Genomic DNA, 53,279 nt, shown 5'->3' on the forward strand with positions numbered 1-53,279 from the left:
GTGCGGGTGGTCATCCCCTCGTCGCCGGCCCGCGCCTACGGCCTGCTGCTGGCGGCCATCGACGACCCGGACCCGGTGGTCTTCCTCGAACCCACGCGGCTCTATCGGATGAACCCGCAGCCCCTGGTGGACGACGGCCAGCGCCTGCCCCTGGACAGCTGCTTCACCCTGCGCGAGGGCGCGGACATCACCCTGGTCAGCTGGGGCGCCAGCGTCCACGAAACCCTGCAGGCCGCCCAGCGCCTGGAAGAGCAGGGCATCAGCGCCGAGGTGATCGACGTCGCCTGCATCAAGCCCCTGGACCTCGACACCCTCGAAGCCTCGGTGCGCAAGACCGGGCGCTGCGTCATCGTCCACGAGGCGCCGCGCTCCTGCGGGGTGGGCGCGGAGATCGCCGCCAGCCTCTACGAGCGTGCGTTGCTCGACCTGCAGGCGCCCATCCAGCGCGTCACCGCGCCGGACATCCCGCCGCCCCTGTACCGCCTGGAGCAGCTCTACATCCCCAGCCCCGAGGACATCCTCGCGGCCTGCGAATTGGTGCTGGACTACGCCTGACGAGCCGAGGAGACGACCATGAAACACTTCAAACTGCCCGACCTTGGCGAAGGCCTGCAGGAGGCCGAAATCGTCGAGTGGCACATCAAGGCCGGCGACACCGTGCACGCCGACCAGATCGTGGTCTCGGTGGAAACCGCCAAGGCCCTGGTGGATATCCCCGCCCCCTACGACGGCCTGGTGGCCAAGCTGTTCGGCCGCGAGGGGGACATCCTCCATGTCGGCGAACCGCTGCTGGCCTACGACGGCGAAGACAGCGACGCCGGCACCGTGGTCGGGCGCCTGGAAGGCGGCGGTGATGCCCGTGCCGATGCCTTCTTCGTCGGCGCCGCCCCCTCCACCCGCGAGCACCTCGCCCCCCGCGCCACCCCGGCGGTGCGCCAGCTGGCCCAGAGGCTCGGCGTCGAACTGGCCGGCCTGCAGGGCAGCGGTGCCGAAGGCCTGGTGACCCGTGCCGATGTCGAGGCGGCGGCGCAGAGTGCCCGCGACCGTTTCGGCGGCGAGCGCCTGCGCGGGGTGCGCCGCAGCATGGCGATCAACATGGCCCGCTCCCACGCCGAAGTGGTGCCGGTAACGATCTACGGCGACGCCGACCTGCACCGCTGGGAACGGGCGCGTGACCCGCTGATCCGCCTCGGCAAGGCCATCGCCGCCGCCTGTGAGGTGGAGCCCATCCTCAACAGCTGGTTCGATGGCCGCGTGCTCTCCATCCGCCGGCACGACAAGCTCGACCTCGGCATCGCCGTCGACACGCCGGATGGGCTCTTCGTCCCGGTGCTGCGGGATGTCGGCGGGCGCAGCGCCGAAGACCTCAAGCAAGGCATGGCGCGGCTGCGCGCCGACGTGCAGGCGCGCTCCATTCCGCCGCAGGAAATGATGGGCGCGACCATCACCCTGTCCAACTTCGGCACCCTGTTCGGCCGCTACGCCAACCCGGTGGTGGTGCCGCCTCAGGTGGCGATCATCGGCGCCGGCGGCATCCGCGACGAAGTGGTGGCCTGGGAGGGCAAGCCCGCGGTGCACCCGATCCTGCCGTTGTCGCTCACCTTCGACCACCGCGCCGTCACCGGCGGCGAGGCCGCGCGCTTCCTCAAGGCCCTGGTGGTGGCGCTGGAGCAACCCTGAAACCCAGCGGGGCCTGACGCGTGTCAGGCCCCGCTTCCCGCTGTCACCCCAGCCGCACCAGGCTCGGCATATCCTCCAGCGGCACCCAGAGTTCACCCTGCCAGTTGAGCATCACCACCCGCGTACCCTGCCAGGCCAGCAACACCCGGCGTGGCACTTGGTCGTCGTGCTCATGGGCATCGCGCAGGGTGGGGATCACTTCGCGATTGAGCCAGCGCTCCAGCTGCGGATTCTCCGGGTGGCCGAAGCGCACCAGCGCCTTGTACAGGCCGGCCTCGCTGATCACATCCACCGGCTCCGCATGGCCGCTGGCGCACTCGAGCAGCACCTGCCGGGCATGGCCGCTGCCAAGCCGGTGATGCAACTGCTGCGGGTGCTGCATGCCCAGGAGGCGGGCGAAATCCTCCGCGACGAACCAGGGCTGGTTATCCAGCATCAAGGCGCGCAGCGGGCGGGTGTGGCGGTAGAAGGTGAGGGGCAGATAGGCGTCGTGCATGGTGAAGCTCCATCTTCAGGTAAAGGAGCCGCCACCCACATCGCTAATGAAGGGTGGCGGACCGCACGGGGTTAGCGAACCGGAAGATGGAGCCGGCAGACCTGAAGGTCTCCCCGCGCAGTCCGCCATTGATCGATGTGGAAAGGTTGCAGATACGAGCACGTCTGCAAAAAGCTTTTCGCCGCTTTCCACATGCGCCAACTGGCACGATGCGCCATCTTTTCGAGTCGCTAAACCCGGTCGCGGGATTGACCGCGACCGCCGGAGGATAGGAAGGGGGCATCTGGCGAACAATCGGACCGGCCAGGGCATTGTCTTTTCTGACTGTCGGAATGCGCCGCCTCTTGTCCTATCCGCCCCGATCCCCTGATCCTGTCCGCCCCGCAACCGGCAGGACGCCGTGATGACCGAATCCCCCTGGCAAGGCGCACTCTGGCTGGCCCGCGATTTCTGCCTGATCGACGGCGCCAGCGGTGACGCCATGCCCCACGCCCACTACGCCCACCAGGTGCTGCTGGCGCGCCAGTTGCCCCTGCAACTGCTGGTGGAAGGCGAGCCGGTGAGCGGCCAGGCGGTGCTGGTGGAGTCCATGCGCGAGCACGCGCTGACCCTGCCCGGGCAGGCGCTGGTGGCCATCTATGCCGAACCCCTGGCGTTCGCTCCGCAGGCCTTGCTGGCGTTGCTGGCGGGCGCCGGCACGGAGCTGAACACCCTGGCCGAACGCCTGCTGACCGCACCGCGCCCGGCGCTGGACGCCCGCCTGCAACGGGCACTGGACGAGGTGGACGAACTGCTGGCCGACAAGGTCAGCGCCCAGGCCCTGGCCAGCCGCGCCTGCCTCTCCCTCAGCCAGCTGGAGCGCCTGTTCGGCGAACAGGTCGGCCTCTCCGTCCGCCGCCTGGTGCTCTGGCGCCGGCTGCGCCTCGCCCTGCGCCTGGCCCTCGAAGGCCAACCCCTCACCCAGGCCGCCCACGGCGCCGGCTTCGCCGACGCCGCGCACTTCTCCCGCACCATGCGCACCACCTTCGGCATCCGCGCCGACCGCAACCTTGGCAACCTGCAACTGCGCCTGATCGGCTGAGCGGAAGCACCCTACGGCGGAGTTCATTGCGGCAGGCCGTACCTGTAGGGGCGAATTCATTCGCCCGCTTTTCGGGACGTTGGGACAGGCCTGTAGGTCGGGTGCAACCCGACATTTGCGACGCATGGTTTCGCGGGTTTCACCCGCCCTACGGACTCACCGGGAAACGCTGTGCCCGTAGGGTGGGCTTCAGCCCACGCGGTGCTTTTGTTGGTGGGCTGAAGCCCACCCTACGGCGGAGTTCGCCTCGGCAGGTCGTACCTGTAGGGGCGAATTCATTCGCCCGCTTTTCGGGACGTCGGGACAGGCCTGTAGGTCGGGTGCAACCCGACATTTGTGGCGCATGGTTTCGCGGGTTTCACCCGCCCTACAAACGCATCAACCCCTGGGGAATCTCCGGGGCGGGGTGTTCGCCCGTGCTTTTACGGAAGGGTTCGGCCAGTTGCGCGAGGTAGGCGTCGGGGTAGTCGGGGCGGCTGCCGATGCCGAGGTCGTCGCCGTGCATGCGGTAGTCGCTGTGGAAGGCGGTGCCCAGCAGGCGGTCCCAGAAACTGAAGAACAGGGCGAAGTTCACGTCGCCCGCGCGGCCGTATTTCATGTGGTGGAAGCGGTGCACCGGTGCCCAGGCGAACAGGTGGCGCAGGGCGCCGATGCGCATGTCGACGTTGCTGTGCTGGAGCAGCAGCTGCAGGGTGATGGCCAGGGCGAGGAGGGCGGCGACCTGTTCCGGCATGCCCAGCAGCAACAGCGGCAGGGTGCCGGCCAGCGCCTCGGCGCCCAGGTGCAGCGGGTGCTTCATCAGGCCGTTGAAACCGTACATGCGCTTCACGCTGTGGTGCACCGCGTGCAGGCGCCAGAGGAAGCCGACGCGGTGGCTGGCGTAGTGCATCAGGGTGATGCCCAGGTCGGCGGCGAGGATGGCGACCAGCAGTTGCAGCACCAGCGGCCAGTGGTGGGGCCAGAACCCGATGTCGGGCAGCAGCGCCGCACTCAACGGGATCGCCAGGATGCCCAGGCAGTTGAGCCCTTCGTTGACCAGCGCGTGCAGCGAGTCACGCAGGCGGTCGCCGTGGTTGCGGTTCCAGGCCCGTTCGTAGGGCAGCCAGGCTTCGGCGAGGAAGCAGACGGTGATGGCGGGGAGCAGCACCAGCAGCAACCAGGGCAAGGGCAGGTGCTCGGTCATCCACAGGGCCAGGGCGAGAAAGCCGAGGAGAAAGACCGGGGCATAGAGGCAGGCGAACAGACGGCGCATGGCGAAGCTCCTTCACAAGGGGCTTGCAGCATGCGATCGGGCGGTGGCCAGGGGCTTGAACAAACGGCGCAAGGTGCCGGCGCGGGCTTTTGCCGGGCATAAAAAAAGCCCGCTGGGGCAGCGGGCTCGGTGCAGGACGGGCATGCCTGCAATGAGGGGGGTTCGGTCACTCGTCGGCGGGAGGGGCGTCCAGCTCGGCGAGGGCATCGGGTTGGTTCTTGAAGGCGCGGGCGAAGATGTCGCGGTTGCGGGCCATGTAGATGCCCAGCTCTTCGACCTGCTGCTCGCTCAGCGAGGGCACGGCCTTGTTCAGAACGGTGGCCAGGGATTCGGCCAGTTCGAGCATCTTGTCGTAACGGTCGGCTTCGGCTTTATCCATGAACAAGCGCTCCGGGTCGCGGCTGCTGCGGTACACCACTTCGACGGCCATTCATCACCTCTCACCTTTGAAATCGGTCTGTAAGATACTGGATGTGCGTACAGTATATGGGTCGGATTTCTCCGTCAACAGCTCTCATTCATAGGTCATGCCAGCGCCGCTGTCCTGCTCCTCGTCGCCCCTGCGACAACCTGTCCCGTGGCGTTAGGCCGCACCCGCGCATCTCATGGGGCCGGGACCGCTGGCCTCCATCCTGCAAGGTCTGATCGTCATCCCGGTGATTCACCATCGCCACCAAGACGTACCGAGGAGCTGGATCGTGAAAATCAAATGGGCTGAAGACTTGCGCAACAACGTGCACGGGCTGGCCGAGTCGCTGGGCAACCTGCTGGTGGAGAGCTTCCATTACCTGGCGCTGTTCGCCATCGGGGGGATTACCGCCTGGGCGGCGGTGGTGGCATTCCTGGGGATGGTGGAGAAGGGGCACATCACGGTCGATGACATCCTGCTGCTGTTCATCTACCTGGAGCTGGGGGCGATGGTGGGAATCTACTTCAAGACCAACCACATGCCGGTGCGCTTCCTGATCTACGTGGCGATCACCGCGCTGACGCGCCTGCTGATCTCCGACGTTTCGCACCATAACCGCCCCGACGAGAGCATCGTGTATGTCTGCGGTGCGATCCTGCTGCTGGCGCTGTCGATCCTGGTGGTGCGCTTCGCCTCGTCACGCTTCCCCTCGGAAGCCAGCGACAGCGTCAACCCGCGGCGCCGCCTGCAGGTCACGCGCGGCGAAGAAGAGGCCTGAGCCCGAGTGCCCGCCCGGGCGCTCAGATGCCGACGGCGAGGGGGCCGGTGACCCGCCCGGGCTGGCGATTGGCGATGGGCGGAATGCTTTTGCCGCTGGTCATCGCGCTGAGCATTTCGCCGACGTTGTGCCCTTTTTCGATCGCGATCCCGAAACGGATGCTCTCGATCACCCGCTCCAGGCGCTTCGGGTCGTTGCGTTGCGCGGGGCTGATCATGCGCCGCGCCACCACGCCGCTTTCATCCGTGAGAGTGAGCATGATGTTGCCGTCCAGGCGCTCCAGGCTGAGGTTGACCCGGTAATCGGCCTGGAAGGCATCGGTCAGAATCTGAAAGGGGTTGTACATGGCGAGCTACCTGAGTTGTTGACGCATGGAGCGATTGACTGGGTGTGGCTCTGCAAAGTTCGATCCGTGTTGACGAACGGAAAGCCGAGCGCCTGACCGGCGTCGCCAATGGCCAACCCAGGGTCGTACTCGTACTGGCACTTGCGTGCCCGGCTGACGGCGTGACAGCATTCGCAACTGCAATTATTTCGCATTTGCGATCAGCTCCCGTCCGAGGTCAGCCGTGCCGCTGCAACCCGCATCTCCCATCGCCGATCTCTACCGGGGCCACCATGGCTGGCTGCTGGGCTGGCTGCGCCAACGCCTCGGCTGCCCGCACAACGCCGCCGACCTGGCCCAGGACACCTTCGTGCGTGTGCTGCAGCAGCGGGAAAGTCGCGAGGTGCGCGAGCCCCGTGCCTTCCTCGCCACCATCGCCCGGGGCCTGCTGGTGGACCATTACCGCCGCGCCAGCCTGGAGCGTGCCTACCTCGAAGCCTTGGCCGGGCTGCCGGAACACGAGGCGCCTTCGCCCGAGTCCCGTGAGCTGATCCTCGAAACCCTGCTGGAGATCGACCGCCTGCTCGACGGCCTCAAGCCCCGCGTGCGCGAAGCCTTCCTGCTGTCGCAGCTGGATGGCCTCACTTATCCACAGATCGCCGAGCGCATGGGCCTGTCCATCAGCTCCATCCAGCAGTACATGACCCTGGCCCTGACCCATTGCTACAAGGCGCTCTATTCATGAGCGCGCTGAACCCGCAGGTGGTGGAGCAGGCGATCGCCTGGCGCGTGCGCCTGGCCTCCGGCACCTGCCCGGCCGAGGAATTCGCCGCCTGCCAGCACTGGCGCGGCATCGACCCCGAACACGAACTCGCCTGGCAGCGCCTCGAAGCCCTGGGCGGCCGCTTCTCCACCATTCCCGCCGCCCTCGGCCATGCCGCGCTCGATGGCGCCCAGCACGACCCGCAACGCCGCCGCGCCCTCAAGGCCCTGGCCCTGCTGATCGCCGCCGGCGGTGCCGGGGTGCTCGGTGTACAGGGCCCGGCGGCCTTCCAGCCCTGGCTGGCCAGCCTGCGCACCGGCACCGGTGAACGCCGCTCGGTGACGCTGCCCGATGGCGGCCGCCTGCACCTGAACGCCGGCAGTGCGGTGGACATCGATTACGACGCCGACCGCCGCCTGCTGCGCCTGTACCAGGGCGAGATCCTAGTCGAGACAGCCGCTGACCCGGCGCGCCGCCTGTTCCTCGTCGACACCGGGCCCGGCGTGTTGCGCGCCCTGGGTACCCGCTTCCTGGTACGCCAGCGGCCGGACCGCGTCCTGCTCGCCGTCTATGCCGGTGCGGTGGAGGTTCAACCTCGCGAAGGCGCCACCCGCCTGCTGGGGGAGGGCTGGCAGAGCCAGTTCGACGCCCATGGCATGGCCGAGCCGCAACGTGCCGAAAGCGACCGCGCCAGCTGGGTGGACGGCGTGCTGGTGGCCCGCGACATGCGCCTGGACGAGTTCGTCACCGAGTTCGATCGCCAGCGCCATGGCGTGCTGCGCTGCGACCCGGCTGTCGCTGCGCTGCGCATCTCCGGGGTGTTCCCCCTGGACGACAGCGAGCGCGCCCTGGCCGCCGTGGCGCGCACCCTGCCGGTGCAGGTCATCTACCGCACCCGCTGGTGGGTCACCCTGGCCCCCGCCACGGGCTGATGCGCGACGCCCGCATGATCGACAGATTTCTACGTCATTCCGGCAGAAAGGAATTGCATTTCCTTAGCAGGTGAAAATAATTCTCAGAAAGTTCTGCAGGTTTCCGGGTTTCGTTCGGCCTCCCCCTCGCAAACCAACTTTCATGGCTTTCGAAGGACTCAACATGGCCGTTCAACGCTCCCCGGATTCCCTCGCCCGCGCCGTGCGCGCGGCGCTGCTCAGCCTCAGCCTGCCCCTGGCGGCCCTGCCGGCCATGGTGCTCGCCGCACCGGCCACCCAGGGTTACCAGATACCCGCCGGTTCGCTGGATGCCGCGCTCAACGCCTTCGCCCGCCAGGCCGGGGTGCTGCTGAGCTTCGACCCGGCGCTTACCTCCGGGCGGCGCAGTGCCGGGCTGCTGGGGCGTTACCCGGTGGAGCAGGGCTTCGCCCGCCTGCTCGCGGGCTCCGGCCTGCGTGTGGTGCAGGCGGCGGATGGCGGTTATCGGCTGGAGGCGGCCAAGGTCGAGGACGGACAGGTGGAACTGGACAGCGTGAACATCACGGGCAACCAGGTGGGCGACTCCGCAGTCGGCCCCGTGGGCGGCTATGTGGCCAAGCGCACCCGCACCGGCACCAAGACCGACGCTTCGATCCTCGAGACCCCGCAGTCCATCACCGTGATCAGCCGCGAGCAGATGCAGGCCCGCGGCGTCGCCACGGTGGAAGAGGCCCTGCGCTACAGCCCCAGCGTCAGCACCCCCTATGGCTACGACCCGCGCTACGACTGGATGAGCCTGCGCGGCTTCGACGCCAAGGGCTCCACCTACCGCGACGGGCTGATGCTCAACCGCAGCACTTACGGCCTGGCGCGTCCGGATGCCTACCTGCTGGAGCGCGTGGAAGTGCTGCGTGGCCCGGCTTCGGTCCTCTATGGCCAGAGCGAGCCCGGCGGCATCGTCAACCTGGTGAGCAAGCGCGCGCCGGAAACCCCGCTGCATGAAGTGCGCCTGCGCGCCGGCAGCGACGACCTGGGCGAGCTGGCCGGCGACTTCGGCGGCCCTCTCGACGACCAGGGCCAGCTGCTCTATCGCGTCACCCTGCTGGGCAACGACGCCAACGGCCAGGTGGACAAGGTCGGCAACCAGCGCCAGGCCCTGGCGCCGACCCTGACCTGGCGCCCCAGCGACGACACCGAGCTGACCCTGTTCGGCATGTACCAGAAGGACGAGGGCGACTTCGCCTTCAGCCGCCGCTTCTCCCCGGTGCTGGTGAAGGCCTTCCGCCTGCCCTACAACCGCGACGAGGATTTCTACGAGGGCGAGCCGAGCTTCAACCGCTTCTACCGCGCCTACACCTCCTTCGGCTATGAGCTCTCCCACCAGTTGAACGACAGCTGGACCCTGCGCCAGAACATGCGCTACGAGCGGATGAACTTCGACTACCGCTACCTCAACAACAGCGGCGTGTCCTTCGGCGGCACCACCCTGGCGCGCACCGCCAACGACAAGGACGAACAGTTCGACGGCTGGACGCTGGACAACCAGGCCCAGGTCGACTTCGGCACCGGCGCCCTGGCCCACACCCTGCTGCTGGGCGTGGACTGGCGTCGCGTCTCCTCCAACGAGATCAGCCGCTTCGGCAGCGCGCCGACGCTGAACCTGCTCAACCCCGTCTACGGGCAGGCGGTGCCTTGGCCGGCGAAGGACGCCGACAACGACATCACTCGGCGCCAGACCGGCTTCTATGCCCAGGACCAGATCAGGTTCGACGACCACTGGCACCTGCTGCTGGGTGGCCGCTACGACCTGGCCCGCAGCGACACCGAAAGCAACCTCAACGGCTCGCGCACCAACCGTGACGATGAGGCCTTCACCGGCCGGGTCGGCCTGGTCTACGTCGCCGACAACGGCCTGGCGCCCTACGTCAGCTACAGCGAGTCCTTTAACCCCAGCACCTCCAGCGACCCGGTCAGCGGCCAGCCCTTCGACCCGGAAACCGGCAAGCAGTACGAGGTGGGCATCAAGTTCCAGCCCGAGGGCGCGCGCAGCTTTGTCAGCCTGGCGCTGTTCGACATCACCAAGCAGAACGTCGTCAGCAGCAACCCCAACAACCCCAGCGAGCGCCGCCAGGTGGGCGAGGTGCGCAGCAAGGGCCTGGAGATCGAGGCACTGGCCAACCTCGCCGACGGCCTCGACCTGACCGCCAGCTACAGCCGCACCCATGCGCGTATCCAGAAGAGCGTCAACGCCTGGGAAGAGGGCGCACGCCTGCAGTTCGTGCCCCGCGAGCAGGCTGGCCTGTGGCTGGACTACACCCTGCAGGGCGGTCCACTGGCAGGCTTCGGCGTTGGCGGCGGCGCGCGTTACATCGGCGCCACCTCCTTCACCGGGCAGAACCCCTTCTTCGGCCTCTACGGGCCTCGCGTAATGGAGGTGGAGACCGGCGGCTACACCCTGTTCGACGCCAGCCTCCATTACGAACTGGACGGCGTGCGCCTGGCGCTCAACGCCAGCAACCTGGGAGACAAGTCCTACGCCAGCTCCTGCGACACCCAGGCCTGCTACTACGGCTACGGTCGCACCCTGACCGCCAGCGCCACCTACAACTGGTAAACCACTGATGAAAGGAACGACGTGAGCAAAGCCAACCCCTCCACGCCCTGGGCCGTCGCCTCGCGCGTGCTGGCGGCGATCCTCGGCGGATATGCGGTGGCCTACGCGGCCACCGCCTTCCTCGCCGTCTATCTGCCGCTGATCCGTGCCGACCGGGTCACCTTCGCCAGCCTGGGCTGTTTCGCCGTGTACGCGGTGGCCATCCTCTACGCCTTCGGTGCCCGCTCGGCCCTGCGTGCCTGGCTGGTGCTCGGCGGCCTGACCCTGGCGCTGGCGCTCGCCGCCTTCGTCCCGGAAGGCTACGGGGTGCGCCCATGAGCCTGCGTCAATCCATGGCCGGCCTGCACACCTGGGGCGGGCTGCTGCCGTCCTGGCTGCTCTTCGTCATCCTCTTCGCCGGCAGCATCGCCTGCTTCGACAAGGAGCTGGAGCGCTGGATGCGCCCGACCCTGCACGAGGGGGGCGAGCACGCGCTGTCCATCGACCAGGTGCGCGACTGGCTGCTGGCCAAGGCGCCCGATGCCCACGCCCTGTGGATGCGCCCGCCGAGCGAGCGCGAGCCCTTCTGGTGGGCCGGCTACGAGCCGGCGGACGAGAGCGAGTTCCAGCGCTTCGCCCTCGACCCGGCCACGGGCGAGGTGCTGCCGGAAACCCTCGGCGGCAGCTTCTGGTTCGTCCTGCACTACAACCTTCACGCCGGGATGGCCGGCCTCTACATCGTCGGCCTCGCCGGCATGTTCATGCTGGTGGCGCTGATCAGCGGCATCATCATCCACCGGCGCTTCTTCAAGGACTTCTTCACCCTGCGGCCCAAGGCCAACGGCCAGCGTGCCTGGCTCGACGCCCACAACCTGTTCGGCGTGCTGGGGCTGCCGTTCCACCTGCTGATCGCCTACACCGGGCTGGCCATCTTCGTCATCTACTACATGCCCGCCGGCATGCAGGTGGCCTACAAGGGCGACACCACCACCTTCTTCAACGAGGTGATCGGCCAGTACAGCCGCGAGGACGTGAAGCGCCCGGCACCGCCGCCGGTGTCCCTCGACGGTCTGGTGCTGGACGCCAAGCAGCGTTGGGGCGGTGGCGAGCCGGGCTGGATCAGCATCCACCACCCGGGCGACGAAGCGGCGGTGGTGGACATCCGCCGCTACGAGCGCAGCCGCGTGGTGGACTTCCTCTGGACCCTCTCCTACGACGCCGGCAGCGGCGAGCTGCTGCACGAGCAGAAACCCTACCTGGCCGGCTACCAGAGCTTCGTCTGGCTGAGCAACCTGCATATGGCTCAGTTCGGCGGGCAGATCGTCCGCGCCCTGTACCTGCTGCTGGGGCTGATGGGCTGCGCCATGGTGGTGGGCGGCCTGCAGGTGTGGCTGACCAAGCGCGAGGCGCGCGGCAGCCGGGGCATCGGCCTGGTGCGTGCACTGAACGGCGCGGTGATCGGCGGCCTGCCCATCGCCAGCCTGGCGCTGCTCTGCGGCAACCGCCTGCTCCCCGCCGACCTGGCCGCTCGTGCCAGCGCGGAGGCCTATGTCTTCGTCGGCTCCTGGCTGCTGGTGGCGCTCTGGGCGGTGCTGCGGCGCAACAGCGGCCAGGTGGCGCGCGACCTGCTCGCCGTCTTCGCCCTGCTGGCCCTCGGCTTGCCGCTGCTCAATGCCTTCACCGGTGGCCAGGCCATCCTGCTGGCCAGCGCCGCACGTGGCGACTGGGCGCTGGCGGGCATCGACCTGGCCCTGCTCGGCTGCGGCCTGCTCTGCGTGGCGCTGGCCTGGCGCCGCTCGCAACCCCGTGCCGTGCCCGCCTCGCGCGTGCGCCGCCAACTGGCAGAGGAGGGCGCCTGATGCTGCTGCTCGGATTCGCGTTCTGCTACCTGGCCATGACGGCGCTGAGCCTGGCCATGTCCCGCCACCACAAGGTGGTGTTCCAGGGCCCGCTGCCCGAGGCGCGGGTGCGCCTGCTGCGTGTCGTCGCAGTGTTCGCCTTCGCCATCGGCCTGGCCCTGGCGGTGAGTGACCAGGGTGGCGAGATCGGCACCATCCTCTGGCTCTGCCAGGTGATGCTTGCCGCTCTGCTGCTGGTGGCCCTGCTGGCCTGGCACAGCCGCTGGGTGCTGCCCCTGGTGGCGCTACTGCCGCTGGGCGGTGGGGTGATGGCGCTGCTTTGATGGCCTGACGCTGGCGGGCCTGCGGCCCGCTTGGCGACTGAAGTCGCCCCTACAGGGGCGGCGCGGTGGGGTGGTGGTTGGCGCCGTTGGGCCTCGCTGCGCTCGGCGCCAACCTACATACAGCCCGTAGGATGGGTAGAGCGCAGCGAAACCCATGCTGTTTTGAAAGCCGGCTAAGTGCCGGCTTTTTCGCGAATGAATTCGCTCCCACGAAGTGTGGCCAACCTACACGCGTAGCCCGGGCTTCAGCCCGGGGCCTGCAAGGGGCATCAGAACTCGACGCTATAGCTCAGGCTGTAGGTGCGTCCACGGCCGTGGTAGTCGAACAGGTCGGCGGTGGCGGCGGTGCCGTAGAACACCTGGGCGCGCTGGCCCCAGACGGTGGTGTAGTCCTTGTCCAGCAGGTTCTGGATGCCGACGTTGAGGGTGCCCACCGGCAGGACCTGGCTGCCCAGCAGGTCGAAGGTGGTGTAGCCGTCGATCTTGTGGTCGTTGCCGTCGAAGTTGCCGTTGGCCAGGACGTTGCCGTCGTCGCTGAGGTTGAAGCTGCGCACGGCCTGCAGGCGCAGGCTGGTTTCGCCGTTCTGCCAGCCGGCGAAGGCGGTGAGCTTGGACGGGCTGGCGGCGGTGACATCCTGCTTCTGCCAGCGGTTGGCGATCTTCTGCTGGGAACGGATGGCCAGGGCGCTGGCGCCGATCTGCCAGTTGTCGTTCAGCCAGTAGTTGGCCTGGCCTTCCAGGCCGTAGTTGCGCTTCTTGTTGTCCAACTGTTCCACCAGCAGGGTGGTGCGGTTGTAGGTGATGCTCTTGTCCGACCAGGCGTAGAAGGCCGCCAGCTGGGCATCCAGGCCGTCGGCGTAGTGGCGCCAGCCGAGCTCGATCTGCTTGGTCTTGATGCCGTCCAGGGCGGAGTCCTTGACGTTGACGTGGCGGCCCAGGGTCCAGTGGTTGCCCACCAGGGTGTAGCTGCCCTGGCCGTAGTACTTGGCCGGGTCGGGCAGTTCGAAGCCCTCGGAGTAGTTGGCCCACACCTGCTGCGCCTTGCTCAGCTTGTAGACGGCGCCGGCGTTGTACAGGTCCACCTGGTAATCCTTCGAGCCGCCCGGCACGGCGTCGGCGCTGGTGCCGTTGCCCTTGCTGATCTGCACCTGCTGGGCCGCGGCGACGAAAGAGCCCACGTCGTTGCCGATGCGCTGGTGGCGGATGCCGGCGGAGAGGGTCAGGTCGTCGGTGGCTTTCCAACTGGTCTGGGCGAACAGCGATTTGCTGTCGGTGTCGATGCCCGGGTAGCGGCCGATGCGCGCGTACTCATCGGCCACCAGCCCGCCGGTGGCGGCGGCGGTGGTCAGGTTGAACATGGCCTGGTCGGAGTCGAAGCTCTCCCACTCGAAGTCGGCGCCGTAGGTCAGGCTGACGCGATCCCATTCCTTCACCAGCACGGACTTGAGGCCGAAGTAATCGGTGTCCTGTTGCGAGGCGGAGTAGTAGGAGCGCGCGGTGTCGATGGCGCCGCCACTGCCGAAGGCGACGCTCGGGTACGGCTGGAAGGCCATCTCCTCGCTGCGGTAGTAGGCCTGCAGGTAGAAATCGTGGCCGAGCACTTCGGGCACGTGCCAGGTGGCGTTGAACTGCTGGCGCTCGGTGTGCGGTTCGCGGTCGAAGCTGGCGCCGCCTTCCACCTCGAAAGGCACCTGGCCGCGCAGGCCCTGGAAGTTGCGCCCCAGGTTCACGCCCTTGTCGCCGTCGTAGCCGGAGTCGTACCACTGCATGCCCAGGTTGAGGCTCTGGCCGTTGGCGAAGGCGAAGTCCAGGCTGCCCATCACGTCCACCGCCTGGTTGTACTGCAGGTCGGTCTGGGTGATGTCGAGCATCACCTGGTCGCCGTTGCCGTCGTAGGCGGCGCCGTTCTTCTGGTAGGCCACCGAGAGGCGGCCCTTGACCTGCTCGCTGCCGCCGCTCACCGACTGGGCCACGCGCCAGTCGTGGTCCTGGTGGGTTTCGAAGCCGGTGCGCACGCCGACCTCGCTGTTGAAGCGCACATCACCCGCCTCGGCGCGCTTGGTGACGATGTTGATGATGCCGCCGGTGGCGCCGCCGCCGTACACGGCGCTGGCACCGGAGAGCACTTCGATGCGTTCGATGTTGAACGGGTCGATGGAGTCGAACTGGCGGCTGATGCCCCGGGAGCTGTTCAGCGACACGCCGTCGATCATCACCAGGGCGCTGCGGCCGCGCATGTTCTGGCCGTAGTTGGTGCGCCCCTGGGGGCCGATGTCCATGCCGGGGATCAGTTGGCCGAGGGCTTCCTTGAAGGGCACGCCGGCCTTGGTCTGCTCCTGCAACTGGTGGCTGTCGATCACCCACACGGTGCCCGGCAGCTCGCTGATGCTTACCGGTGCACGGGAGCCGATCACCACCTGGCGGTCGATTTCCAGGGCCGCGCCTTCGGCGGCCATGTGCAGGCTGAAGCCGCCTTCACCGGCCTCGGCGCGCAGGCCGCTGCCGGCGAGCAGGCGGTCGAGCCCTTCGGCCACGGCGAACTCGCCCTTGAGGCCCTGGGTGCTGCGGCCCTGGGTCAGCTCCGGGCTGAAGGACAGCAGCACGCCGGCTTCGCGGCCGAAGCGGTTGAGCGCGGGCTCCAGGCCGCCGGCCGGGATGTCGAAGGCCTGGCGGCGCTCGGCGCCGATCGCCAGGCCCTGGGCGCTGGCAATGGCGGGCAGCCCGGCGGCGGCCAGGCTCAGGCCCAGCAGCAGCGGTTGCATGGCGCGGGCCAGGGGCGTGCGGGCGAAGCGGCGAAGGGTGGGGGCGGCGGTCATGGCGGCACTCGTTCGGGAGAGGGAAAGGGGTTTTGCCTTCCCTGTCACGCGAGGCCGGGAAAAAGGTTCAGGTGGATGAAAAAAGTTTTCGCGGTGCCGGTGCGCGGCTCAGGACGCGGCCCTGGGGTGCACGCTGATCCAGTAGCGGGTGACGCTGCGCACCTCCACCGGCAGGGTGCGCGGCAGCATGGCGAGGATGCTGTCGGTGTGGTCCAGCGGGTAGGTGCCGGAGAGGCGCAGGTCGGCGATGGCCGGGTCGCAGCCGATGCGCCCGTGGCGGTAGCGGCCCAGTTCGGCGAGGAAGTCGCCCAGGCGCATGGCGCTGGCCACCAGCATGCCGTTGATCCAGGCCACGCTGTTTTCGTCCGCCGCCTGGGCCGCACCGCTGCCACGGGCGTCGAGGTTGAGGCGCTGGCCGGGTTGCAGCGCCAGGCGCTGGCCATGGCTGAACACCTGGGCCTCGCCGGTGAACAGGCTGACCTGGCTGCGGCTCTCCTGCAGGCGCACGGCGAGGCGGCCGCCGTGGAGCAGGATCAGCCCCTGGGGCGTTTCCACCCGCAGTGGCCGCGCCTCTTCCACGGCCTCCACCAGCATTTCGCCCTGGCGCAGGTGGAGCAGGCGCTGGCGCGCGTCGAAGCGGATATCCAGCGCGCTGTCGGTGTTCAGTGACAGGGTCGAGCCATCGGCCAGGGTCAGCTTGCGGCGCTCGCCCACGGCGGTGCTCTGGTCGGCGCGCAGGGCCAGCAGCGGGTCGCTTTCGCGTACCGCCAGGGCACCGCCACCGGCGATCACCAGCAGGGTGAGCAGCTTCAGCGCATCACGCCGGCTGCGCGAGGAGGGCGCGTCCAGGGCGGCGAGGGCGCTGGGGGTGTTCAGCCCGCGCAGGCCCTGGTTGACCGATTCGATGCGCTGCCAGGCGCGCTCATGCTCCGGGTCGGCGGCGCGCCAGCGTTGCCAGGCGTCCTGGCGCTGGCGCGAAGGTGTGCCGCCTTGCAGCTCCACCAGCCACTGCACCGCCTGGGCGGCGATGGCGGGGGCGATGCGTTGTTCGCCGGGCTTGCGCAGGGCCATCAGAGGCACTCCGCGAAGTAGCAGCGCTCAGCGGCCTTGGCCATGTAGCGCTTGACGCTGGAAAGGGAGAGGCCGAGCTGCTCGGCGATCTCGACGTAGGTGCGGCCGTCCACCTGGGCCAGCAGGAAGACCTTCTTCGCCAGCGGGGCCAGGCCGTCGAGCAGGCGGTCCAGCTCCATCAGGGTTTCCAGGATGATGGCGCGGGTTTCCTCGCTGGGCACTTCCTCTTCCGGCAGCGCGGCGAGGGCCTGCAGGTAGGCGCGCTCGATGTCCTGGCGGCGGTAGTGGTTGGCCAGCACGCGCTTGGCGATGGTGGTGAGGAAGGCGCGCGGTTCGAGAATGCTGTGCGCTTCGCGCCCCAGCAGCACCTTGAGGAAGGTGTCCTGGGCCAGGTCGGCGGCGCTCTGCGGGCAGCCGAGCTTGCGCTGCAGCCAGTTCCGGAGCCAGCCGTTGTGGTCGCTGTAGAGCTTGTGCAACGCCTGCTCGGGGGCGGCCTGGCTGCTGGTCAAGGAAGGCTCCGGAAGGGAATTCGGGGGTGGATCAAATAGGAATGCTTCGCATTCTATTTGTGCCGTGGCCGTTGCGCAATGCGGCCGTGCACGCCGCGTGATCGGTGGGTGGAACCCGGGAAGCGAGGCGCGGGTCAATCGATCACAACAACACGATCCAGGAGAACCACCATGCTCAGTCCCGCCACCAACCGCCGACTCGCCGCCGTGCTGGTCGCCAGCCAACTCACCTTCTTCGCCCAGGTACCGCTGGCCCAGGCCGCCATGATCGGCACGCCCCAGGCGCTGCAGGAACAGCAGCAACAGGTTGACCGCGCGCAGCTGCGCGGCATGCTGGATAACCAGGACGTGCAGAAGAAGCTGCAGGAGTACGGCGTGCCCCGTGAGCAGGTGGAGGCGCGCATCAACAGCCTCACCCCCGCCGAGCTGGCGCAGTTCAACCAGCAGTTGCAGCAGGAGCCCGCCGGTGCCGGCATCGTCGGCATCATCGTGCTGTTCCTGGTGATCTTCATCATCACCGACATGCTCTGCGCCACGGACATCTTCAGCTTCATCAAATGCATCCGTTGATGCGCCTGCTGCGGCCGGGGCTCCTCGCCCTGGCCGTGCTTCTCACCGGTTGCGCCAGCGGCCCGCTGCTGCCGCCGCAGAGCGAGCGGCTGCCCGAACGCATCGAGCTGGTGGACGTGCCCTTCTACCCGCAGGAGGACTACCAGTGCGGCCCGGCGGCGCTGGCCACGGTGCTGGTGCACCGCGGCGTGGCGACTTCGCCCGAGGCGCTGGTGCCCAAGGTCTACCTGCCCGAGCGGCGCGGCAGCCTCAAGCTGGAACTGGTGGCGGCGGCGCGGCAGAGCGGCATGCTGGTCTACCCGCTGCAGCCGAGCCTGGATGCCCTGCTGGCCCAGGTGGCGGCGGGCAACCCGGTGCTGGTGATGCAGAACCTCGGCCTCGACTGGTACCCGCAATGGCACTTCGCGGTGGTGGTCGGCTACGACCGCGCCAAGGACGAGCTGGTGCTGCGCTCGGCCACCACGCGGCGCTGGGTCACCGACCTGCGCAGCTTCGACCGCACCTGGGCCCGCGCCGAGCGCTGGGCGGTGGTGACCCTACCCCCCGAACAACTGCCGGCCGAACCGCGCCTGGAAGCCTGGATACAAGGCGCCAGCGACCTGGAGCAGACCGGGCAGCACGAGCGCGCCGAGCGGGCTTACCTGACCGCTTCCGGCCACTGGTACCGCGAGCCGCTGCCGCTGTTCGCCCTGGCCAACGCACGCTACACCGAAGGCGACCGCGACGGCGCGGAGAAGGCCTTGCGCGAAAGCATCGCCCGCAAGCCGGACTACGCCCTGGGCTGGTTCAACCTCTCCGAGCTGCTGGCCGAACGTGGCTGCCCGAACCAGGCCGGGCAGGCCCGCGCCTGTGCCCGCCAGCTGGCCCCGGACGACACGCGCATGGCCGCACCCCTCGGTGGCGCAGCCAAGGCCGGCGGCCGGTGTGAAGCCGTGCCGGCATGCGGGGGGCAATGATTTCCCTGTAGGGGCGAATTCATTCGCCCAGTTCGTAGGGTGGGCTTCAGCCCACCGCTTCGGATTTATTCGAGCCCGGCTGGTTACCGAGTTCTGTGGATGCTTTCCGTTTCGCCCCCCCGGGCCCTTTTTTCAGTCGCCAAAAAAGGAACCAAAAACGCTTGCCCCATCATCCGGCCCCGGCTTCGCCGGGGTTCCTTCACTCCATCGTCGTTACTCGCTACGCTCGCCCTTCGGGCCGCACTGAAGTGCGTTCGCCGCAAGCGGCGTCTGGGGGCCGGCGCGATGGGCCATCCATGGCCTGGCGCGCCTCTCGCGGCATCCATGCCGCTCGTCCCCCGGCGCAACGACTGCGTTCAGCCTCCTGGAGGGGCGTTGGCGGCTGCTCCAACTTTCTTCGTCCAACGCATCACCACGTGGTGCGCACGGACTTTCGTAGGATGGGTCGGGCGGCGTTCCGCGAGCGGAGCGAAACCCATGCGGTGGAGGTGGCCCAAACCCTTTGGGGCCCGGAAATGGCCGTGCTTGAGCCCTTGCTTTAAAACCTCGACAGCTAACGCATACAGCGCCAATTCATTCGCCCAGCGGATGGGGCGACGTTCTCCTGATCGTCTTTTACGATAGGCGCGCCGCATTACGTGGCACCCGTAGGATGGGTAGAGCTCCGCGAAACCCATCACGTCGGCGCCCCCAGGAGGCCCGTCGCTTATCCCATCGCCGCCCGGTAGTCCCCCGGCGTGCCGCCGACCGCGCTGCGGAAGCGGTTGCTGAAGTGGCTGGCGCTGGCGAAGCCGCAGGCCAGGGCGACCTCGCCCAGGGGCAGGGCGGTGCGGGCCAGCAGGTGGCGGGCGTGGGCCAGGCGGCGGGCGAGCACGTACTGGTGCGGCGGCAAGCCGAAGCTTTCGCGGAACATCCGCGCGAAGTGGTATTCCGAAAGCGCCGAGAAGGCCGCCAGCTCGCCCAGGCTCAGCGGCTCGGCCAGGTGGGCGTCGATGTACTCCATCAACCGCTTGCGCACCGCCGGGGCCAGGCCCCCTTTGAATTGCGGGCCCTGGCGCAGGCCGACCTGGGTCAGCAGGGTGTGGCCGAGCATCTCGTGGGCCAGGCTGCTGGTGAGCATGCGTTCGCCGGGTTCGTTCCAGTCGAGCTGGATGAGGCGGTGGAAGCGCGCGGCCTGCTCGGCGTCGTCGAGGAAGGTCGCCTCGTGCATCTGCAGCTCGCGGGGTTCGCGGTCGAGCAGGGTGACGGCGGCGTGGGCGAACTGCGCCGGGGCGATGTACAGGTGCGCCAGGCGGATCTCGCCGTTGATCACCCAGGAGGACTCGTGCCCGGCGGGGAGGATGCACAGCTTGTCCGGCGCGCCCTTGGTGTCCGGGCGCTCGCGGCGGAAGGTGCCGGTGCCGCCGGCCAGGTAGCACGACAGCGTGTGCAGGCGGGTGCCCTGGTAGTCGCGGGCGTCGTGGTGGTTGCTCCACAGCGCCGCGCCCATGCCATCGCCCAGCTCGGCTGCATGCTCCAGGCGGGCATGGGGCGAGCTGGCGAGGGACTGGAAGACCTGGTTCTGCAGGAGTGACGACATGCGCGGGGCAACCGGGTGGCTTGGGTGACCATGCTAGCGCGGGCGCCCGCGCGACGCAGCGGGGTGGCGCAGATAAGCGCAAGTTTTTGCAAGCGCGCCGACGGGCTGCGCGGGAGACTGGCCCCTCGACGCACCACCCGGATGACCGCCATGAACCTCTCGCTGTACCTGCTCACCGTCCTGATCTGGGGCACCACCTGGATCGCCATCAAGCTGCAGATGGGCGAGGTGGCCATCCCCGTGTCCATCGCCTACCGCTTCGCCCTGGCCGCCGTGGTGCTGTTCGCCATCCTCCTGCTCAGCCGCCGCCTGCAGAAACTCGACGGCCGCGCGCAGATGATCTGCCTGGCCCAGGGGCTGTGCCTGTTCTGCGTCAACTTCATGTGCTTCTACACCGCCAGCCAGTGGATCCACAGCGGGCTGATCGCCGTGGTGTTCTCCACCGCCACCCTGTGGAACGCGCTGAATGCGCGGGTGTTCTTCGGCCAGCGCATCGCCGCCAACGTGCTGGCGGGCGGTGCCCTCGGCCTGGCCGGGCTGGCGCTGCTGTTCTGGCCGGAACTGGCCGGCCACCAGGCCAGCCGTGAAACCCTGCTGGGCCTTGGCCTGGCGTTGCTGGGCACGCTGTGCTTCTCCGCCGGCAACATGCTCTCCAGCCTGCAGCAGAAGGCCGGCTACCGGCCGCTGACCACCAACGCCTGGGGCATGTTCTACGGCGCCTCGCTGCTGGTGCTGGGGTGCCTGGCCAGCGGCACGCCCTTCGGCATGGAGTGGAACACCCGCTACCTCGGCTCGCTGCTGTACCTGGCGATTCCCGGCTCGGTGATCGGCTTCACCGCCTACCTGACCCTGGTCGGGCGCATGGGGCCGGAGCGCGCGGCCTACTGCACCGTGCTGTTCCCGGTGGTGGCGCTGAACATCTCGGCCTTCGCCGAAGGCTACAGCTGGACGGCCCCGGCGCTGCTCGGCCTGGTGCTGGTGATGGCCGGCAACCTGCTGGTGTTCCGCAAGCCCAAGGCGCCGGTGGCCGCCGCGCCCCTGGGGAGCCGCGCATGAGCCAGCGCGTGGTACGCAGCCGCGACTTCACCGCCGAGCGCGCCTGGGGGGCGCTGGATATCGCCAACCTCGACGGCACCACGGTGCGCCTGCACTGGACCGACCAGCCCTACATCTGGCACGTCAACGACGGCAGCGAAGTCTTCGTGGTGCTCGATGGCGAGGTGGAGATGCGCTACCGCGAGGGCGGCGAGGAGCACGCGGTGCTGCTGGGCGTCGGCGACCTCTTCCATGCCGGCCCCGGTTGCGAGCACGTGGCCCACCCGCGCGGGACGGCGCGCGTTCTGGTGGTGGAGCGCGAAGGCAGCGTCTAGCCGCGCAGGGCCCGCGCCAGCACGCCGGGTGTGTAGCCATAGGCCCGGGTGAAATGGCGGTTGAGGTGGCTCTGGTCGGCGAAGCCGGTGGCCAGGGCGGCCTGGATCAACGGCTCGCCGGCGAGGATCAGGCGATGGGCCTTGTGCAGCTGGCGCTGCAGGCGATACGCATGGGGCGGCAGCGCGGTGACGGCCTTGAAGGCGCGGAGGAAATGATGGGGGCTGACGCCGGCCTCGAAGGCCAGTTCGGCGAGGCTGACGGCCTGCTCCGGCGCTTCGTCCAGCCGGGCCCGTGCCCGGGCGATGGCCTGCCGGGGCAGTGACAGCGGCAGCGTGGGGGCGCTTTCCACCAGCGGCCCGAGAATCGACAGCAGCTCCTGTTCCGCCACTTCCCACCAGGGTTCGCTGGCCGGGCCGGTGAGGGCCGCGTGGAGCCTGTGGAAGGCCTGGTTGGTGGCGCTCCGCGGCAGCACCGGGTAGGCGAATTCGCAGCCGGGGCTTTGCCCCAGTGCCTGGGCCACGTGCCCGATCAAGGCGGTGTCGAAATAGAGCATGCGCCAGCTGCGCGAACCGTGTGCCACCGGGCGCCCGTCGTGCACTTCGTTGGGGTTCACTGCGATCAGGCAGCCCGGTTCCGCGCGCACCTCGCCCCGGCCGCTGGCCGAATCCTGGGCGCCCTGGAGGATCATGCCGATGCCGAAACGGTCGTGGGTGTGGCGGCCGAAGGCGCGGCTGGAGGTGGCTTCCACCGCGAGAATGCCGGGCAGCCGGCAGGGCTGGATGTCGAACGCATCGGGGGGTGTCGCCTGCGCCATCTGCTCCCTCCTGTGGGGGCCCGTTGCCCGTTCAGGTGCCGCAGTATAGGCGCCGTTTAAGCCTGCGCGGGGGGATCAATTTCGTTCAAGACCGGCCCTGGCGCTTGCTTCTGAATAGGCCCCTCTGCCCTGCATCCAGCAGGCTTTCGGGAGGACACCCGGTGTCGCGACGCCTACAGGGATATCTGCTGCTTTCACTGGCGATGATGACGGTCGGGACCACGGTCATCGCCTCCAAACTCCTGGCCGGCGCCGTGCCGCCGTTCCTCGCCACCGCGGCGCGCTTCGCCCTGGCGCTGCCGGTATTGCTGTTGCTGCTGGCGCGCAGCCCGGTGCCCTGGCCGCGCCTGGGCTGGCGTGACCGCGGGCTGCTGGTGCTGCAGGCGGCGGCCGGCAGCGTGGGTTACACGGTGCTGCTGGTCTCCGGGCTGGAGCACCTGCCGGCGGCGGATGCCGGTGTGATAGTGGGGACCTTGCCCGCTGTTTCCGCGCTGTTCTCGGTCATGGTGCTCAAGGAGCGGCCCGGGCTGCGGCTGCTGGCTAGTGCCCTGCTGGCCACGGTGGGGGTGATGGCGGTGGCCTGGCAGGCGCCTGGGCAGTCGTCCTGGGTGGGTGTGCTCTATGTGCTCGGGGCGGTGTTCTGCGAGAGCGCCTTCATCCTGCTCAACAAGCGCATGGCGCAGCCCTTGGGGGCGCTGCAGCAGGCGACGGCGATGGTGGCGCTGGGGTTGCTGGTGTCACTGCCGGTGGCCCTGTTCGAGCTGCCGGTGGCGATGCCTTCGACTGTGGCCCTGGGGGCGCTGGCCTGGTATGCGCTGGTGCCGACCGTGGCTGGTTTCCTGCTCTGGTATGCCGGCGCGGCACGGGTCAGTGGCAGCGAGGCGGCGACGCTGACGGCCGTCGCGCCCCTGACGGCGGTGGCGCTGGCGGCGGCCCTGTTGGGCGATGAGGTAGGGCTGGCGCAATGGCTGGGGGCGGGCGCGGTGGTCCTGGCGATCCTGATCCTGGCGCTGCCGGCCCGCTTGCTCGGCGTGGCGCGGCGCGAGAGCAGCGTCTAGCTCGCCTCGTCGGCCTTCTTCGCGCCGCGCATGTTCATCGCCGCCAGGCACAGCTGCAGCACGATCAGCGCCCAGGCGTGGGCGTACAGGCCCCAGGTTATCCACAGCAGGTTGCTGGCCAGGAACACCCAGAAGCCGATATGGCGCCGGGCCGGTTTCTTCGAGCCGATCAGCCAGGCGGCGGCCACCGTCACCAGCATCGCCGGCCATTGCAGCAGGTCGAGATAGTCCATCTGATCCCCCTTTGTTCTCTTTCTTTTAGTGAGGTGGGGAGGGCGACGGTTCCACCGTTTTTCAGGTGCCCAGGGGCTGGCTGAAGAACAGCGCGACTTCCTCGGGCACAGTCTCGCGCGGGTCGTAGAGGGCGGTGTTGAGGCCACTGAAGACGAAGCCGGATTTCAGGTAGAAACCGATGGCCGGGTGGTTGCTGCTCTGGGTCTCCAGCCACAGGCAGCGCGCGTCGCTGGTGCGGGCGAAGGCGGTCGCCTCGTCCAGCAGCCGCCGGCCCAGCCCCTGGCCCTTGTGGGCCGGCGCGACGAACAGCGCGCTCAGCTCGGCGCTGCGGTTCCATTCCTCCAGCCGCACGCAGGCGAACCCCGCCAGGCTGCCGTCGTCGGCCACGGCGGCGAGGGCGAAGTCGGCGTCCTCGACATCCTCGGCGAACCCCTCTGCGTCATAGCGCTTGCGGAAGGGCTCCGCGCGGCGTTCCTCGACCAGCGCAAAGGCCAGGCCCTGCTGCTCCACGCGGTAGAGCAGGTGGGTGTCGTAGCCGGCATCGAAGGCGCTCAGGGCTTCGGCGTCGCGGGGGAACTCGATGGGGCGCAGGTGCATGGGATCATTCCTTGGCGGGCGTGTGATCAGGGGCGGGGCGGCTTATCTGTGGTGTCGCTGATCAGGCCCATGTAGAGCGTCAGGGGCGAGCTTCCGCCAAGCGTCACCACTTCCTTTCGACTGGCCAACAGCGTGCCCTCTGCATCCCGGCAGTCGACACGAACGGTGTAGAGAGTGGCGGCCGGCCCCGTGAGCATGCCGCCTGTGAACGAGGCATGGGCGATGGGCATCGATTCCCCCCAGCCACCGGCGGTCTGGATAGACAGTTCGCAGGTGGAGCGCTGGAACAGCTGGGGCTCGATGGTTCCCTCTACCTGCATCAGTGCATCGCATCCACCGAGCAATGGAGCCATCAGCGACAGCGCCATCAGTTTTCCCTTTTGCATCCTGCTACTCCTTGCCCCTATGCGAGCCTACCGGCAGGTCGCGTTTATAGCCTGAGGCCGTGATGCTCGGGAAGAGCCCTCTGGTGGATGCGAAGAGCGGCATCCACCTGCGGTGAGGTCGTAGGTTGGCGCCGAGCGCAGCGAGGCCCAACGGGGTGGGGTTCGGGGGCGCTGCATTGGTATGGGCGGTGAGGTGTCAGTCCAGCAGACAGGCGAGCAGGTCGGGCGGCACGTTGGGCGCCTCCTGCTCGAACAGGGTGCGGATGATCGTGCTGCGCTTGCCGCTCGGGGTGGTGCCGACGAAGTAGCTTTTCACGGCATAGCCTTGCTGGTCGGATTCCAGGAGGAAGCTCATGGGGCCAAGGCGTTCGTATTCGGCCTCCACCAGCAGCCAGCCATTGCGGTGGGCCAGCCTGTTCAGGCGCTTCATCGCGACCTTCTGCTGGCCGTCCTCGGCGAGACGCCGTTCGATGGCGTCGAAGGCCTGAGGGTAGGCGCTCGGTGATTCACGGCGAGGGCAGGTGGGGTCGGGCGGTGGCGGTGTTTCTACGTCTAGCGCCACGCCAGGGCGAGCAGTCTTGGCGATCCATTCGGGCTCATAGCCTGGTGCCTTCTGTCGCTCGGTGCTGATCAACCCCATGTAGAGCGTGGAGACATCGCGGCCGAGGGTCACGATCTCCTGGCGGCTGGCCAGCAGCGTGCCGTCGGGGGCCTTGCAGTCGACGCGGACGGTGTACAGATCGGAGCCGAATGGCGAGGCGGGAAGGCCTTCGATGAAGTCGGACTCAAGGATATCCAGTGATAACGATCGCCACGTCGGACTTTGCATGAAAAATTCGCATTTGGAGCGCGCGAACAGCCGGGGTTCGATGGTGCCTTCCACCGTGACAATGGCCTCGCATCCCGCGAGTGTCGCGGCTACCAGCACCAGCGCCTTCAGTCTTCCCTGCATTTTGCCGCTCCTTGTCCGCCGACGGGCGTGCCGGCAGGTCGCGTTTATAGCCTGAGGCCGTGATGCTCGGGAAGAGGCCGCTGGTGGATGCGAAGAGCGGCATCCACCCTACGCAGCGGTGAAGCCCGTGTTGGAGGATGGACGTAGGTTGGCGCCGAGCGCAGCGAGGCCCAACGGGCGGGGCGTCAGCGGCGGGCGAGGAGGGTGAGCCAGGCGAAGGCGGGGTAGCAGAGGTAGTGCAGGAAGAAGAGGAAGACGGCCATGGGGCTGGGTTGGTCCTGCAGGGTCATCATGCCGAGCAGGCCGAGGTAGAGGACGCCGAGCAGGGCGCCGTAGCCGAGGAAGATGCGCCAGGCTTCGCCGCGGCTGGGCGCGCGGCGCTGGATGAGGCGGAAGGCGGCGGCGAGGAGCAGGGCGACGGCGCCGGCGATGACCAAGGTGGCGAGCAGGCCGCCGACCTTGACCAGGCTGCGCAGGGCGAGGTTGAGCACCATCGCCAGGGCTACACCACCGATGGCGTAGCGCAGGGTGAAGGCCGGGCGCGGGTCGCTCACGGGCGTTCCAGGGCGACGTCGAGGCCGAAGCGCTTTCTCAGCACCGATTCCAGCAGGCCCTTGGGCAGCAGGGTGGCGAGCAGCGGCAGGGCGCGGCTGCCGTTGCCCAGGCGCAGCAGGCGCGGGCGCGGGTGGCGCTGGATGGCGGCGAACAGGTCGCGGGCGAATTCGGTGGCGGGGGTGGGGTTGTCCTGGGAGGCGCGGGCACGGGCGCGGATGCCGTCGCGGATCGGCCACCAGGGCGAGCCTTCGGCGATCACGGCTTCGGCTTCGCGGCTGGCGTTGGTGCCGAAGCTGGAGGCGATGGCGCCGGGTTGCACTTCCATCACTTCGATGGCGAAGGGCGCGAGTTCCAGGCGCAGGGCGTCGGAGATCGCGTGCACGGCGGCCTTGGAGGCGCAGTAGGCGCCGGCGAAGGGGGTGACCAGCACGCTGGAGACGCTGCCGATGTTGACCACCAGGCCGCGGCTGGCGCGCAGCACGGGGAAGCAGGCGCGGGTGAGGCCGATCAGCGAGAAGACGTTGGTTTCGAACTGCCGGCGCAGGGCGTCGGTGCCGCCGTCGAGCAGCGGGCCCATGGCGCCGTAGCCGGCGTTGTTGACCAGCACGTCGAGGCGCCCGGTTTCCCGTTGCAGGCGCTCGCCCAGCTGCGCCACCGCGTCCTCGTCGTTGACGTCCAGCTGCACGCCGATGAAGCCGGCGACATTGAGGGCGTCGACGTCATTGGCCTTGCGGGCGCAGGCCCAGACGCTGTAACCGGCGTGCTTGAAGGCATCGGCCAGGGCGCGGCCGATGCCACTGGAGCAGCCGGTGATGAGGGCAACGGGTTGGCTCATTGCTGGGTTCCTTGTTGGTCTTGTTGTGGTGGAGGCGACAGCGGGTGGGTGTTCAGTCGGTGAATCTGCCATGTAATCGCTCGGCGCGGAACTCCAGGGTCTGCGGGCGGTAGCCACTGCGCAGGGGCGGCAGGGGCAGGCAGTCGCTCCAGTCGGCACCGGCCTGCAGGCGCGGCGGGCCGAGGGAGCGTTCGGCATCGAAGGCCGATTGGGTGAGGTTGATCGAGTCGCCCGGGCGGTAGGCCTGGATCACCCAGGCGAGGTCCAGCAGGGTGGTGCTGCTGCCGTTGTGCACGCGGATCTGCAGGGGCCGGTCGGCGGGGCACTGGTCGGGGGCGTAGCCGACGCGCACGTCGAGCAGGGCCAGCTGGCGGTTCACCACGCGCTCCTCCCAGAGCACCCAGGCGGCGACCAGGCCGATGCCGAGCACCGCGACCAGGGAGATGGGCAGCGCCTTGGCGGGGTGGCGGATGACCAGGATCAGCCAGGTCAGGATGAGGATCGCACCGATCAGCATGGGAACGCCCGTGGGAGTTTCGAGGGGCTCAATGCTAGCGCATTACGTTGCGGCGATGCGGGGTGGGATGCGCCAGGCGCGGGGGCCCGGCTGGGCCCCCTGGGTTGGCGCACGCCATTCCCCCTGCTGGCACAGGGGGAATGGGCCTCCCGATGGGGGAAGGAGGCTCAGCGTGCTGTCACATGGCTCACCGATACCGCGTCGCTGCGACCGTAGACGTCTTCCAGGCGCTCGATGTCGTCCTCGCCCAGGTAGCTGCCGGACTGCACCTCGATGATCTCCAGGGGGATCTTGCCGGGGTTGGTCAGGCGGTGCACCGAGGTCATGGGGATGTAGGTCGACTGGTTCTCGGTGAGCAGGAAGGTCTTGTCGTCACAGGTCACCTCGGCGGTGCCGGAGACCACGATCCAGTGCTCGGCACGGTGGTGGTGCATCTGCAGCGAGAGCTGCGCGCCGGGCTTGACGGTGATGTGCTTGACCTGGAAGCGGCCGCCCATGTCCACCGAGTCGTAAGAGCCCCAGGGGCGGTACACGGCGCAATGGTTCTGGGTTTCGCTGCGGCCTTGGGCGTCGAGGTCGTTGACCAGCTTCTTGACGTCCTGCACGCGGTCGCGGTGGGCGATCATCATGGCGTCCTTGGTTTCAACCACGACGATGTCTTCCAGGCCGATCACCGACACCAGCTTGCCGTTGCCGTGCACCAGGCAGTTGTGGCTGTCCTGCACCACCACGTCGCCCTTGGTGACGTTGCCGTCCTTGTCCTTGTCGTGGACTTCCCAGATCGAGCTCCAGCTGCCGACATCGTTCCAGCCGGCGGACAGCGGCACCACGCAGGCGCGCTGGGTCTTTTCCATCACCGCGTAGTCGATGGAGTTGTCCGGGCAGCAGGCGAAGGTGTTGGCGTCGATGGTCACCGTGGTGCCTTCGCGCTGGCTGCGTTCCAGGGCCAGCAGGCAGGTGTCGTAGATGTCCACGTCGTGGTGCTTGAGCTCATCGAGGAAGCGGCTGGCGCGGAACAGGAACATGCCGCTGTTCCAGAAGTAGTCGCCGGAATCCACGTACTGCTGGGCGCGCTCGGCGTCGGGTTTCTCGACGAACTGGGCGACGCGGCTGATGCCGTCCGGCAGGCTGCCGGCGGAATCCTTGCCACGGATGTAGCCGTAGCCGGTCTCGGGGCGCAGGGCGGGCACGCCGAACAGCACCATCTCGCCCTTCTCGGCGGCGATGGTGGCCAGGGCCAGGGCCTGCTGGAAGGCGCGCTGGTCTTCCAGCACGTGGTCGGCCGGCATTACCAGCATCAGCTCGTCGCGGCCTTCGGCCAGCAGCTGCATGGCGGCGATGGCGACGGCGGGCGCGGTGTTGCGGCCGAAGGGCTCGAGCAGCATGGCCTGCGGGGTGACGTTGATGGCGTCGAGCTGCTCCTGGACGATGAAGCGGTGATCCTTGTTGGCCACCAGCACCGGGGCCTGCATTCCTTCGAAGTTCAGGCGCTCCAGGGTCTGCTGGAACAGGGTGTGGTCACCGGTCAGGGCCAGGAACTGCTTGGGGTACTGCTTGCGCGAAAGAGGCCAGAGTCGGGAGCCGCTACCGCCAGAGAGGATCACAGGAATCATGGGTGTATCTCCTAAAATCGCTTGTCGTTTGTGGATAGATTGCTCATCACATCGATCACTGATTTCTGTCTTGTAGTCCCACTGTCTCTTGCGGCGGGTACGAAGCATTGCCCGGGGCCCTCGGCCCCGGGCCGGGTACATCAGGATTCGGCCGGGCGCTTGACCCAGACCGGGGAGAGCTTGCCGCCGCTGCCGGTGATGTAGAGGCAGACGACTTCGCCGCGCTGCAGCGAGACCGGCTTGAGGTCACTGACCTTGCGGGTGCCGTCGAACAGGGCGAGGTTGACCTTCACCGGGTTGATCTCGCGCTCGCCACGGCCTTGGGCCGCAACGTCCTCGACCACGGCGGTCCTGCCGTCGGCGGTCTTCACGGTGAGCTTGGCGTCGGACAGGTTCTGCACCCGCAGCAGGGCCTTCTGCTTGTTCTTGAAGGCCGGCTCTTCCACCAGCTTGGGCTCGGCGCCCGGCTGGTTGACCAGGGTGTAGTAGCGGTCGGCTTCCAGTTTCACCGGCAGGTTGGTGGCGCCGATCTGGGCGCTGTAGTTGCCGGCGGGCAGGAATTTGAAGTCGCTGGAGCCGAGCGGGGCGACGTCGTTCAACGCGGTGTTGCCGACGTTGACGCTGAGTTCGCTGCTGCCGGCGTTGTAGGCGCGGACGAAGGCCGATCCCTTGGGTGCCTGGGGTCCATAGAGCCCGCCTTCGTCAGCCTGTGCATGCACAGCGGCGAGGCCCAGGGCGATGGCGCAGGCATACGACGTCCAGTTGCGTTTCTTCTGTCGGTTCATGGTGTTCCTCCATCTTTCTTTTTTGAAATGGCCGTGGTGGCCACAGTCGTCGAGGGCTCGCGGGGCGGGCCCTCACTGCTCGGTTTTCAGTTGTTGGCGGTGGCCGCGAGGCGCTCGCCGGGGGTGCCGCCGCCCTTGCGCAGTTCGGCGATCCACTGCGGATCGAACTCGCTGAGGTCGTTGGTCATCGGCAGGTAGCGTTCGGGGAATTCCCAGATCACCAGCTGCGGAGCGGCGTCTTTCAGCTCGTCGCTCTGCAGGTACTTGAGCATCGGCAGGATCGGCCCGTGGCCGTCCTCGGCGTGGTTGACCAGGTCGCGTTGCAGCGACTGGCGCAGGGCGCCGGCGAAGTTCCAGTTCTGGTTGGCGCTGTAGCTGGTGCCCACCAGCGCCACCGGCACCTGGCTGTCGGCGAACAGCGAGTCACCGCTGGCTTCACCTTCGACCGCGGCGCGGGTCTCGCGTTTCTGCAATTTGTCCGGTGCCGGCATGAGGTTTTCGAACATCGGGTCCAGCGGCAGGAAGCGGGTCAGGTCACCCTTGTAGTCCTCGTTCTTCACCGCCTCGGTGACGTACTCCTGGGCATCGCCCGAGAGCGGCGCCGCGCTGCGCACGGCCTCGCCCACGGTGTTGGCCACCACCTCGGCGCCCAGGGGCGTCCAGTGGGTGTCGGTGCGCAGGAAGACCTGGCCGTTGTGCTTGGCCTGCTCCAGGGTGCCGAGCAGGTCCGGGGCGATGATCCCGGCCTTGCGGGCGGCGCCGCGGAACTGCGCGTAGAGGTCCTGGCGCAGGGCGGTGGGGCGGGCTTCGCCTGTGTACTCGGGGTACAGGCGCGACTTGGACGGCACGATGGCCAGCACCAGGGTCACGCCGCGTCCGGCCAGCTCGTCACGCACACCCTGGATCAGCGCGAGGTTTTCCTGCAGGTGGCGGCTGCCATCGGCGACCGGGTCGAACTCCTCATCGGAGAACAGCCAGCCGTCCTTGCCGATCACCACGCCCTGGCGGCCTTCGCCGAACAGGCCGTAGTCCACCAGCGCCCAGAGGTTGGTACCGATCTGCTTGATCGGGAATTCATCGTCGTAGTGCTTCTCGAAGGCGTGGGCCAGCTTGCCGTTGAGCACGGTGGTTTCCTTGGCGACGCTGAAGCCGACGATGCCGCGCATGGACCACAGGCTCAGGGCCAGCAGCATGCCGGCGAAGACGACGATGTAGAGGGTGTTGGCAGTTCTGCTCATGGTTGCGCTCCTCAGAACTGGAAGTAGAGGAAGGGAGAGAAGCTCTGCGCCGAGAGCTTCAGGATCGAGGCGGCGAACAGCACCAGCAGCGCGATGCGGGTCGCCAGTACCGGTAGCTGGGTCATCCAGGCCTGTTGCCAGACCAGGCCGCCGCTCGGCGAGTAGGCGATGGCCGCCGGGTCGTTGGCGCCGCCCTGCTGGGTGCGCGGCTGGGCGGTGGCCGGGCCGTTGGCGTCGACGTGCTCCTCGGCGCGGGCCTTGGGCGCACCGGCCAGGGGCTTGGTGTAGAACTGGCGGATGCCGAAGATGGCCAGCACCACGTAGGCGAGCACCAGGGTGGCGATCTGCAGGCTGGTCAGCTGGGCGGCGTTGAGCTCGGAGAGCCCCAGGTCACCGAAGCTGAACATGGCGGCGTACATGCGCCAGGCGACGTCGAGGTTTTCGGCGCGGAAGATCACCCAGCCGACCACCACGAGGAGGAAGGTGAAGGCCCAGCGCAGCGGGTTGAGCACACGCGGCGCGGCGTCGACGCCGAGGGCGCGTTCGATCGCCAGCCACATGCCGTGCCAGGCGCCCCAGATGATGTAGGTGAAGTTGGCCCCGTGCCACAGGCCACCCAGCAACATGGTGAGGAACAGGTTGCGGTAGGTCTGGAAGGTGGTACCGCGGTTGCCGCCCAGGCTGATGTAGAGGTAGTCGCGCAGCCAGGTGGAGAGGCTGATGTGCCAGCGCCGCCAGAACTCGGTGATGGACTGGCTGATGTAGGGCTGGTTGAAGTTCTCCATGAAGCGGAAGCCCATCATCAGGCCGAGGCCGATGGCCATGTCGCTGTAGCCGGAGAAGTCGAAGTACAGCTGCGCGGTGTAGGCCAGCGCACCGAGCCAGGCGTCCCCCGTGGTCGGGTCGGAGAGGGCGAAGCAATGGTCGGCGATGGGCGCGATGCTGTCGGCGATGAAGACCTTCTTGATGAAGCCCTGCATGAACCGGGTGCAGCCCTCGGCGAACTTGTCGACGGTGTGGGTGCGGTGGTTGAACTGGTCGACCAGGTCGCGGAAGCGCAGCACGGGGCCGGCGATCAGGTGCGGGAAGATCGCCACGAAGGCTGCGAAGTCGATCAGGTTGTGGGTCGCCGGGGTGTCGCCGCGGTACACATCGATGATGTAGCTGATGGACTCGAAGATGTAGAACGAGATACCGATCGGCAACAGGATGTGGGTGAGGACGAAGGGCTCCATGCCGAACGAGGTGATGATGGCGTTGAGGCTGTCGACCCCGAAGTTGGCGTACTTGAAGTAGCCGAGGACGCAGAGGTCCACCACCACGCCGAGGAGCAGCCATTTCTGCGCCGCTTTCGTGCGCACGCCGGCTGCACCTACGCGCAGGCCGATCCAGTAGTTGAACACCGTGACCCCCGCGAACAACGCGAGGAAGTCGATTCGCCACCAGGCATAGAACACGTAGCTGGCGATGAGCAGCAGGAGGTTGCGATAGCGCGTTCCGACCAGGTAGTACAAGCCGAGGAAGATCGGCAGGAACAGGAACAGGAACACGTTTGAAGAAAAGACCATCCGAGTCTCTCCACTTGTACGTAACTTTCTGGGCCGCCGCCGGGCATTCCAGCCCGGTGTGCGACCCGCCATTCCCTCCCCAGGGTGTGGCTTTCAAATCCTTGCGCCGCCGCGTCTGCTGCGCGGTCGGTTCATTCCGTCAGGCGCCTCCCCGGGTAGGGGAGGGCGCTGCATCAGCTACCGCTGCTGCCCTCCTTCTTTGGGTGGAAGACCTGGGTCACGTCGCCGCCGAGGCGGAAGGTCTTGTAGGGGCCCATGGAGTCTTTCCACTCGACCGTGTCGGGCTTGCAGCCATAGAGGGCGCACCAGGGTTCGAGCCAGGCGAACTTGGCGTGTTTCTCCAGTTCGTCCATGTCCTGGTCCTTGCCGGTCTTGTCGTCGAAGGGTTCCTGGTCGTCGACACCGGCGATGACCTTCTCGCCGAGGCGGCGCAGGGCGCCGTTGTTCTCTTCGCGCAGGTCCACGCCGTTGGCCTGGGCGAAGGCGGCGATCATCGCCAGCGGCGGCAGGCTGTAGTTGTGGTAGGCGAGGGCACGCTGCTGGCGCTTGAGTTCGTTGGGCAGGAAGCCGTCGTTGTCGACCTGGCTGGCGGCCACGCGGAACTGGTCCACCGACCAGTCGAAGAGGTCGCGGCGGTTGGTGGCGACGGCGGTGGCCATCACCGACCAGGCGGCCCAGTAGGAGTGGTTGTTGATCTTCTTCAGCGGCAGGTCGCTCCAGTCGTGCACCGTCTGGTCGGCCAGGCGCGAGAACCAGGATTCGATGACCTGGGTCTGGGTCTGGTAGGCGTTCAGCGGGTGGCTGTCGGAGAACTTCAGCCGCAGGTAGGCGGAGGACAGGCTGCCCAGCGCCCATTTGCGGATGGACTTGCCGGTGTGGTTGTACTCGGTGCTGAGCAGGGCGTTGGCCTGGGCCCAGCTGGTCATCCACTGCAGGGCGCATTCGAGCTGCGGACGCTGCCCTTCACGCATGTACACCATGACCATCTTGTTGACGCCGCGCTCCATCTCGGTGATGTCGGCGGTCTTCTCGCGGAAGGCCTTCTCGGCATCCGGGTTGAGCGTCGCGCGGGCCTTGTCGGAGCCCTCGTACTTGCTGCGGAAGTCGAGCTTGGCGGTGTAGGGCTGCGGCGGTGCCTTGCAGGCCTCGGGCTTCTTGTCGTCGATATCCACCGGGGCGTAGTAGCCGCGCGGCGGTACCAGGTCGGCCGCGCTCGCCTGGCCGGCGAGCAGGAAACCGCCGAGCAGGCAGGGCGCGAGCAGGCTGAGTGGATGTTTCATGGGGGCCTCCTTCCTCACTCGGCCTTGGCCGTGAGGGTGTTGCCACCGTTGCCGGGACGCTTGCACAGGGTCACGTCGACGCTGAGGTTTTCCGGCATCTGTTCGGGGCTGTGGATTTCCAGGGCGAGGACGTTGAGGTCCCGCCAATCGGCGTCGTTGCGCAGTTCGAAGGCATAGCGGCCGCCGGTATCGACGCGGTCGCTCTGTTCGATCTTGAAGTTTTCGCGGCGGCCGTTGAGGTACCAGATGGTCGCCTTGGATTCGTGCACGGACGGGTCGCTGAAGGTCAGGTCGACCTGGTAGTCGCCGCCACGGATGTCTTTCACCGCGCCGTTCTGGCCGTTGACGAAGACCTCGTTGGCGCCGGGCTTCATCTTCACCTTGTTGTGCATCACCGCCTTCTGGCCTTCGCAGCCGTTGTTCACCAGCGGCAGGGCCTGGCGGTAGAAGCTCTTCTGCGCCATGTCGTAGTGGGTGGCGAATTCCCAGACGATGATCTTCGGCGGGTTTTCGTGGAATTCCTTGCTGCTCATGTACTGCAGCAGGGCGCTGTCGAAGCCGCCGCCGCTGACCGCCATGTTGAGCACCTCGGCGCCGCTGTGCTGTTGCAGGAAGCCGCCGAAGTTGTAGGCCGGGCCGCTGTTACTGGTGCCCACCAGGACGATCTGCGGGTTCGACTCGTCGCCGAACAGGCTGTCGCCGCCCTCGTCGCCCGAGGCTTCGGTCTCGTAGCGGTCTACGTACTGGGTGGCGTAGGTGGTGCCGCACAGTTGGCCGGCGGTCTTGTGCAGGGTGCCGGCCTTGGGCAGCAGGCCGACGACCTTGCTGGAGAATTCCTTCTTGGGAATGTCGGCGAAACCGGGCATTTCCTTCAGCGTCTCGGCCACCAGCTTGGCGGTGCGGTCGGCGCCGGCCGGGGTCCAGTGGTGGTCGGCCTTGAAGTAGTAGTCGGTGTCCACGCCCTGCTCGTCGAACAGCGGCGAGAGGTCGGTGACCCAGATGCCGGTCTTGCGGAAGTCCTCCACGGTTTTCATGAAGTTCTTCTTCGCCAGGTCGTAGTCGTAGCGGGCCTTCTCTTCTTCGGTGAGCTTCTCGCGGTTGATCAGCCCGCGGGTGGGTTGGTAGACCACCATCAGCTCGATGCCCTTGGCCTTGAGCGCGTCGCGCAGGCGCTTGAACTCGCTGTAGCCGTAGGGGGTGGTGCCGAAGTCGGTGCGCAGGTCGTTGCGGGAGCGGAACAGCCAGTCGTCCTTGGCCTGCACCAGGGCGGTGAAGAAGCTCAGGTACTTGGTGTTGTAGGTGTTCGGGTTCTGCGCCGTGGCGCACAGCGGACCGGTGCGCTGCACGCTGTACTGCGGTTCGGCCGCCTGGACGGTGTGGGCGCTGGCCAGCAGGGCAGCGGCCAGGGCGGTAGGGGCGAACCAACGGGTGGTGTTCTTGTGCATGATCTGTTGCCTCAATCCTGGAGTTCGGCCTGGCTTTCGACGGGGTCGATGAGCACCGCTTTCTTGCGGCGCACCATGAGGTCGAGGATTTCGTCCTGTTTTTCACCGAGCACGCCGGCGAAGCTGATGCCGGTGGATTTGCTCGGGGCGAGCATTTCCACGCGGTACAGCTCCACGGAGAGCGGCGAGTCGATGGACAGCGGGCTGGAGCCGTTACCGGCGAGCTTGCCGCCGACCACGATCATCGAGACCTTGGTGTCGAAGGGGTCGAGCTCGATGTCGCGGTCGGTGTCGGACAGGTCCTTGATGTGCCCGTACACGCCGGTCAGCCCGTTGGCGATGGCGAGGTTTTCGTACAGGCGGATGTTCACGCTGTTGCGCAGGCGGATGCCGTGGCGCTGGTTGTTGACGATCTTGTTGCCCCACAACAGGTTGTTGGAGCTCTCGTACAGGGTGATGCCGTCGGCATGGTTCTGGTAGACCTCGTTGTAGGCCACCAGGTTGTTCACCGAGTTACGGTCGATGACGATGCCCGAGAGCTTGTTGTCGTAGGTCTTGTTGTTGATGATCCAGCTGTCGTCCACCTCGCGGGAGATGATGATCCCGTGCTTCTTCTTGGTCCCGTAGACGGTGTTCTCGGCGATGATCAGGCCGTGGGAACGGTCGTGGGGGTCGATGCCGTAGACGATGTTGTCGCGGTAGGTGTTGCCCTTGATCACCACGTCGCGGGCCTCGTAGCAGTAGAAGCCGTACCAGTGGTCGACGAACTCCGAATCCACCAGCCAGCCGGTGGGCTCGGGGCGCTTGAGGCGCTCGTGCATGCCGGGGGTGTACTGGGTGATGGAGACGCCGTAGGACTTGGAGTTGTTGTAGCCGAGGCTGGTGACGGTGCTGCCGACGATGTACAGCTCGCTGCCGCCCCAGGAGACGAGGAAGGGGCGGAATTCATCGGGCGTGCGGAAGGTGGCCGGGCCCTTGTCCTGCTCGCGCCAGGCGGTGAGCTTGGTGCCGGTGATGAACAGCTTGCCGTCGTTGACCAGGAACGCGCCGCGCTCCTGGGAGAGGCGGAAGTCCTTGGTGTCCTTGCCGATCTCGAGGTTGGCGTCCTGAGCCACCACCACGGGCAGGCGGGCCAGGTAGACGCCCGGCTCGGTCTCGCTGAACTGGGTGTCGGGCAGGGCCTTGGCGATGTCGGCGGGGGTGACGTGGCCACCCTCGATGAAGATCGCCTGGGGCATGCCGCGCTGGCGGGTGACCCATTCACGCATGCGTTCGTTGCCGCCGATGAAGTCCTTCAGGGCGTCCTGCTGCAGCATGCGCCGCACCACGACCTTGCCCTGTTTCGAGCGGTCGATCTTGGCGTCCACCGCTTGCGCGGTGTAGCCGGAGAGGTCGGGCAGCTTGGGCGCTTCCAGGTGCAACTGGTCCACCGGCGCGCTGGTGACGGTGTAGTTCTTGGTTTCCTTGAGTTCCTTGGTCGGTTCGGCGGCCTGGACCCAGGGCGCTGCGATGAGCAGCGCGCCAAGCACCACACCGCTGAGCGGCAGGGGGGTTCCGATGGGGTTTCTCATGGCTGTTCTCCCTTCGCGCATGGCTGCCTCAGAAGCGCCAGATGAAGTCGACGAAGGCGCGGTGCATCAGCGAGTCGGTGCCGCTGCCATAGGCATCGCCCGGCTTGAACACGCCGCCACGGAAGCGCACCAGTGCGGAGGCGTCGTCCATGTGCTCGGCCATCGAGGCCGGCAGCAGGCCCTGCTTGAAGTACTTGGTGACGACGAAGTCGAGCTCCTGGCCGACGTCTTTTTCGCCGTCCTCCAGCGGGGCGATGATCCCGGCCTGGCCGACGTCCTGGTTGTCGTCGATACGCCAGAAGCGGTGGTAGACGACGCTGGCGTCATAGTCCTCGCGCAGCTGCCAGGAGGCGAAGGCGGTGCCCACCTGGAGGTTGCTCAGCTCGCCGCGGAAGGCTTCGCCGAAGCGGTGCATGCGCGAGTTGGTGCCGGTGAAGTTGGAGCGGTTGCTTTCCATGCCGGTCTGGCGGAACTGCTCGGAGCTGTCGTCGTCACCGCCGCCGCTGCCACGGGCGTAGGCGCCACCGACCTTCCACTGGTCGTCGATGTTCCAGCGCAGGCCGAGGTCCAGCGCCCAGGCGTCGACGTCGACGTTGCGCGAACCGTTGGCGACGCTGTCGTTGCCGACCACGGTCTGGTTCAGCTCATCGATGTCGCCGGTCAGCCAGGTGGCCTGGGCCCAGTAGTTGATGGGCTCGGGGGAGCGGCGGTCGAAGAAGCCGTTGTCGGCGTTGATGCCGAGCCAGGTCAGGTCGCCGGTGTAGCGCTTGTCCAGCGGGTCCACCACTTCGCCGTTGTCGGGCAGGCTGCCGTTGTCGCGGCTGTGGTGGAGCTTGAGGCCGACCCAGTGGTTGGGCATCCATTGGGTGGCGACGTCACCGAAGATGTGCTGGCGGTCCTTGTCTTCGGGGGCCAGTTCGTCGATGTCGGTGCGGTATTCGCTGAAGCGCTCGGCGACGCCGACGTTGGCGGTGAGCAGGGTGGTGTCGAAGGTCCAGCGCAGGGCTTCGATGTTGGTGTCCCACCAGGTGCCTTCGTCGCTGCGCACGCGCTGGCGACCGAAGCGCAGGTGCTCGCCCGGGTAGGCGGTGAGGCCGGCGTAGTCGACCCAGAACTCGCGCAGGGCGAGGTAGCTCTTGTCTGGTTCGCGGCCGTCGTTGTTCTGGCTGGACTCGCTGTCGATGTCGCTGGACTCGAGGGTATCGGTCTCGACGATGTCGGTGGCGGTCACCGCCTGGCCCATGGCGAAGGCGCTCCACTCACCGCGCTGGCCATAGACCCAGGGACGCAGGTCGAGACCGATGCCGTTGACGTCGCCGCCCTTCTGGGTGCCGAGGTCGCGGTCGTCTTCCGATTGCGCGGTGACCTTGATGTCGAGGCCGAAGTTCTTGTCGCTCATCTGCACGGCGAAGGCGCTGCTCGCGGTGATCAGCGTGATGCCCAGGCCCAGGCTTGCATTCGTCCAGAGATTGAATTTCATATCGATTCCTTCAAGGGGTCTGCATGGCTTGCATCTGTGCGGCGTCTTGCAGTGCGGTGCCTCTCAGCTGGCGCTCTTCGCGCAGCAGCTGCTCGGCCCGCGCACGCTCTGCAGGCTGCAGTTGTTGTTCCACCGCCTGGGCCAGCTCGGTGGCCTGGGGTGTGTTCTTGGGGAGCGCCAGCTGGCTGAAGACGTAGGCGTTGACCAGGTTCGGGGTGATGCCCTTGCCCTGGGCGAACATCTGCCCGAGGGCGAAGTCGGCGTTGATCTGGCCGTTGCGCGCGGCGTTGAGCAGGTAGTCCAGTGCCTTGTCGGGGTAGATGTCGCCCAGGTAGCCACGGATGTAGATCTGCCCCAGCAGGTAGTTGGCGCTGGGTTCGGTGGCGGAGGCCTTCATCAGGTGCTCCTCGGCCTTCTTCGGGTCCTGCGGGAGCAGCTTGCCTTCGTAGTAGAGGCGGCCCAGCAGCAGCTCGGCGCGCGGTTGCGCGGCTTCGCGGCCGTGGTCGAGGTACTCCATCATCTTGTCGATGTCGCCCAGGCCCGGGTATTCGTAGAGCAGCTTGGCCAGGCTGACCCAGGCGGCGGGGTAGGCCGGGGCGATCTCTTCGAGCATCTCCTGGGCCTTGCCTTCGTCGGGCTTGCCGCCCAGTTCGGCGTCGGCCAGCACCTGGGCCACCGAGTCCACGCGCTGGGCGGGGAGGGTGCCGGCGTGGTAGCCGTTCATCAGCTGGGCGACCAGGGCTTTCTGCTCCTCGGCCTTGTTCTGCTTCTGGTACACGGTGGCCAGCTCTACGTAGCAGACGTCGGCCTGGGCCAGGGTGCGCTTGCAGATCTCCTCGATCTCGCCCAGGTGCTGGTCGTAGGTGCCCTGGCTCCGATAGAAGAGGATCTGCGCCAGCTCGGCCTGGGGTTGGCCGTCGGCGCGCCACTGGGCGATGCGCTGCTGCACGTTCACGCCGGGGAAGTCCTGCGGGAAGGTGAGGTAGAGCATGACCAGGGGCAGCAGGCTGCTGGGCTCGCCGGCCTTGAAGGCTTCGTCCAGCAGCTTGGCCGCTTCCTGGCGCTCGGCGGGCGTGGCGTCGGGCTTGCGCGCCAGGAGCTTGCCGAGGCGGGCCTTGGCGCGGGGGGACTCGTCCATGGCCTGGCGGTAGATCTGCTCGGCCTTGCGCATCTGCTCCGGGTCACCGCTGTTGACCTGCAGGTCGGCCAGGCCGACCTGGGCACTGACGTAGCCCAGGTCCGCCAGCTGGCGGTAGTTGCGCTCGGCGGTGGCGGTGTCGCCACGCTTGAGCGCCTCGTTGGCCAGGCGTTGGTCGGGCAGGCCGGCACAGCCGGCCAGCGCGACCGCGGCGCCGAGCATCAGGTAACGCGAGGGGAATGTCGCCACGTGGTCTCCCTCCTTAGAAGCCGGCGGCCAGGGCGCGGTCGACCATCCAGTCGAACGAGGGGCCGCGGTCGATGCTGACCTCGACCGGCTGGCCGGCGAGCTTGCTGTCCAGGGTCTGGTCGGGCTGGATGACCACGCGGATGTCGGAGGACAGGCCGCTGTCGATCAGGCTGGTGCTGATGATCTTGCCGTGGCGCGGGCTGTCTTCACCGGCTACCTGGAAGGTGACGCCGGCACCGGGCTTGGCCTGGGCGAAGTTGCGGTAGGGGAAGCGGGCGCTGACGGTGGCTTCGAAGTCCTGGGGCACCAACTCGAAGATCACGTCGCCCTTGCCGGCGAACTGGCCGTCGGCGACCAGCTGGCGCGCCACCTTGCAGTTGCAGGGGCTGGTGAGGGTGCCTTTCATCTGCTTGCCGAACAGCTCTTCGACGTTGGCCGGGGTGAGCTGGTCGTCGGTCAGGTGGCCCTTGAGCATCTCCAGCATGGTGGCGGAGAAGGAGGCGATGGGGGCGCCCTTGTCGACGTTGGTGCCTTCGCCGCCGATCAGGCTCTGCACGGTGCCTTCACGGGGCATGGTGACCTGCATGCTGGGCACCGCGACCATGCCGGATTCGGCGTGGGTGACGAAGTACAGGCTGTACATGGACTTGAAGATGAAGCCGAAGGCGGCGAGGCCGACGACGAACAGGCCGGCGCTGAAGGTGACGGCCTTGAGGCGGCCGAACATGCCCATGCCGCCACCGGCGCCGCCGTTCTTGCGGGGCTTGGTGAAGTTCTCGCGCTGCAGGGTGTTGAGCATGTCGCCGGCGCTGACCACTTCGCCCGAGAGGTGGGCGCTGATCAGGTAGCGCAGGGTGGCGATGTCACGCGGCTTGAGGCTGTGGAACTGGCAGCCGGCACGGCCGCTGTCCGGGTCCACGGCGCGCACCTGGAATTCGACGTCCAGGCCCAGGGTCAGGCTGTCCAGCTGGAACAGCATGCGGCCCTGGTGGTAGTCGCCGACCTGGGCGCGGTGCTTGGGGCTGGTCTGGAAGGAGAAGCCCCCGGCAGAGAGGTCGACCAGGCGGTGCTCGACCCGTTCGTTGTTGGCCAGGTAGCGGATCTTGGCCGGTATCTTGACCCGGGCGTGTTGGCGCTGGGCTTCGGATTCGTGCACCACATTGACGTTGACGGCTGTATTCATGGCTTGGATTTCCTATTCAAGTTCTGTCACACGAACGCCATCAGCGTGGCGACGAATACGCTGGTTGCGGTGAAAGTCATGGCGCGTGAGGACCAGGTGTTGAACCAGCGCGTAAAGCTGGCGAGATCACGGTTGAGCTTGGTGTTCTGGCGCGTCCACGACTGTTGGTCGAGGCGGAAGAAGACGTAGATCTTCACCAGGGCGCCGACGATCTGGTTGTAATAGAGGATCAGCGGGTAGGCCGGCCCTATGTGGTGCCCTGAAACGCTCAGCAGCAGGGTGAGGATGAAGCGGGTGAGACCGATCCACAGCAGGTACACGAGCAGGTAGGCGATGCTGTACTTGATGCTGGCGATGACCGCGACGGCCAGGCCCAGCAGGCAGGTCCACATCGATACGCGCTGGTCGCTGAGCACCAGGGTGGTGAACCAGCCCAGGCGGCTCGGCCCCAGGCGCAGGGCCCGGGAGTTCTGCCGCAGGTTGTTGCCGTACCAGCGGAACATCAGCTTGCGGCTGGCCTTGATGAAGCTCTTCTCCGGCGGGTGCTCGACGGTGTTGATCGCCGCGTCCGGCACGTAGAAGGTGTCGTAGCCCAGGCGCATCAGGCTGTACCAGCTGGACTTGTCGTCACCGGTGAGGAACTGGAAGCGACCCAGGCGCCAATGGTCCAGGTGGTCGCTTTCCACGTCGGCGATGAAGTCCGGGTCGGTCACCACCTTGGCGCGGAACACCGACATGCGCCCGGTCATGGTCAGCACCCGCTTGGAGAGCGCCATGGAGCACATGTTGATGTGGCGCTGGGCGAAGCGCAGCTTGTGCCACTCGGCCATGATGTAGCTGCCCCGCACCTCGCAGAACTCGTTGGTGGTGAGGCCGCCGACATTGGGGAAGAGCTTGAACCAGGGCACGGTCTTGTTCACCACGCCTTCGGCCAGCACGGTGTCGCCGTCCACGACCGCGACCACGGCGTTCTCGTCCGGCAGCTGGCGGGAGATGGCGCGGAAGCCATAGGCCAGGCCGTCGCGCTTGCCGGTGCCGGGGATGCGCACGAAGTCGAGGGCGACGTGGGCGGGCGGGTTCATCTTTTCCCACAGGCCCTTGACCAGCAGCTCATCGGACAGCTCGACGATGGAGCAGACCACGGTGGTGGGGTAGCCGCAGCTGATCGCTTCCTGGATCACCGAGCGGTAGACCATCGCGGTGGTCAGGGCGTCGATGCGGAAGCTGGTCACCAGCAGGAATACATGGGACGGGTCGGCCGCCTTGCCCAGCTTGCGAACCTTGCGCCGGTAGTGCGGGTAGACCACATAAAGGAACAGCATGCCGCGAATGAAGTGCAGGCCGCCCATGGAGTAGCGCCAGATGCCGACCAGACCGATCAGCAGCAGGAAATGCTTGGAGTCGGGGTCGAAGACCGACTTGGGCAAGGCCAGTGCGAGCAGCATCAGGCCCGTCAGGTAGAAAAGCCAACCCGCCGCCTCGTTGAGGCTTAGCTTGAGCTTGTCCATACGTTTATCCATTCCGTCGTTGGCGCCGGACAAACCTCGGGCGTGGGCGCGGCTTCTTGTTGTTCGCCGACCCGAGGTTCATCACTGCGTTGCGCTTAGAAGCTGGCGTCCGGCTTACCAGCAGATGCCTTCGGCGTGAGCATTGGAGGCCTGGGGCATGAAGCCCACGAGGTCGATCACGTGCTTGCCTTCCGGCGTCCGTTGCGCCAGCGGAGCGAAGAGCTCGTCGCGGTTGCCGAGGACGATGACGTCGGCATCGCCGACCACGCCGTCGAAGTCGCTGTCGAGCAGGGAGGACACATGGGGAATCTTCGATTCGATGTAGTCCTTGTTGGCGCCGTGGACGCGGGCGTATTCGACGTTGCGGTCGTAGATGCGCAGGTCGAAGCCCTTGCCGATCAGCATCTCGGCCAGTTCCACCAGGGGGCTTTCACGCAGGTCGTCGGTGCCGGCCTTGAAGGACAGGCCGAGCAGGGCGACCTTGCGTTTCTCCTGGGCGGCGATGATGTCGAAGGCCTTCTGTACCTGGGCGGCATTGCTGCGCATCAGCGAGCCGATCAGCGGGGCTTCGACGTCCAGCGAGCTGGCGCGGTAGTTGAGGGCGCGCACGTCCTTGGGCAGGCAGGAGCCGCCGAAGGCGAAGCCGGGGCGCATGTAGTACTTGGAGAGGTTGAGCTTGTGGTCCTGGCAGATCACGTCCATCACTTCGCGACCATCGACGCCCACCGCCTTGGCGATGTTGCCGATCTCGTTGGCGAAGGTGACCTTGGCGGCGTGCCAGACGTTGCAGGTGTACTTGATCATCTCGGCGACCTGGACTTCCTTGCGGATGATCGGTGCGTCGAGTTCGCGGTACAGGGTTTCCAGCAGGTCGCCTGAGGCCTTGTCCAGTTCGCCGATGACGGTCATGGGCGGGAAGTCGTAGTCCTTGATCGCGGTGCTTTCGCGGAGGAACTCGGGGTTCACTGCAACGCCGAAGTCGTCACCGGCCTTCTTGCCGGAGCAGTCTTCGATGATCGGGATCACCACGTTCATCACGGTGCCCGGCAGCACGGTGCTGCGTACGACCACGGTGTGGCGCTCGGACTTGTCACGCAGGGCGAAGCCGATTTCGCGGCACACGCCTTCGATGTAATCCAGTTCCAGGTCGCCGTTCTTCTTGCTCGGGGTGCCGACGCAGATGAAGGAGACTTCGGTGTCACGCACGGCCGCGGCGACATCGGTGGTGCCGCGCAGGCGACCGGTCTTCAGACCTTGCTGCAGGAGCTCTTCGAGCCCGGGTTCGACGATGGGGGATTTACCGTTGTTGATCAGGTCGATCTTGGTGGTGGAGACGTCTACACCGACAACTTCATGACCACGAGCCGACAGGCAACCGGCACATACTGCACCGACGTAGCCCAAACCAAAGATGCTGATACGCATCGCATTCACCTCATCCATTTAGCACGCTGTTAATTGCGTGGCATAATCGCCACTTCCGTTTTGCAGCCATTACTTCAAAGAGTAATTTCGCTGCGTGCAGGCATGATCAATACCTGGCACCGAAACTTCGGGTACCTGAAGCGGAGCCTGTAACCACGCTGGCTCCAAGGAGTTCCTGGACTGATTGCCTTACAGGCTCTGGTCCTTAGGTTCTTGTCAGTCGATCCTGTTTCTACCCTCTCCTCGATTCGGCTTACTTTCGTTTCTGGCGCATTACTTCCCCCTCGGAGCATTCCGATAGGTGGGGGCAGTTTGGAATCACGCTGAAATAATGCGTGAAGAAATAAGTGTCGGGGTTATGAGTGTTCGGGTTTTCGGATAGTTCCTACCGTTCGTCATCAATTTGCGTTGTTGAAATTAATCGACTACGGCCATTTGTAATTGCACCTTGATGGCAAATTACGGGTGTTTCAATGCACTGAAAAAGTTCCCAGTTGGAAAGTTCTGCAAGCGCAACGGCAGCTCGCTATGGCCCGAGCTAGAGCCTGTGCAGGGTTTACGAAGTTGTGCGGAAGTTCCCTGGCGAGTTGCAAGGGGGTTGGAACCTTAGTTCCAGGGGCGATTAAAAGTGATGGCACGGGGCCGGTGCGCTGAAGCGGCGGGGAGAAGAAAGTCTAGCCGGTTGGACGACTCCTGGAGGAATCGCCCAACCAATGGCAGGTTGTGGCGGGAAACGGGGCGGGAGAATCAGTCCTGCGGGGTGTCGCGGAGGAACACCAGCTTGTCTGCCGAGGAGGCTTCGGCGTTGTAGCGGTAGCCCTGGTAGTCGAAGTCCTTGAGGCCCTTGGGGTCGGTCAGGCGTTCCTTGATCACGTAGCGGGCCATGAGGCCACGGGCTTTCTTGGCGTAGAAGCTGATGATCTTGTACTGGCCGTTCTTCAGGTCCTTGAATTCGGTGTCGATGATGCGGGCGTTGAGGGCCTTGCGCTTCACCGAGCTGAAGTATTCGTTGGAGGCGAGGTTGAGCAGGATGTCGTCGCCCTGTTCGGCCAGGGCTTCGTTGAGCCAGCCGCTGATGCGCTCGCCCCAGAAGGCGTAGAGGTCCTTGCCGCGGGCGTTGGCCAGCTTGGTGCCCATCTCCAGGCGATAGGGCTGCATCAGGTCCAGCGGGCGCAGCAGGCCGTAGAGGCCGGAGAGCATGCGCAGGTGGCGCTGGGCGAAGTCGAAGTCGGCCTCGGCGAAGCTCTCGGCATCGAGGCCGGTGTAGACGTCGCCCTTGAAGGCGAGCAGGGCCTGCTTGGCGTTCGCCGGGGTGAACTCCGGGTGCCAGCTGCCGTAGCGCGCGGCATTGAGGCCGGCGAGCTTGTCGGACAGGTGCATCAGCTCGGCGATCTCGTTCGGTGCCAGGGTGCGCAGTTGCTGGATCAGCTCCTGGGCGTGGTCCAGGTGCTGGGGCTGGGTGTGGCGCGGAGTCACCGGCGGGGTTTCGTAGTCCAGGGTCTTGGCGGGGGAAATCACCAGCAGCATGAGTCGTCTCCTTCGGGAATGCGGCGATTCTAGGGATTTGCGCCGTTGGGCTCCACCTATGGGGACGATTGACGTTGTCAGGTGTCGCCCGGGCGGGCAGGGGGCCTGCCCCGCGAACGCCTTCTATATAGGGCTTCAGCCCACCGCTGCCGGAGCGATTCCCTCGCCCGGTTGCCACACATCACATTCGGCGCCCGGGGCGTTGCGCTATAGTGCGACGCCCGGCGCATCCGCCGGCCCCATCTCATCCACTTTGACAAGGAGGTCGTAGTGAAGACCCTCTCGCGTATCGCCCTATCCCTGCTGTTGGGTTCCAGCGCCGCCCTGGCCCAGGCCGAACAGCTGCCCATCGAAGTGCTCAGCGCCGTGGTCAAGGACCAGAAGATCGCGGGTGCCGACGTGCTGGTGCAGAAGAACGGCGCGCAGACCGCCGCCGGCAAGACCAACGCCCAGGGCCAGGTGACCCTGGACAGTGCCTTCGCCGATGACGCCGACGCGCTGCTGATCATCAAGAAGGACGGCTACTCCAACCTGGTCGCCAAGTGCCCGTGCAAGGGCATGACCTACGCGGTGAGCCCGGTGATGCAGGACCTGGACGGCATGCGCGTGGTGCTGAGCTGGGGCGAGACCCCGGCGGACCTGGATTCGCACATCGCCTTCCCCGGCAACCACATCTATTTCGACGCCAAGGAAGGCACCGATGCCGACCTCGACGTGGACGACACCGACAGCTTCGGCCCGGAAACCATCACCCTGCACAAGAAGCGCTTCGGCGAGACCTACGTGTACGCGGTGCATGACTTCACCAATATCAACAACCCGTCCTCCAAGGCGCTGTCCCTCAGCCAGGCCAAGGTCTTCGTCTATGTCGGCCAGTCCCTGGTGCGCACCTACTACGTGCCGACCAACCAGCGCGGCAACCTATGGAAGGTGTTCCGCCTCTCCGGCAACGGCGACTTCCAGGACATCAACACTCTCGAAGGCAGCAAGGCCCAGGACGCCAACTACGTGCTCGGCGACATCGAGCCGCTGCTGGGCAATGGCCAGGACGTGGCCGCCCAGGCCGTGACCCAGGCCGCCCAGGGCGATGCCAAGGCACTGAACAAGCAGGGCGAGGCGGCGTACCACGACGGCAAGCTGGACCAGGCCATCGACCTCTACCGCCAGGCCATCGAGCTCAATGCCAACTTCGGCCAGGCGTACAGCAACCTCGGCCTGGCCTACCAGAAGGCCGGCCGTACCGCCGAGGCGATCTGGGCCAACCGCAAGGCCATCGCCCTGGCCAGCGGCGCCAATGCCGCCACCGTGCGCGCGAGCTCCTACTACAACATCGCGCGCATCTATGAAGAGGCCGAGCAGTTCGACGACGCCCTGCGCCATTACCACCTGGCCAAGGAACAGAAGGCGAACCCGGTGTACGACAAGGCGATCCAACGGGTTCAGGACCGCCACTGATCCACTATCGGTAACCAGCGCGCCCTTCGGGGCGCGTTTTTCATTGGAGTACGCATTCATGTTCAGAGCCATTTCCCTGGGGCTCGTCCTGGCCTTTGGTGCCGGCATGGCCCAGGCCGCCGGCCCCCGTGCGGTCGCCTTGCTGGACCGCAGCACCTGGCCCGCCGCGCTGGACAGCCCGGCACGTTTCGATGACGCCTCGCGGGCGGAGATACTGGTGTTCGCCCAGGCCCTGCTGCAGAGCGAGACGCTGGATGCCGGCGCCTGGCAGCAGCGCCTGGACCTCAAGGCGGCCAACCTCGATGGCATCGAGACCACGCGCAAGCACTTCTGGGCGCGCCTTGTGGATAACTACCGCCTGGCCAGCCAGGGCTGCACCGCCAGCAGCCCCTTCTGCCCGCCGGCGACCGACGAGGCCACGCTGCGCGAGCAGGCGAAGCGCTTCGATGTGGCGCCGGATTCACCCTTCTTCGCCTGGGTCGAGGCGAGCCGGCGTTTCCACCAGGTCTACCTGGACGAAGAAATGCGCCTGGCGGCGCTGTTCCCCCGGGTCAGCAGCGAGATCGGAATGTTCTCCGCCCAGGAGCGCAACGGTGAGGAACTGGCGGACCGCCACTTCCTCCTGACCTTCGACGACGGCCCCACGCCGGTGAGTGGCCACAGTGATCGGCTGACCCCCTGGCTGCGGGCCAATGGCGTCAACGGCACCTTCTTCGTCCTCGGCCAAAGCCTGCAGGCGCGCTTGCAGAAGACCTCCGCCAAGGCCCTGGGCGAGCTGTATGCCGGGCAATGCGTGGCCTCCCATGGCTGGGAGCACAAATCCCACGCCACCTGGGAGCAGTGGCAGGACTCGGTCACCCGCGTGCAGGCGCTGCTGGGCAAGACGCTGCCGGACAACGCCGTGCCGCTGTTCCGCCCGCCCTATGGCCAGCGCAAGGCCGACAGCGCTGCCTTCTTCGCTGGACAGGGGTTGCAGGTGGCGCTGTGGAACATCGACTCCCAGGACTGGAATGCCCGGGTCAGTGGCGATGCGACCGGCCAGCGCGTGCTCAGCCTGATGCTGCTGTGGCGGCGCGGGGTGATTCTGTTCCACGACATCCACTCCAAGGCGCAGACGGCGGTGCCCTGGCTGCACGCACAGACGAGCGCTGCAGGGCTGACCTGGGAAGACTGTCGGAACTATCGCTAGGAAGGGCTGACCGGGCGGTCGGAATGCAGGAAGTGAAGCAGGAGGACTTTCGACTTTAGCGACGGCAAAGGATGACGCCAAGGGTTATTCGTCGCATGGAAAAAAAATGCTGCGACGGAAAAAAAGTTCTTATTCCTGTCATCCGTATTGGGTTATTAACGAATCAGACCGCCGAATCCTGAAGACAGGTGGCGGCCACCAGGCCCTCACCTGCGCTTCTCGGGCTCCCCTGGCGACCGGCATGACCCGGCCAGAAGGGGACGGTAGTCCTTCCTCGGCGGAGAGCCGTCATGGCATTCCGTCGCCCGGACCGACAAGAAGGTGACCGAGTATGGATGATCACGGACGCGCCCGCCCCACCGCTCCAACCCTCTACGCCCTCGATACGAACGTTCTGATCCACGATCCCAACGCCATCCTCAACTTCGAAGAACACCACGTGGCCATCCCCATGACCGTGCTGGAGGAACTCGACAAGCTGAAGACGGGCAAGCAAGGCGTAGCCGCCGAATGCCGCCAGGCGATTCGGCTGATCGACAAGATCCTGGGCGGTGCCACGCCCGAGCAGGTTGAGCACGGCGTACCTATCCAGCGGGAAAAGAGCGGCCCCTGCGGCTTTCTCTCGATACTCATGAGCAAGAGCGCAGCCCCCATCACCTGGCTGCCGGAAGACCTCAACGACAACAAGATCATCAATCAGTTGGTGGAGCTGAAGACCCGGCGCCCGGGCATGTCCGTGGTGCTGGTGACCAAGGACATCAACATGCGCCTGAAGGCGCGCGCCTGTGGCATCGACTCGGAGGACTACCACACCGACCAGCTGGTCGACGACGTTTCGCTGCTGTCCCGTGGCTACCACACCATGCAGGGCTCCTTCTGGGACCGCGTCAGCAAGGTGGAAACCCGCCAGGACCACGGCCGCGCCTGGCACCGCGTGCAACTCACCGACAATCTGCCGGCCGTCCACGTCAACGAGTTCATCGTCGACGAACAGGGCTTCGTCGGCTGGATCAAGGGCATCAAGGCCGATGAGCTGCTGATCCTCGACCTGCATCAGGAACCGTTGCTGCACCAGGAAGCCTGGGGCCTGCGCCCGCGCGACATCTACCAGGCCCTGGCGCTGTTCGCCTTGCTCGACCCGGACATCCACCTGGTCAACCTGTCGGGCGCGGCGGGTTCCGGCAAGACCATCCTGGCGCTGGCCGCGGCCATCGAGCAGACCATGGTCAGCAAGCGCTACCGGCGCATCATCGCCACCCGCAGCGTGCAGGGGCTGGATCAGGAGATCGGCTTCCTGCCCGGCACCGAGGCCGAGAAGATGGAGCCCTGGCTGGGCGCCATCACCGACAACCTCGAAGCCCTGCACATGGATGACGAGAGCACCCATGGCAGCGTCGACTACATCCTCAGCAAGGTGCCGTTGCAGTTCAAATCCCTCAACTACATCCGTGGGCGCAGCTTCCAGCAGAGCCTGATCCTGATCGACGAGTGCCAGAACCTCACGCCGCACCAGATGAAAACCATCATCACCCGTGCCGGCACCGGTTCGAAGGTGATCTGCCTGGGCAACCTGGCGCAGATCGACACCCCTTACCTGTCCGCTCCCAGCTCCGGCCTCACCTACCTCACCGAACGCTTCAAGGACTTCCCGCATGGTGTGCACATCACCCTGCAGGGCGTGCCGCGCTCGGTGCTGGCGGAGTACGCCGAAGCCCACATGTGACGAACGGCCGCCGGGCGGAGCGATCCGCCCGGCGAAAGCCCTTCGATAATCCGCGTATTTGTATACAATCTGCCCCCTGCGGACCACTTCATGGTGCCCGCCAGAGGAGCTAAGCAGTGCTGACCCATCTCGATTCCCAAGGCCGCGCCAACATGGTCGACGTCACCGAAAAAGCGGTGACTTCCCGTGAGGCAACGGCCGAAGCGCGGGTGCGCATGCGCCCGGAAACCCTTGCCATGATCCAGGCCGGTGGCCACCCCAAGGGCGACGTGTTCGCCGTGGCGCGCATCGCCGGCATCCAGGCGGCGAAGAAGACCTCCGACCTGATCCCCCTGTGCCACCCGCTGATGCTCACCAGCGTCAAGGTCGAGCTCGCCGCCGAAGGCGACGATACGGTGCACATCGTCGCCCGCTGCAAGCTGGCCGGGCAGACCGGGGTGGAAATGGAGGCGCTGACCGCCGCCAGCGTCGCCGCCCTGACCCTCTACGACATGTGCAAGGCGGTGGACCGCGGCATGACCATCGAAAGCGTACGCCTGCTGGAAAAGCTCGGCGGCAAGAGCGGCCATTACCAGGCCGGGGAGTGAAGATGATTCGCGTGCAGTATTTCGCCCGTTACCGTGAAGCGCTCGGCCTCGAAGGCGAGCAGCTTGCCTGGGACCCGGCGTTCGCGAAGCTGGATGACCTGCGCCGCCGCCTGCTGGCCCGTGGCGGCGTATGGGAAGTGCTCGACGAACAGAACCTGATGTGCGCCCGCAACCAGGAACTGTGCAGCCTCGACGAGGCGCTGGCAGACGGCGATGAAGTGGCCTTCTTCCCCACCGTGACCGGAGGCTGACATGGGCATTCGCGTACAGGCCACGGCCTTCGACCCCGGCACCGAACTGAACGCCCTGCATGCGGCCAACGTCGGCGTTGGCGCGGTGGTCGGCTTCGTCGGCTATGTGCGCGATTTCAATGAGGGCCAGGATGTTTCCGGGATGTTCCTCGAACACTACCCGGGGATGACCGAGAAGGCCCTGGAGAAGATCGCCGAGGAAGCCCGGCAGCGCTGGCCGCTGCTCAAGGTCGACATCCTCCACCGCATCGGCCGCCTGGAACCGGGCGAGCCGATCGTCTTCGTCGGCACCGCCAGCGCCCACCGCCAGGCAGCGTTCGACGCGTGCAACTTCATCATGGACTACCTCAAGACCCGCGCCCCCTTCTGGAAGAAGGAAGACACCGCCGAAGGCCCGCGCTGGGTCGAAGGTCGCTGCAGCGACCAGGCGGCGGCGCAGCGCTGGAAGGACGCCTGAGTCCTTTCAGCCCTGGCTCCAGGGGTTGATCAGGGGCACGCCCGTGCCTTCGAAATCCGCGATATTGCGTGTCACCACCGTGAGGCCATGGACCCGCGCAGTGGCGGCGATCAGCGCGTCCCGCTCGCTTTTCCGATCCGGTACATGCAGGCGCGCACAGGCCAGGGCGACAGCCGCGTCCACCGGCAGCACCCGTCCCGCGAAGCCCGGCAGCACCTGCTGGTTCAGCCAGGTACGCAGCAGTGCGCCCTGGGCGGCGTCCTTGCGTTCGATGGCCAGTACACCGGTTTCCAGTTCCATCAGGCTGATGGCCGAGAGGTAGAGCGCCGTGGCGTTCACGGAGCCGGCCCAGGCGACCACGCCGGGGTCGGCGCGACCCTGGCGGGCCTTGCGCAGTTCGGAGACGACATTGGTGTCGAGCAGGAACATCAGTCGAGGTCCACCGGCTTGCCGTTGATCTCGGCACGGGGCGGTTCGAATTCGACTTCGGCCTCAGCGGGCATGGCCAGCAGCTCGACCATGCTCGCCTGGCTGCCGGCGAGGGATTGGTAGTCCTCGATGCTCAGCAGTACATGGGAAGGCTTGCCGCGATCGGTGATGAATACCGGGCCGGACAGGGCGGCCTTCTTGGCGCCGCTGGTGTCCTGGTTGAACTCGCGGCTGGAAAAGGTGGTGGGCATGGGATGGTCCTCCGAAGCGATGTAGTGAGGTTACTACATCGCTGGCGGAACACTGGCCTGGCTGTTCAGAGCTCGATGTACATCTTCAGCAGGATGGGCGCGAACATCGAGGCCGTGCCCAGGCCCGTGAGCCAGATGCCCCATTCCCGTTCGCGGTTGCTGAAGCCGATGCCGAGCAGGAGGAAGCCTGCGACCAGCAGGGCGATCATGATGTGCACATTGTCCATGCCGTTCTCCATTCCATCCGGGTCTCTGCTTGCAGACTAGCCGGCGCTTCGGCGCGTGGGGCTGACCTGGGTCATTCCACCGGGCCGGCCGGCTTTTGCGGCCCTGGAAATGAGGCGGACGGCAATTGACGATTTGTACGAATAAGTCCAGAGTGGACAAATAAGTACAAAACAGGGCCGCGTCCATGCATGCCAACCTTCGCCGAACACGGTCCATGCGCCTGCCGGAATCGCCCGGCTGCGTTTCTCTGCCCTCCATCAACGCTCACAAGAACCGGCCTGCCGCCCTGGCGGGTCCTGACATGCATCGCGGGAGTCGCACCATGAAGAAAATCGCACTGCTCGGCGGTATCGCCCTGAGCCTCGTGGCATCCAGCCTGTTCGCCGCCGACAAGCCCTTGCGCCTGGGCATCGAGGCGGCCTACCCGCCCTTCGCCTACAAGACCCCGGCGGGGCAGATCGAAGGCTTCGACTACGACATCGGCAATGCGCTGTGCGAGGAGATGAAGGTCAAGTGCCAGTGGATCGAGCAGGAGTTCGACGGCCTGATCCCTTCGCTGAAGGTGAAGAAGGTGGATGCGATCCTGTCCTCCATGACCATCACCGACGAGCGCCGCAAGTCGGTGGATTTCACCCACAAGTACTATTACAGCCCCGCGCGCCTGGCGATGAAGAAGGGCAGTGCCGTGAGCGAGGACTTCTCCCAGCTGGTGGGCAAGACCGTCGGCACCCAGCGCTCCACCACCACCGACCGTTTCGCCACCGAGGTGCTGGAACCCAAGGGCGTGAAGGTGGTGCGCTACAGCACCCAGAACGAGATCTACCTGGACCTGCTCTCCGGGCGCCTGGACGCGGTGCTCGCGGACGCCTTCCCGCTCAACGAGGGCTTCCTCAATACCGCCAACGGCAAGGACTACGAGTTCGTCGGCCCGGTACTGAAGGACCCGCAGTACTTCGGCGAGGGCGCCGGGATCGCCGTGCGCAAGGGCGATGCCGAGCTGCGTGACAAGCTGGACGCGGCCATCACCGCCCTGCGTACCAACGGCACCTACCAGAAGATCCAGGCGAAGTACTTCGATTTCGATATCTACGGGGATTGAGGGGGAGCGGGGCGGTGCGATGCGCCGCCCGGGTTCCTGCTGCGGTTTTCACCCGCCCTACAGGGATGCGGGGGGGTAGGTTGGCGCCGAGCGCAGCGAGGCCCAACGTTTGCCGGTGAACCCGATCGCGAATGAATTCGCTCCCACGGAGGGGGCTGGGCTCCGGTATTTGGGGGGGGGCGAATGAGTTGGCTCTGTGTGCGTTAAGTGTTGCTAGAGGAGTTGAGTCCAGCTGATTGCCGAGTTCTGGTGATGCTTCTGGTTTCGCCCACCCGGGCGAGTCCCTTTTTTCAGTCGCCAAAAAAGGAAC

Annotated in this window: 54 protein-coding genes (1 of these 54 only partly in view); 22 read left to right on the forward strand and 32 right to left on the reverse strand. The window is 66.7% G+C overall.

The genetic code is table 11. The features are described from left to right. Together OEJ36_RS18280 and OEJ36_RS18285 are read left to right on the forward strand one after the other, a co-directional pair. Positions 1-555: the 3' portion of an alpha-ketoacid dehydrogenase subunit beta gene (locus tag OEJ36_RS18280; RefSeq protein ID WP_263402716.1), read on the forward strand. 444 nt of this gene lie to the left of the window's left edge; 555 of the gene's 999 nt are visible here — the last part of the coding sequence; the start codon falls outside the window, past its left edge; the stop codon is at positions 553-555. 18 nt (positions 556-573) lie between these two features. Then, positions 574-1,680, forward strand: a complete 1,107-nt coding sequence (locus tag OEJ36_RS18285) for a dihydrolipoamide acetyltransferase family protein (RefSeq protein ID WP_263402717.1) — start codon at positions 574-576, stop codon at positions 1,678-1,680. A gap of 43 nt (positions 1,681-1,723) precedes the next feature. Here the strand turns inward: OEJ36_RS18285 and OEJ36_RS18290 are convergent, their stop codons facing one another. Then, a complete protein-coding gene (locus OEJ36_RS18290) occupies positions 1,724-2,176 on the reverse strand; it encodes a Bro-N domain-containing protein (RefSeq protein WP_263402718.1) in 453 nt (150 codons plus the stop codon). 403 nt (positions 2,177-2,579) lie between these two features. Here OEJ36_RS18290 and OEJ36_RS18295 point away from each other — a divergent pair, with 403 nt between their 5' ends. Beyond that, entirely contained in the window at positions 2,580-3,257 is a 678-nt protein-coding gene (locus OEJ36_RS18295) for a helix-turn-helix domain-containing protein (RefSeq protein WP_263402719.1), read from the forward strand. 367 nt (positions 3,258-3,624) lie between these two features. On the opposite strand, the gene OEJ36_RS18300 is transcribed toward OEJ36_RS18295, so the two are convergent. Together OEJ36_RS18300 and OEJ36_RS18305 are read right to left on the reverse strand one after the other, a co-directional pair. Further along, complete coding sequence (locus OEJ36_RS18300) at positions 3,625-4,509, reverse strand: sterol desaturase family protein (protein ID WP_263402720.1); 885 nt, start codon at positions 4,507-4,509, stop codon at positions 3,625-3,627. A 166-nt stretch (positions 4,510-4,675) separates the two neighbouring features. After that, positions 4,676-4,939 (reverse strand): YebG family protein, encoded by a 264-nt coding sequence (locus tag OEJ36_RS18305; protein WP_021222036.1) that lies wholly within the window; start codon positions 4,937-4,939, stop codon positions 4,676-4,678. A gap of 268 nt (positions 4,940-5,207) precedes the next feature. Between OEJ36_RS18305 and OEJ36_RS18310 the strand changes: the two genes are divergently transcribed. Next, positions 5,208-5,696 carry a phosphate-starvation-inducible protein PsiE gene (locus tag OEJ36_RS18310; protein ID WP_263402721.1) on the forward strand — a complete coding sequence of 163 codons (489 nt, stop codon included), beginning with the start codon at positions 5,208-5,210 and terminating at the stop codon, positions 5,694-5,696. Positions 5,697-5,718: 22 nt separating this feature from the next. Here the strand turns inward: OEJ36_RS18310 and OEJ36_RS18315 are convergent, their stop codons facing one another. Continuing rightward, complete coding sequence (locus tag OEJ36_RS18315; protein WP_263402722.1) at positions 5,719-6,042, reverse strand: DUF3509 domain-containing protein; 324 nt, start codon at positions 6,040-6,042, stop codon at positions 5,719-5,721. A gap of 229 nt (positions 6,043-6,271) precedes the next feature. Here OEJ36_RS18315 and OEJ36_RS18320 point away from each other — a divergent pair, with 229 nt between their 5' ends. From OEJ36_RS18320 to OEJ36_RS18345, 6 genes are all read left to right on the forward strand, one after another. Continuing rightward, a complete protein-coding gene (locus OEJ36_RS18320) occupies positions 6,272-6,766 on the forward strand; it encodes a sigma-70 family RNA polymerase sigma factor (protein WP_263402763.1) in 495 nt (164 codons plus the stop codon). Further along, positions 6,763-7,716: a FecR domain-containing protein gene (locus OEJ36_RS18325; protein WP_263402723.1), complete on the forward strand. Its 954-nt coding sequence runs from the start codon at positions 6,763-6,765 to the stop codon at positions 7,714-7,716. The genes OEJ36_RS18320 and OEJ36_RS18325 overlap by 4 nt, the downstream gene beginning before the upstream one ends. 163 nt (positions 7,717-7,879) lie before the next feature. Further along, entirely contained in the window at positions 7,880-10,309 is a 2,430-nt protein-coding gene (locus OEJ36_RS18330) for a TonB-dependent siderophore receptor (protein WP_263402724.1), read from the forward strand. 21 nt (positions 10,310-10,330) lie between these two features. After that, a complete protein-coding gene (locus tag OEJ36_RS18335; RefSeq protein WP_263402725.1) occupies positions 10,331-10,627 on the forward strand; it encodes a DUF3649 domain-containing protein in 297 nt (98 codons plus the stop codon). Further along, positions 10,624-12,147, forward strand: coding sequence for a PepSY-associated TM helix domain-containing protein (locus OEJ36_RS18340; RefSeq protein ID WP_263402726.1), 1,524 nt, complete (start codon positions 10,624-10,626; stop codon positions 12,145-12,147). Before OEJ36_RS18335 ends, OEJ36_RS18340 begins: the two co-directional genes overlap by 4 nt. Beyond that, entirely contained in the window at positions 12,147-12,470 is a 324-nt protein-coding gene (locus tag OEJ36_RS18345) for a DUF3325 domain-containing protein (protein ID WP_263402727.1), read from the forward strand. Before OEJ36_RS18340 ends, OEJ36_RS18345 begins: the two co-directional genes overlap by 1 nt. Positions 12,471-12,739: 269 nt before the next feature. On the opposite strand, the gene OEJ36_RS18350 is transcribed toward OEJ36_RS18345, so the two are convergent. The 3 genes from OEJ36_RS18350 to OEJ36_RS18360 form a co-directional block, all read right to left on the reverse strand. After that, on the reverse strand, positions 12,740-14,926 hold the full coding sequence (locus OEJ36_RS18350) for a TonB-dependent receptor (RefSeq protein WP_263402764.1): 2,187 nt from the start codon (positions 14,924-14,926) through the stop codon (positions 12,740-12,742). Positions 14,927-15,394: 468 nt separating this feature from the next. Beyond that, entirely contained in the window at positions 15,395-16,357 is a 963-nt protein-coding gene (locus OEJ36_RS18355; RefSeq protein ID WP_263402728.1) for a FecR domain-containing protein, read from the reverse strand. Next, positions 16,357-16,866 (reverse strand): sigma-70 family RNA polymerase sigma factor, encoded by a 510-nt coding sequence (locus OEJ36_RS18360; protein ID WP_263402729.1) that lies wholly within the window; start codon positions 16,864-16,866, stop codon positions 16,357-16,359. Before OEJ36_RS18360 ends, OEJ36_RS18355 begins: the two co-directional genes overlap by 1 nt. A gap of 171 nt (positions 16,867-17,037) precedes the next feature. Between OEJ36_RS18360 and OEJ36_RS18365 the strand changes: the two genes are divergently transcribed. Beyond that, entirely contained in the window at positions 17,038-17,436 is a 399-nt protein-coding gene (locus tag OEJ36_RS18365; protein WP_263402730.1) for a PA2779 family protein, read from the forward strand. Beyond that, positions 17,436-18,392, forward strand: coding sequence for a PA2778 family cysteine peptidase (locus OEJ36_RS18370; RefSeq protein ID WP_263402731.1), 957 nt, complete (start codon positions 17,436-17,438; stop codon positions 18,390-18,392). Before OEJ36_RS18365 ends, OEJ36_RS18370 begins: the two co-directional genes overlap by 1 nt. A 706-nt stretch (positions 18,393-19,098) precedes the next feature. On the opposite strand, the gene OEJ36_RS18375 is transcribed toward OEJ36_RS18370, so the two are convergent. Continuing rightward, on the reverse strand, positions 19,099-19,971 hold the full coding sequence (locus OEJ36_RS18375) for a helix-turn-helix domain-containing protein (protein WP_263402732.1): 873 nt from the start codon (positions 19,969-19,971) through the stop codon (positions 19,099-19,101). 150 nt (positions 19,972-20,121) lie between these two features. Here OEJ36_RS18375 and OEJ36_RS18380 point away from each other — a divergent pair, with 150 nt between their 5' ends. Together OEJ36_RS18380 and OEJ36_RS18385 are read left to right on the forward strand one after the other, a co-directional pair. Next, positions 20,122-21,027, forward strand: coding sequence for a DMT family transporter (locus OEJ36_RS18380; protein WP_031288267.1), 906 nt, complete (start codon positions 20,122-20,124; stop codon positions 21,025-21,027). After that, positions 21,024-21,341, forward strand: coding sequence for a cupin domain-containing protein (locus OEJ36_RS18385; RefSeq protein ID WP_263402733.1), 318 nt, complete (start codon positions 21,024-21,026; stop codon positions 21,339-21,341). Before OEJ36_RS18380 ends, OEJ36_RS18385 begins: the two co-directional genes overlap by 4 nt. Here OEJ36_RS18385 and OEJ36_RS18390 read toward each other — a convergent pair. Then, positions 21,338-22,156, reverse strand: a complete 819-nt coding sequence (locus OEJ36_RS18390) for an AraC family transcriptional regulator (RefSeq protein ID WP_263402734.1) — start codon at positions 22,154-22,156, stop codon at positions 21,338-21,340. The two genes, OEJ36_RS18385 and OEJ36_RS18390, sit on opposite strands and share 4 nt — an antisense overlap. 161 nt (positions 22,157-22,317) lie before the next feature. Between OEJ36_RS18390 and OEJ36_RS18395 the strand changes: the two genes are divergently transcribed. Next, the gene (locus OEJ36_RS18395; RefSeq protein ID WP_263402735.1) at positions 22,318-23,214 is read left to right on the forward strand and encodes a DMT family transporter; all 897 of its coding nucleotides are present in this window, start codon (positions 22,318-22,320) and stop codon (positions 23,212-23,214) included. Here OEJ36_RS18395 and OEJ36_RS18400 read toward each other — a convergent pair. From OEJ36_RS18400 to yaaA, 20 genes are all read right to left on the reverse strand, one after another. Beyond that, positions 23,211-23,447, reverse strand: a complete 237-nt coding sequence (locus OEJ36_RS18400; RefSeq protein WP_263402736.1) for a hypothetical protein — start codon at positions 23,445-23,447, stop codon at positions 23,211-23,213. The two genes, OEJ36_RS18395 and OEJ36_RS18400, sit on opposite strands and share 4 nt — an antisense overlap. Positions 23,448-23,508: 61 nt before the next feature. Beyond that, complete coding sequence (locus OEJ36_RS18405) at positions 23,509-24,045, reverse strand: GNAT family N-acetyltransferase (protein ID WP_263402737.1); 537 nt, start codon at positions 24,043-24,045, stop codon at positions 23,509-23,511. Between the two features lie 26 nt (positions 24,046-24,071). Continuing rightward, entirely contained in the window at positions 24,072-24,431 is a 360-nt protein-coding gene (locus tag OEJ36_RS18410; RefSeq protein ID WP_263402738.1) for a hypothetical protein, read from the reverse strand. A 196-nt stretch (positions 24,432-24,627) separates the two neighbouring features. After that, positions 24,628-25,383: a hypothetical protein gene (locus tag OEJ36_RS18415; RefSeq protein WP_263402739.1), complete on the reverse strand. Its 756-nt coding sequence runs from the start codon at positions 25,381-25,383 to the stop codon at positions 24,628-24,630. Between the two features lie 185 nt (positions 25,384-25,568). Continuing rightward, entirely contained in the window at positions 25,569-25,937 is a 369-nt protein-coding gene (locus OEJ36_RS18420; RefSeq protein ID WP_411861029.1) for a hypothetical protein, read from the reverse strand. Next, entirely contained in the window at positions 25,934-26,773 is an 840-nt protein-coding gene (locus OEJ36_RS18425) for an SDR family oxidoreductase (RefSeq protein WP_263402740.1), read from the reverse strand. The genes OEJ36_RS18420 and OEJ36_RS18425 overlap by 4 nt, the downstream gene beginning before the upstream one ends. 52 nt (positions 26,774-26,825) lie before the next feature. Further along, entirely contained in the window at positions 26,826-27,290 is a 465-nt protein-coding gene (locus OEJ36_RS18430; protein WP_263402741.1) for a multidrug transporter, read from the reverse strand. A 167-nt stretch (positions 27,291-27,457) separates the two neighbouring features. After that, positions 27,458-28,903 carry a mannose-1-phosphate guanylyltransferase/mannose-6-phosphate isomerase gene (locus OEJ36_RS18435; protein WP_263402742.1) on the reverse strand — a complete coding sequence of 482 codons (1,446 nt, stop codon included), beginning with the start codon at positions 28,901-28,903 and terminating at the stop codon, positions 27,458-27,460. Between the two features lie 140 nt (positions 28,904-29,043). Continuing rightward, complete coding sequence (locus tag OEJ36_RS18440) at positions 29,044-29,688, reverse strand: alginate O-acetyltransferase AlgF (protein WP_263402743.1); 645 nt, start codon at positions 29,686-29,688, stop codon at positions 29,044-29,046. A gap of 86 nt (positions 29,689-29,774) precedes the next feature. After that, entirely contained in the window at positions 29,775-30,926 is a 1,152-nt protein-coding gene (locus OEJ36_RS18445) for an alginate O-acetyltransferase (RefSeq protein WP_263402744.1), read from the reverse strand. Positions 30,927-30,937: 11 nt separating this feature from the next. Continuing rightward, entirely contained in the window at positions 30,938-32,494 is a 1,557-nt protein-coding gene (locus tag OEJ36_RS18450; protein WP_263402745.1) for an MBOAT family O-acyltransferase, read from the reverse strand. Positions 32,495-32,667: 173 nt separating this feature from the next. Next, positions 32,668-33,774, reverse strand: coding sequence for a mannuronate-specific alginate lyase (locus tag OEJ36_RS18455; protein ID WP_263402746.1), 1,107 nt, complete (start codon positions 33,772-33,774; stop codon positions 32,668-32,670). Between the two features lie 14 nt (positions 33,775-33,788). After that, positions 33,789-35,219: an alginate O-acetyltransferase gene (locus tag OEJ36_RS18460; protein ID WP_263402747.1), complete on the reverse strand. Its 1,431-nt coding sequence runs from the start codon at positions 35,217-35,219 to the stop codon at positions 33,789-33,791. 11 nt (positions 35,220-35,230) lie between these two features. Continuing rightward, a complete protein-coding gene (gene algG / locus OEJ36_RS18465) occupies positions 35,231-36,790 on the reverse strand; it encodes a mannuronan 5-epimerase AlgG (protein ID WP_263402748.1) in 1,560 nt (519 codons plus the stop codon). Between the two features lie 28 nt (positions 36,791-36,818). Further along, positions 36,819-38,270, reverse strand: coding sequence for an alginate export family protein (locus OEJ36_RS18470; RefSeq protein ID WP_263402749.1), 1,452 nt, complete (start codon positions 38,268-38,270; stop codon positions 36,819-36,821). A 10-nt stretch (positions 38,271-38,280) separates the two neighbouring features. Beyond that, on the reverse strand, positions 38,281-39,630 hold the full coding sequence (gene algK, locus OEJ36_RS18475; protein ID WP_263402765.1) for an alginate biosynthesis TPR repeat lipoprotein AlgK: 1,350 nt from the start codon (positions 39,628-39,630) through the stop codon (positions 38,281-38,283). A gap of 40 nt (positions 39,631-39,670) precedes the next feature. Beyond that, positions 39,671-40,840 (reverse strand): alginate biosynthesis protein Alg44, encoded by a 1,170-nt coding sequence (locus tag OEJ36_RS18480; protein ID WP_263402750.1) that lies wholly within the window; start codon positions 40,838-40,840, stop codon positions 39,671-39,673. A 26-nt stretch (positions 40,841-40,866) separates the two neighbouring features. Next, positions 40,867-42,348: a mannuronan synthase gene (gene alg8, locus OEJ36_RS18485; protein ID WP_263402751.1), complete on the reverse strand. Its 1,482-nt coding sequence runs from the start codon at positions 42,346-42,348 to the stop codon at positions 40,867-40,869. Positions 42,349-42,462: 114 nt separating this feature from the next. Beyond that, on the reverse strand, positions 42,463-43,773 hold the full coding sequence (algD, locus tag OEJ36_RS18490; protein ID WP_263402752.1) for a GDP-mannose 6-dehydrogenase: 1,311 nt from the start codon (positions 43,771-43,773) through the stop codon (positions 42,463-42,465). Between the two features lie 747 nt (positions 43,774-44,520). After that, positions 44,521-45,300, reverse strand: a complete 780-nt coding sequence (yaaA, locus tag OEJ36_RS18495) for a peroxide stress protein YaaA (RefSeq protein WP_263402753.1) — start codon at positions 45,298-45,300, stop codon at positions 44,521-44,523. 270 nt (positions 45,301-45,570) lie between these two features. Between yaaA and OEJ36_RS18500 the strand changes: the two genes are divergently transcribed. The 6 genes from OEJ36_RS18500 to moaE all read left to right on the forward strand — a co-directional run bounded on the left by OEJ36_RS18500 (position 45,571) and on the right by moaE (position 50,962). Then, positions 45,571-46,755, forward strand: coding sequence for a tetratricopeptide repeat protein (locus tag OEJ36_RS18500; protein WP_411861030.1), 1,185 nt, complete (start codon positions 45,571-45,573; stop codon positions 46,753-46,755). A 58-nt stretch (positions 46,756-46,813) separates the two neighbouring features. After that, positions 46,814-47,944, forward strand: a complete 1,131-nt coding sequence (locus tag OEJ36_RS18505; RefSeq protein ID WP_263402754.1) for a polysaccharide deacetylase family protein — start codon at positions 46,814-46,816, stop codon at positions 47,942-47,944. Between the two features lie 331 nt (positions 47,945-48,275). Then, complete coding sequence (locus OEJ36_RS18510; protein WP_263402755.1) at positions 48,276-49,667, forward strand: PhoH family protein; 1,392 nt, start codon at positions 48,276-48,278, stop codon at positions 49,665-49,667. Positions 49,668-49,783: 116 nt separating this feature from the next. Then, entirely contained in the window at positions 49,784-50,254 is a 471-nt protein-coding gene (gene moaC / locus OEJ36_RS18515) for a cyclic pyranopterin monophosphate synthase MoaC (RefSeq protein WP_021220897.1), read from the forward strand. 2 nt (positions 50,255-50,256) lie between these two features. After that, positions 50,257-50,505 carry a MoaD/ThiS family protein gene (locus OEJ36_RS18520; protein WP_263402756.1) on the forward strand — a complete coding sequence of 83 codons (249 nt, stop codon included), beginning with the start codon at positions 50,257-50,259 and terminating at the stop codon, positions 50,503-50,505. Between the two features lies 1 nt (position 50,506). After that, positions 50,507-50,962, forward strand: coding sequence for a molybdopterin synthase catalytic subunit MoaE (moaE, locus tag OEJ36_RS18525; RefSeq protein ID WP_263402757.1), 456 nt, complete (start codon positions 50,507-50,509; stop codon positions 50,960-50,962). A 6-nt stretch (positions 50,963-50,968) separates the two neighbouring features. On the opposite strand, the gene OEJ36_RS18530 is transcribed toward moaE, so the two are convergent. The 3 genes from OEJ36_RS18530 to OEJ36_RS18540 form a co-directional block, all read right to left on the reverse strand. After that, entirely contained in the window at positions 50,969-51,391 is a 423-nt protein-coding gene (locus tag OEJ36_RS18530; protein WP_263402758.1) for a type II toxin-antitoxin system VapC family toxin, read from the reverse strand. Continuing rightward, complete coding sequence (locus OEJ36_RS18535; RefSeq protein WP_263402759.1) at positions 51,391-51,642, reverse strand: type II toxin-antitoxin system Phd/YefM family antitoxin; 252 nt, start codon at positions 51,640-51,642, stop codon at positions 51,391-51,393. The genes OEJ36_RS18530 and OEJ36_RS18535 overlap by 1 nt, the downstream gene beginning before the upstream one ends. 65 nt (positions 51,643-51,707) lie before the next feature. Then, entirely contained in the window at positions 51,708-51,869 is a 162-nt protein-coding gene (locus OEJ36_RS18540; RefSeq protein ID WP_021220894.1) for a hypothetical protein, read from the reverse strand. A 323-nt stretch (positions 51,870-52,192) separates the two neighbouring features. On the opposite strand from OEJ36_RS18540, the gene OEJ36_RS18545 reads away from it, so the two are divergent. Further along, the gene (locus OEJ36_RS18545) at positions 52,193-52,969 is read left to right on the forward strand and encodes an ABC transporter substrate-binding protein (protein WP_263402760.1); all 777 of its coding nucleotides are present in this window, start codon (positions 52,193-52,195) and stop codon (positions 52,967-52,969) included. Positions 52,970-53,279 lie beyond the last annotated feature (310 nt).

The sequence above is a fragment of the Pseudomonas sp. PDM13 genome, from assembly GCF_025685765.1.
GTDB lineage: Bacteria > Pseudomonadota > Gammaproteobacteria > Pseudomonadales > Pseudomonadaceae > Metapseudomonas > Metapseudomonas solani.

Bases quoted from the DNA above. Each gene is read 5' to 3' on its own strand.
- OEJ36_RS18325 (WP_263402723.1), top strand. From the start codon at position 6,763: ATGAGCGCGCTGAACCCGCAGGTGGTGGAGCAGGCGATCGCCTGGCGC.
- OEJ36_RS18505 (WP_263402754.1), top strand. From the start codon at position 46,814: ATGTTCAGAGCCATTTCCCTGGGGCTCGTCCTGGCCTTTGGTGCCGGC.
- OEJ36_RS18455 (WP_263402746.1), bottom strand. From the start codon at position 33,774: ATGAAACATCCACTCAGCCTGCTCGCGCCCTGCCTGCTCGGCGGTTTC.
- OEJ36_RS18545 (WP_263402760.1), top strand. From the start codon at position 52,193: ATGAAGAAAATCGCACTGCTCGGCGGTATCGCCCTGAGCCTCGTGGCA.
- OEJ36_RS18530 (WP_263402758.1), bottom strand. From the start codon at position 51,391: ATGTTCCTGCTCGACACCAATGTCGTCTCCGAACTGCGCAAGGCCCGC.
- OEJ36_RS18410 (WP_263402738.1), bottom strand. From the start codon at position 24,431: ATGCAAAAGGGAAAACTGATGGCGCTGTCGCTGATGGCTCCATTGCTC.
- OEJ36_RS18415 (WP_263402739.1), bottom strand. From the start codon at position 25,383: ATGCAGGGAAGACTGAAGGCGCTGGTGCTGGTAGCCGCGACACTCGCG.
- OEJ36_RS18330 (WP_263402724.1), top strand. From the start codon at position 7,880: ATGGCCGTTCAACGCTCCCCGGATTCCCTCGCCCGCGCCGTGCGCGCG.
- OEJ36_RS18405 (WP_263402737.1), bottom strand. From the start codon at position 24,045: ATGCACCTGCGCCCCATCGAGTTCCCCCGCGACGCCGAAGCCCTGAGC.
- OEJ36_RS18510 (WP_263402755.1), top strand. From the start codon at position 48,276: ATGGATGATCACGGACGCGCCCGCCCCACCGCTCCAACCCTCTACGCC.
- OEJ36_RS18370 (WP_263402731.1), top strand. From the start codon at position 17,436: ATGCGCCTGCTGCGGCCGGGGCTCCTCGCCCTGGCCGTGCTTCTCACC.
- yaaA (WP_263402753.1), bottom strand. From the start codon at position 45,300: ATGCTGCTGGTGATTTCCCCCGCCAAGACCCTGGACTACGAAACCCCG.
- OEJ36_RS18430 (WP_263402741.1), bottom strand. From the start codon at position 27,290: ATGCTGATCGGTGCGATCCTCATCCTGACCTGGCTGATCCTGGTCATC.
- OEJ36_RS18295 (WP_263402719.1), top strand. From the start codon at position 2,580: ATGACCGAATCCCCCTGGCAAGGCGCACTCTGGCTGGCCCGCGATTTC.
- OEJ36_RS18340 (WP_263402726.1), top strand. From the start codon at position 10,624: ATGAGCCTGCGTCAATCCATGGCCGGCCTGCACACCTGGGGCGGGCTG.
- OEJ36_RS18520 (WP_263402756.1), top strand. From the start codon at position 50,257: ATGATTCGCGTGCAGTATTTCGCCCGTTACCGTGAAGCGCTCGGCCTC.
- OEJ36_RS18445 (WP_263402744.1), bottom strand. From the start codon at position 30,926: ATGAGCAGAACTGCCAACACCCTCTACATCGTCGTCTTCGCCGGCATG.
- OEJ36_RS18425 (WP_263402740.1), bottom strand. From the start codon at position 26,773: ATGAGCCAACCCGTTGCCCTCATCACCGGCTGCTCCAGTGGCATCGGC.
- OEJ36_RS18300 (WP_263402720.1), bottom strand. From the start codon at position 4,509: ATGCGCCGTCTGTTCGCCTGCCTCTATGCCCCGGTCTTTCTCCTCGGC.
- OEJ36_RS18535 (WP_263402759.1), bottom strand. From the start codon at position 51,642: ATGCCCACCACCTTTTCCAGCCGCGAGTTCAACCAGGACACCAGCGGC.
- moaE (WP_263402757.1), top strand. From the start codon at position 50,507: ATGGGCATTCGCGTACAGGCCACGGCCTTCGACCCCGGCACCGAACTG.
- OEJ36_RS18285 (WP_263402717.1), top strand. From the start codon at position 574: ATGAAACACTTCAAACTGCCCGACCTTGGCGAAGGCCTGCAGGAGGCC.
- OEJ36_RS18470 (WP_263402749.1), bottom strand. From the start codon at position 38,270: ATGAAATTCAATCTCTGGACGAATGCAAGCCTGGGCCTGGGCATCACG.
- OEJ36_RS18380 (WP_031288267.1), top strand. From the start codon at position 20,122: ATGAACCTCTCGCTGTACCTGCTCACCGTCCTGATCTGGGGCACCACC.
- OEJ36_RS18385 (WP_263402733.1), top strand. From the start codon at position 21,024: ATGAGCCAGCGCGTGGTACGCAGCCGCGACTTCACCGCCGAGCGCGCC.
- OEJ36_RS18375 (WP_263402732.1), bottom strand. From the start codon at position 19,971: ATGTCGTCACTCCTGCAGAACCAGGTCTTCCAGTCCCTCGCCAGCTCG.
- algD (WP_263402752.1), bottom strand. From the start codon at position 43,773: ATGCGTATCAGCATCTTTGGTTTGGGCTACGTCGGTGCAGTATGTGCC.
- OEJ36_RS18345 (WP_263402727.1), top strand. From the start codon at position 12,147: ATGCTGCTGCTCGGATTCGCGTTCTGCTACCTGGCCATGACGGCGCTG.
- OEJ36_RS18350 (WP_263402764.1), bottom strand. From the start codon at position 14,926: ATGGCCGCCGAAGGCGCGGCCCTGGAAATCGACCGCCAGGTGGTGATC.
- OEJ36_RS18400 (WP_263402736.1), bottom strand. From the start codon at position 23,447: ATGGACTATCTCGACCTGCTGCAATGGCCGGCGATGCTGGTGACGGTG.
- alg8 (WP_263402751.1), bottom strand. From the start codon at position 42,348: ATGGACAAGCTCAAGCTAAGCCTCAACGAGGCGGCGGGTTGGCTTTTC.
- OEJ36_RS18305 (WP_021222036.1), bottom strand. From the start codon at position 4,939: ATGGCCGTCGAAGTGGTGTACCGCAGCAGCCGCGACCCGGAGCGCTTG.
- OEJ36_RS18540 (WP_021220894.1), bottom strand. From the start codon at position 51,869: ATGGACAATGTGCACATCATGATCGCCCTGCTGGTCGCAGGCTTCCTC.
- algK (WP_263402765.1), bottom strand. From the start codon at position 39,630: ATGCTCGGCGCCGCGGTCGCGCTGGCCGGCTGTGCCGGCCTGCCCGAC.
- OEJ36_RS18450 (WP_263402745.1), bottom strand. From the start codon at position 32,494: ATGGTCTTTTCTTCAAACGTGTTCCTGTTCCTGTTCCTGCCGATCTTC.
- OEJ36_RS18365 (WP_263402730.1), top strand. From the start codon at position 17,038: ATGCTCAGTCCCGCCACCAACCGCCGACTCGCCGCCGTGCTGGTCGCC.
- OEJ36_RS18390 (WP_263402734.1), bottom strand. From the start codon at position 22,156: ATGGCGCAGGCGACACCCCCCGATGCGTTCGACATCCAGCCCTGCCGG.
- OEJ36_RS18435 (WP_263402742.1), bottom strand. From the start codon at position 28,903: ATGATTCCTGTGATCCTCTCTGGCGGTAGCGGCTCCCGACTCTGGCCT.
- OEJ36_RS18460 (WP_263402747.1), bottom strand. From the start codon at position 35,219: ATGCACAAGAACACCACCCGTTGGTTCGCCCCTACCGCCCTGGCCGCT.
- OEJ36_RS18315 (WP_263402722.1), bottom strand. From the start codon at position 6,042: ATGTACAACCCCTTTCAGATTCTGACCGATGCCTTCCAGGCCGATTAC.
- OEJ36_RS18440 (WP_263402743.1), bottom strand. From the start codon at position 29,688: ATGAACCGACAGAAGAAACGCAACTGGACGTCGTATGCCTGCGCCATC.
- OEJ36_RS18480 (WP_263402750.1), bottom strand. From the start codon at position 40,840: ATGAATACAGCCGTCAACGTCAATGTGGTGCACGAATCCGAAGCCCAG.
- OEJ36_RS18355 (WP_263402728.1), bottom strand. From the start codon at position 16,357: ATGGCCCTGCGCAAGCCCGGCGAACAACGCATCGCCCCCGCCATCGCC.
- OEJ36_RS18290 (WP_263402718.1), bottom strand. From the start codon at position 2,176: ATGCACGACGCCTATCTGCCCCTCACCTTCTACCGCCACACCCGCCCG.
- algG (WP_263402748.1), bottom strand. From the start codon at position 36,790: ATGAGAAACCCCATCGGAACCCCCCTGCCGCTCAGCGGTGTGGTGCTT.